General features: G+C 61.6%; 57 protein-coding genes (2 of these 57 only partly in view). 22 read left to right on the forward strand and 35 right to left on the reverse strand.

The features are described from left to right. The 5 genes from IE093_RS03185 to zapE all read right to left on the reverse strand — a co-directional run. Window positions 1–183, reverse strand: the 5' portion of a protein-coding gene (locus tag IE093_RS03185) for a cytochrome b (protein ID WP_189466138.1). It extends 1,077 nt beyond the left edge of the window; 183 of the gene's 1,260 nt are visible here — the first part of the coding sequence; its start codon is at window positions 181–183; its stop codon lies beyond the left edge, outside the window. Next, window positions 183–779, reverse strand: a complete 597-nt coding sequence (gene petA, locus IE093_RS03190; protein ID WP_189466140.1) for a ubiquinol-cytochrome c reductase iron-sulfur subunit — start codon at window positions 777–779, stop codon at window positions 183–185. The genes IE093_RS03185 and petA overlap by 1 nt, the downstream gene beginning before the upstream one ends. Before the next feature lie 224 nt (window positions 780–1,003). Next, entirely contained in the window at window positions 1,004–1,393 is a 390-nt protein-coding gene (rpsI, locus tag IE093_RS03195) for a 30S ribosomal protein S9 (RefSeq protein WP_189466142.1), read from the reverse strand. A gap of 13 nt (window positions 1,394–1,406) precedes the next feature. After that, a complete protein-coding gene (gene rplM / locus IE093_RS03200) occupies window positions 1,407–1,835 on the reverse strand; it encodes a 50S ribosomal protein L13 (RefSeq protein ID WP_189466144.1) in 429 nt (142 codons plus the stop codon). A 406-nt stretch (window positions 1,836–2,241) separates the two neighbouring features. Further along, window positions 2,242–3,426, reverse strand: coding sequence for a cell division protein ZapE (zapE, locus tag IE093_RS03205; protein WP_189466147.1), 1,185 nt, complete (start codon window positions 3,424–3,426; stop codon window positions 2,242–2,244). A gap of 199 nt (window positions 3,427–3,625) precedes the next feature. Between zapE and IE093_RS03210 the strand changes: the two genes are divergently transcribed. Beyond that, the gene (locus IE093_RS03210; protein ID WP_189466149.1) at window positions 3,626–4,075 is read left to right on the forward strand and encodes a Z-ring associated ZapG family protein; all 450 of its coding nucleotides are present in this window, start codon (window positions 3,626–3,628) and stop codon (window positions 4,073–4,075) included. Between the two features lie 330 nt (window positions 4,076–4,405). Here IE093_RS03210 and IE093_RS03215 read toward each other — a convergent pair whose 3' ends face one another. Continuing rightward, window positions 4,406–5,164 carry a Nif3-like dinuclear metal center hexameric protein gene (locus IE093_RS03215; RefSeq protein WP_189466151.1) on the reverse strand — a complete coding sequence of 253 codons (759 nt, stop codon included), beginning with the start codon at window positions 5,162–5,164 and terminating at the stop codon, window positions 4,406–4,408. 90 nt (window positions 5,165–5,254) lie between these two features. Here IE093_RS03215 and IE093_RS03220 point away from each other — a divergent pair, with 90 nt between their 5' ends. Beyond that, window positions 5,255–6,484 carry a Do family serine endopeptidase gene (locus tag IE093_RS03220; RefSeq protein ID WP_189466152.1) on the forward strand — a complete coding sequence of 410 codons (1,230 nt, stop codon included), beginning with the start codon at window positions 5,255–5,257 and terminating at the stop codon, window positions 6,482–6,484. Between the two features lie 5 nt (window positions 6,485–6,489). On the opposite strand, the gene hisD is transcribed toward IE093_RS03220, so the two are convergent. The 9 genes from hisD to IE093_RS03265 all read right to left on the reverse strand — a co-directional run bounded on the left by hisD (window position 6,490) and on the right by IE093_RS03265 (window position 13,241). Beyond that, window positions 6,490–7,812 (reverse strand): histidinol dehydrogenase, encoded by a 1,323-nt coding sequence (gene hisD / locus IE093_RS03225; protein ID WP_189466154.1) that lies wholly within the window; start codon window positions 7,810–7,812, stop codon window positions 6,490–6,492. 25 nt (window positions 7,813–7,837) lie between these two features. Beyond that, a complete protein-coding gene (gene hisG / locus IE093_RS03230; protein ID WP_189466156.1) occupies window positions 7,838–8,497 on the reverse strand; it encodes an ATP phosphoribosyltransferase in 660 nt (219 codons plus the stop codon). Window positions 8,498–8,531: 34 nt separating this feature from the next. Further along, complete coding sequence (murA, locus tag IE093_RS03235) at window positions 8,532–9,794, reverse strand: UDP-N-acetylglucosamine 1-carboxyvinyltransferase (RefSeq protein ID WP_189466158.1); 1,263 nt, start codon at window positions 9,792–9,794, stop codon at window positions 8,532–8,534. A 14-nt stretch (window positions 9,795–9,808) separates the two neighbouring features. Next, entirely contained in the window at window positions 9,809–10,063 is a 255-nt protein-coding gene (locus IE093_RS03240) for a BolA family protein (RefSeq protein ID WP_189466160.1), read from the reverse strand. 119 nt (window positions 10,064–10,182) lie between these two features. Then, window positions 10,183–10,518, reverse strand: coding sequence for an STAS domain-containing protein (locus IE093_RS03245; RefSeq protein WP_189466163.1), 336 nt, complete (start codon window positions 10,516–10,518; stop codon window positions 10,183–10,185). Continuing rightward, window positions 10,515–11,171, reverse strand: coding sequence for an MlaC/ttg2D family ABC transporter substrate-binding protein (locus IE093_RS03250; RefSeq protein ID WP_189466165.1), 657 nt, complete (start codon window positions 11,169–11,171; stop codon window positions 10,515–10,517). Before IE093_RS03250 ends, IE093_RS03245 begins: the two co-directional genes overlap by 4 nt. 11 nt (window positions 11,172–11,182) lie before the next feature. Then, the gene (gene mlaD / locus IE093_RS03255) at window positions 11,183–11,653 is read right to left on the reverse strand and encodes an outer membrane lipid asymmetry maintenance protein MlaD (protein ID WP_189466167.1); all 471 of its coding nucleotides are present in this window, start codon (window positions 11,651–11,653) and stop codon (window positions 11,183–11,185) included. Next, window positions 11,650–12,432, reverse strand: coding sequence for a lipid asymmetry maintenance ABC transporter permease subunit MlaE (gene mlaE, locus IE093_RS03260; RefSeq protein ID WP_189466169.1), 783 nt, complete (start codon window positions 12,430–12,432; stop codon window positions 11,650–11,652). Before mlaE ends, mlaD begins: the two co-directional genes overlap by 4 nt. Beyond that, on the reverse strand, window positions 12,429–13,241 hold the full coding sequence (locus tag IE093_RS03265; protein WP_189466171.1) for an ATP-binding cassette domain-containing protein: 813 nt from the start codon (window positions 13,239–13,241) through the stop codon (window positions 12,429–12,431). The genes mlaE and IE093_RS03265 overlap by 4 nt, the downstream gene beginning before the upstream one ends. Before the next feature lie 147 nt (window positions 13,242–13,388). Between IE093_RS03265 and IE093_RS03270 the strand changes: the two genes are divergently transcribed. The 11 genes from IE093_RS03270 to IE093_RS03320 all read left to right on the forward strand — a co-directional run bounded on the left by IE093_RS03270 (window position 13,389) and on the right by IE093_RS03320 (window position 21,576). Continuing rightward, on the forward strand, window positions 13,389–14,336 hold the full coding sequence (locus tag IE093_RS03270) for a calcium/sodium antiporter (RefSeq protein WP_189466174.1): 948 nt from the start codon (window positions 13,389–13,391) through the stop codon (window positions 14,334–14,336). Between the two features lie 64 nt (window positions 14,337–14,400). Beyond that, window positions 14,401–15,381: a KpsF/GutQ family sugar-phosphate isomerase gene (locus IE093_RS03275; RefSeq protein WP_189466176.1), complete on the forward strand. Its 981-nt coding sequence runs from the start codon at window positions 14,401–14,403 to the stop codon at window positions 15,379–15,381. Between the two features lie 9 nt (window positions 15,382–15,390). Continuing rightward, on the forward strand, window positions 15,391–15,948 hold the full coding sequence (locus tag IE093_RS03280) for a KdsC family phosphatase (RefSeq protein ID WP_189466177.1): 558 nt from the start codon (window positions 15,391–15,393) through the stop codon (window positions 15,946–15,948). Beyond that, window positions 15,935–16,543, forward strand: a complete 609-nt coding sequence (lptC, locus tag IE093_RS03285) for an LPS export ABC transporter periplasmic protein LptC (RefSeq protein ID WP_229803206.1) — start codon at window positions 15,935–15,937, stop codon at window positions 16,541–16,543. The genes IE093_RS03280 and lptC overlap by 14 nt, the downstream gene beginning before the upstream one ends. After that, on the forward strand, window positions 16,540–17,079 hold the full coding sequence (gene lptA / locus IE093_RS03290; RefSeq protein ID WP_422730959.1) for a lipopolysaccharide transport periplasmic protein LptA: 540 nt from the start codon (window positions 16,540–16,542) through the stop codon (window positions 17,077–17,079). Before lptC ends, lptA begins: the two co-directional genes overlap by 4 nt. A gap of 9 nt (window positions 17,080–17,088) precedes the next feature. Beyond that, window positions 17,089–17,814, forward strand: coding sequence for an LPS export ABC transporter ATP-binding protein (gene lptB / locus IE093_RS03295; protein ID WP_189466180.1), 726 nt, complete (start codon window positions 17,089–17,091; stop codon window positions 17,812–17,814). A 176-nt stretch (window positions 17,815–17,990) separates the two neighbouring features. Continuing rightward, entirely contained in the window at window positions 17,991–19,400 is a 1,410-nt protein-coding gene (locus IE093_RS03300) for an RNA polymerase factor sigma-54 (protein WP_189466182.1), read from the forward strand. Window positions 19,401–19,502: 102 nt separating this feature from the next. Beyond that, entirely contained in the window at window positions 19,503–19,811 is a 309-nt protein-coding gene (gene hpf / locus IE093_RS03305) for a ribosome hibernation-promoting factor, HPF/YfiA family (RefSeq protein ID WP_189466184.1), read from the forward strand. A gap of 7 nt (window positions 19,812–19,818) precedes the next feature. Further along, window positions 19,819–20,295 (forward strand): PTS sugar transporter subunit IIA, encoded by a 477-nt coding sequence (locus tag IE093_RS03310; RefSeq protein ID WP_189466186.1) that lies wholly within the window; start codon window positions 19,819–19,821, stop codon window positions 20,293–20,295. Window positions 20,296–20,391: 96 nt separating this feature from the next. After that, window positions 20,392–21,303, forward strand: coding sequence for an RNase adapter RapZ (gene rapZ / locus IE093_RS03315; RefSeq protein ID WP_189466188.1), 912 nt, complete (start codon window positions 20,392–20,394; stop codon window positions 21,301–21,303). 3 nt (window positions 21,304–21,306) lie between these two features. Next, the gene (locus IE093_RS03320; protein ID WP_189466190.1) at window positions 21,307–21,576 is read left to right on the forward strand and encodes an HPr family phosphocarrier protein; all 270 of its coding nucleotides are present in this window, start codon (window positions 21,307–21,309) and stop codon (window positions 21,574–21,576) included. On the opposite strand, the gene pmbA is transcribed toward IE093_RS03320, so the two are convergent. Continuing rightward, complete coding sequence (pmbA, locus tag IE093_RS03325; protein WP_189466192.1) at window positions 21,577–22,917, reverse strand: metalloprotease PmbA; 1,341 nt, start codon at window positions 22,915–22,917, stop codon at window positions 21,577–21,579. It lies immediately after the preceding gene. A 102-nt stretch (window positions 22,918–23,019) separates the two neighbouring features. Here pmbA and yjgA point away from each other — a divergent pair, with 102 nt between their 5' ends. Further along, window positions 23,020–23,526, forward strand: coding sequence for a ribosome biogenesis factor YjgA (yjgA, locus tag IE093_RS03330; protein WP_189466194.1), 507 nt, complete (start codon window positions 23,020–23,022; stop codon window positions 23,524–23,526). Window positions 23,527–23,694: 168 nt separating this feature from the next. Here the strand turns inward: yjgA and tldD are convergent, their stop codons facing one another. Genes tldD through IE093_RS03365 form a run of 7 tightly spaced genes read right to left on the reverse strand, consistent with a single transcriptional unit; the run spans window position 23,695 to window position 33,606 of the window. Continuing rightward, on the reverse strand, window positions 23,695–25,164 hold the full coding sequence (tldD, locus tag IE093_RS03335) for a metalloprotease TldD (protein WP_189466197.1): 1,470 nt from the start codon (window positions 25,162–25,164) through the stop codon (window positions 23,695–23,697). Continuing rightward, entirely contained in the window at window positions 25,161–29,033 is a 3,873-nt protein-coding gene (locus IE093_RS03340) for a YhdP family phospholipid transporter (protein WP_189466199.1), read from the reverse strand. The genes tldD and IE093_RS03340 overlap by 4 nt, the downstream gene beginning before the upstream one ends. 2 nt (window positions 29,034–29,035) lie before the next feature. Then, on the reverse strand, window positions 29,036–30,499 hold the full coding sequence (gene rng / locus IE093_RS03345) for a ribonuclease G (RefSeq protein WP_189466201.1): 1,464 nt from the start codon (window positions 30,497–30,499) through the stop codon (window positions 29,036–29,038). A gap of 33 nt (window positions 30,500–30,532) precedes the next feature. Beyond that, window positions 30,533–31,114, reverse strand: coding sequence for a Maf family protein (locus IE093_RS03350; protein ID WP_189466203.1), 582 nt, complete (start codon window positions 31,112–31,114; stop codon window positions 30,533–30,535). Between the two features lie 29 nt (window positions 31,115–31,143). Beyond that, on the reverse strand, window positions 31,144–31,632 hold the full coding sequence (gene mreD / locus IE093_RS03355; protein WP_189466468.1) for a rod shape-determining protein MreD: 489 nt from the start codon (window positions 31,630–31,632) through the stop codon (window positions 31,144–31,146). After that, complete coding sequence (mreC, locus tag IE093_RS03360) at window positions 31,632–32,534, reverse strand: rod shape-determining protein MreC (RefSeq protein WP_268247382.1); 903 nt, start codon at window positions 32,532–32,534, stop codon at window positions 31,632–31,634. Before mreC ends, mreD begins: the two co-directional genes overlap by 1 nt. 34 nt (window positions 32,535–32,568) lie before the next feature. Further along, entirely contained in the window at window positions 32,569–33,606 is a 1,038-nt protein-coding gene (locus IE093_RS03365; protein ID WP_016414532.1) for a rod shape-determining protein, read from the reverse strand. A gap of 186 nt (window positions 33,607–33,792) precedes the next feature. Between IE093_RS03365 and gatC the strand changes: the two genes are divergently transcribed. From gatC to IE093_RS03390, 5 genes are all read left to right on the forward strand, one after another. After that, window positions 33,793–34,080, forward strand: a complete 288-nt coding sequence (gene gatC, locus IE093_RS03370; RefSeq protein ID WP_189466207.1) for an Asp-tRNA(Asn)/Glu-tRNA(Gln) amidotransferase subunit GatC — start codon at window positions 33,793–33,795, stop codon at window positions 34,078–34,080. A 34-nt stretch (window positions 34,081–34,114) separates the two neighbouring features. Then, the gene (gatA, locus tag IE093_RS03375; RefSeq protein WP_189466209.1) at window positions 34,115–35,575 is read left to right on the forward strand and encodes an Asp-tRNA(Asn)/Glu-tRNA(Gln) amidotransferase subunit GatA; all 1,461 of its coding nucleotides are present in this window, start codon (window positions 34,115–34,117) and stop codon (window positions 35,573–35,575) included. Beyond that, on the forward strand, window positions 35,575–37,026 hold the full coding sequence (gatB, locus tag IE093_RS03380) for an Asp-tRNA(Asn)/Glu-tRNA(Gln) amidotransferase subunit GatB (protein ID WP_189466469.1): 1,452 nt from the start codon (window positions 35,575–35,577) through the stop codon (window positions 37,024–37,026). Before gatA ends, gatB begins: the two co-directional genes overlap by 1 nt. Before the next feature lie 80 nt (window positions 37,027–37,106). Continuing rightward, window positions 37,107–37,658, forward strand: coding sequence for a cupin domain-containing protein (locus IE093_RS03385; RefSeq protein ID WP_189466211.1), 552 nt, complete (start codon window positions 37,107–37,109; stop codon window positions 37,656–37,658). Between the two features lie 191 nt (window positions 37,659–37,849). Next, window positions 37,850–38,272, forward strand: coding sequence for a hypothetical protein (locus IE093_RS03390; RefSeq protein ID WP_189466213.1), 423 nt, complete (start codon window positions 37,850–37,852; stop codon window positions 38,270–38,272). Between the two features lie 55 nt (window positions 38,273–38,327). On the opposite strand, the gene IE093_RS03395 is transcribed toward IE093_RS03390, so the two are convergent. The 4 genes from IE093_RS03395 to IE093_RS03410 are packed head-to-tail and all read right to left on the reverse strand — an operon-like array spanning window position 38,328 to window position 42,283. Further along, window positions 38,328–39,839: an aldehyde dehydrogenase gene (locus IE093_RS03395; RefSeq protein WP_189466216.1), complete on the reverse strand. Its 1,512-nt coding sequence runs from the start codon at window positions 39,837–39,839 to the stop codon at window positions 38,328–38,330. Continuing rightward, window positions 39,836–41,215, reverse strand: a complete 1,380-nt coding sequence (locus IE093_RS03400) for an aspartate aminotransferase family protein (RefSeq protein ID WP_189466218.1) — start codon at window positions 41,213–41,215, stop codon at window positions 39,836–39,838. Before IE093_RS03400 ends, IE093_RS03395 begins: the two co-directional genes overlap by 4 nt. Before the next feature lie 24 nt (window positions 41,216–41,239). After that, complete coding sequence (locus IE093_RS03405; protein ID WP_189466220.1) at window positions 41,240–42,022, reverse strand: gamma-glutamyl-gamma-aminobutyrate hydrolase family protein; 783 nt, start codon at window positions 42,020–42,022, stop codon at window positions 41,240–41,242. Window positions 42,023–42,082: 60 nt separating this feature from the next. Then, the gene (locus tag IE093_RS03410; RefSeq protein WP_189466221.1) at window positions 42,083–42,283 is read right to left on the reverse strand and encodes a hypothetical protein; all 201 of its coding nucleotides are present in this window, start codon (window positions 42,281–42,283) and stop codon (window positions 42,083–42,085) included. On the opposite strand from IE093_RS03410, the gene IE093_RS03415 reads away from it, so the two are divergent. The 3 genes from IE093_RS03415 (at window position 42,282) to IE093_RS03425 (ending at window position 48,070) form a co-directional block, all read left to right on the forward strand. Beyond that, a complete protein-coding gene (locus tag IE093_RS03415; protein WP_189466223.1) occupies window positions 42,282–43,658 on the forward strand; it encodes a glutamine synthetase family protein in 1,377 nt (458 codons plus the stop codon). The genes IE093_RS03410 and IE093_RS03415 overlap by 2 nt on opposite strands. 198 nt (window positions 43,659–43,856) lie before the next feature. After that, on the forward strand, window positions 43,857–45,341 hold the full coding sequence (locus IE093_RS03420; protein WP_189466226.1) for a Na+/H+ antiporter NhaC family protein: 1,485 nt from the start codon (window positions 43,857–43,859) through the stop codon (window positions 45,339–45,341). 161 nt (window positions 45,342–45,502) lie between these two features. Further along, window positions 45,503–48,070, forward strand: coding sequence for a GcvT family protein (locus IE093_RS03425; RefSeq protein ID WP_189466228.1), 2,568 nt, complete (start codon window positions 45,503–45,505; stop codon window positions 48,068–48,070). Between the two features lie 54 nt (window positions 48,071–48,124). On the opposite strand, the gene IE093_RS03430 is transcribed toward IE093_RS03425, so the two are convergent. From IE093_RS03430 to IE093_RS03465, 8 genes are all read right to left on the reverse strand, one after another. Further along, the gene (locus IE093_RS03430) at window positions 48,125–48,688 is read right to left on the reverse strand and encodes a glycine zipper 2TM domain-containing protein (protein WP_189466230.1); all 564 of its coding nucleotides are present in this window, start codon (window positions 48,686–48,688) and stop codon (window positions 48,125–48,127) included. 264 nt (window positions 48,689–48,952) lie between these two features. After that, the gene (locus IE093_RS03435; protein WP_189466231.1) at window positions 48,953–50,245 is read right to left on the reverse strand and encodes an NAD(P)/FAD-dependent oxidoreductase; all 1,293 of its coding nucleotides are present in this window, start codon (window positions 50,243–50,245) and stop codon (window positions 48,953–48,955) included. Between the two features lie 143 nt (window positions 50,246–50,388). Then, window positions 50,389–51,756: a glutamine synthetase family protein gene (locus IE093_RS03440; protein WP_189466233.1), complete on the reverse strand. Its 1,368-nt coding sequence runs from the start codon at window positions 51,754–51,756 to the stop codon at window positions 50,389–50,391. Between the two features lie 80 nt (window positions 51,757–51,836). Further along, entirely contained in the window at window positions 51,837–52,901 is a 1,065-nt protein-coding gene (locus IE093_RS03445) for an ABC transporter substrate-binding protein (RefSeq protein WP_189466235.1), read from the reverse strand. Continuing rightward, entirely contained in the window at window positions 52,898–53,740 is an 843-nt protein-coding gene (locus IE093_RS03450) for an ABC transporter permease (RefSeq protein ID WP_189466237.1), read from the reverse strand. Before IE093_RS03450 ends, IE093_RS03445 begins: the two co-directional genes overlap by 4 nt. Beyond that, window positions 53,737–54,660: an ABC transporter permease gene (locus tag IE093_RS03455; protein WP_189466239.1), complete on the reverse strand. Its 924-nt coding sequence runs from the start codon at window positions 54,658–54,660 to the stop codon at window positions 53,737–53,739. Before IE093_RS03455 ends, IE093_RS03450 begins: the two co-directional genes overlap by 4 nt. A 10-nt stretch (window positions 54,661–54,670) precedes the next feature. Next, the gene (locus tag IE093_RS03460; RefSeq protein WP_229803208.1) at window positions 54,671–55,804 is read right to left on the reverse strand and encodes an ABC transporter ATP-binding protein; all 1,134 of its coding nucleotides are present in this window, start codon (window positions 55,802–55,804) and stop codon (window positions 54,671–54,673) included. A 45-nt stretch (window positions 55,805–55,849) separates the two neighbouring features. Continuing rightward, window positions 55,850–56,585, reverse strand: partial view of an NAD(P)/FAD-dependent oxidoreductase gene (locus IE093_RS03465; RefSeq protein WP_189466242.1) — the 3' portion only. 557 nt of this gene lie beyond the right edge of the window; 736 of the gene's 1,293 nt are visible here — the last part of the coding sequence; its start codon lies off the right edge, out of view; its stop codon occupies window positions 55,850–55,852.

The raw sequence follows: 56,585 nt of genomic DNA on the forward strand, positions 1-56,585 counted from the left end.
CCCGGTAAGGATCTGGTTGACCAGCACCAGTAGTGCCAGAGAGCCGAAGAAATACCAGAAATTGAAGTTCTTCGGAGCGTAATATTTTGACAGGTGATCCTGCCACATTTGAGTGGCGGGAAAGCGGTCATCGACCCAGCGCATGAAGCCGCTCTCCGCCTTGACGCGATTCGGGTTACCCATCAGGCAGTCTCCTCGTCTTCGCCAACCACGACGATGCTGTCGCTTTCATAGCGGTACGGCGGCACTTCCAGATTCAAAGGTGCCGGCACGCCGGTGAATACGCGCCCCGCCAGATCGAAACGCGAGCCGTGGCAGGGGCAGAAATAGCCGCCTGGCCAATCACCACCGAGGTCAGCGGCACCGGGTTCGGGACGGAAAGTGGGGGAGCAGCCCAAATGGGTACAGATACCGATCAGCACCAGGCATTCGGGCTTGATCGAGCGCAACACGGGATCCACATAGGTCGGCTGCTGGGGCTTTTCGGACTGGGGGTCGCGCAAGCGCGAGGGGTCTATCTCCTTGACCCGCTCGATCATGGCGTCGTCGCGACGCACCAGCCACACCGGCTTGCCGCGCCACTCGACCGTCACCTGCTGCCCGACCTCGAGCTTGGACACATCAGCCCGGACCGGGGCCCCCGCCGCCCTCGCCCTGGCGCTGGGCTGCCAGGAAGCCACAAAGGGAACCGCTACCCCGACGGCACCCACCGCACCCACAACGGTGGTAGCACCCACGAGGAAACGGCGCCGCCCTTTGTTTACGCCGTTGTCTGCCATGTTCAGGTTTCTCCCATCGACTTACCCGTTGCCGTATCGCGAAAAGACTTCCCGCGACCTACGGATACAAAATGACGATTATGGTAAAAAAAGGTGCGTACGAACACAAGGTCAAAAGGCACTTGACCTAAGTGGCATACACACCTCAACCCATTGAATCGAAAACAAAAAAGCGCCCAGACCCCAAAGGCCTGAGCGCTTTTTTTCGCGTCTCTGTCGCGTAATTAACGCTTGGAGAACTGCGGACGGCGGCGAGCCTTGCGCAGGCCGACCTTCTTGCGTTCGACCTCGCGTGCATCACGCGTCACGTAACCCGCTTCACGCAGCGGCTTGCGGAAATCTTCGTTGTACTCCATCAGGGCACGGGTGATGCCGTGACGGATAGCCCCGGCTTGTGCCGAACCACCACCGCCCTTGACGGTAACGTAGACGTCGAATTGGCCGAGAGTTTCGGTCAGCTCCAGCGGCTGACGCACGACCATGCGACCGGTGACGCGACCGAAGTAGTCGTTCAAGTCGCGCTTGTTGACGGTAATATTGCCGGTGCCCGGCTTGAGGAATACACGGGCAGTTGAAGTCTTGCGGCGCCCGGTACCGTAATACTGCTGTGTCATGGCGTAATATCCCTTAGAGGTTCAGTTCTTGCGGCTGCTGGGCGGCATGAGGATGCTCGGCGCCGGCATAGACCTTCAGCTTGGAATACATGGCTCGGCCAAGCGGCCCTTTCGGCAGCATGCCCTTGACGGCCGACTCGATGACCCGCTCGGGAGCATGATCGATCATCTTCTCGAAGTTCATGGAACGCAGGCCACCAGGATAGCCAGTGTGGCGATAGTAGTTCTTGGCCTGGGCCTTGTTGCCCGTCACCTTCACCTTCTCGGCATTGACTACCACGATGTAATCGCCAGTATCGACATGCGGCGTGTATTCCGGCTTGTGCTTGCCACGCAGGCGGCGAGCGATTTCGGTAGCCAGGCGACCAAGCGTCTTGTCCGTCGCATCGACGACGAACCAGTCACGCTGGACGGACTGCGGCTTTGCACTGAACGTCTTCATGGATGAATCACCAAATTGATGTATTGGGTCGTATACGCAGCGGCCTGAACCGCAGGCATGCGACCATCCCTATTTTTCTTGGTTGCACCGCCCTCGCACGAGGTTAACACGGCCCAACGGTCGAGCGAGGGCGCATTGTACACGACCCACACGCGAAGGTTAAGCGTGAATTCGTACGGGCTGCGGGCTGCGGGCTGCGGGCTGCGGGCTGCGGGCTGCGGGCTGCGGGCTGCGGGCTGCGGGCTGCGGGCTGCGGGCTGCGGGCTGCGGGCTGCGGGCTGCGGGCTGCGGGCTGCGGGCTGCGGGCTGCGGGCTGCGGGCTGCGGGCAGGATTGTCGTTGGCTCTGAATCTTCAACAAATTGCTCGTAACTCGTAGCCCGTTGCTCGTAGCTCGCGCGTGATGCGTCAGGGCTTGTGCGGTAGCGCCAGGTACTCACGCGATTGCATCTCCTGCAGCCGCGACAGCGTGCGCTCGAACTCGAACGACAGATTACCTTCACTGTATAGGTGCTCGGCAGGCGCTTCCGCTGACATCAGCAACTTCACTCCTCGATCATAGAATTCATCGACCATGTTGATGAAGCGTCGTGCCTGGTCATCGGTCCCCCGCCCCATGCACATGACATTGGAGACCAGTACCGAGTGGAACTCGCGAGCCAACTCGATGTAGTCGTTCTGACTACGCGGACCATCGCATAGTTCACGAAACTCGAACCACACCACGTCGTCATGAACACGACGCGCCTTGAGCACCCGTCGGTTGATTTCGACCGGAACATCCGTCTCGCCTTCGGCACCGGCGATGTCACGGAAGCTGCGCGCCAGCTCCGCTTCGGCGGCGGCGTCCAGAGGTGCATGGAAGATCTCGGCATGCTCCAGGGCCCGGAGACGGTAGTCGACACCCGAGTCGACATTGACGACTTCGCAATGGCGCTTGAGCAAATCGATGGCGGGCAAGAAACGTGCCCGCTGCAACCCCTCCTTGTAGAGGTCATCCGGGACGATATTCGAGGTAGCGACCAGCACCACGCCACGCTCGAACAGGGCTTCGAGCAGATTGGCCAGAATCATCGCATCGGTGATGTCCTTCACGAAGAACTCATCGAAGCAGATGACCCGGGCCTCGGAAGCAAACTTGGCGGCGATGAGCCTGAGCGGATTCTTCTCGCCCTTATAGTGCTCCAATTCGTTGTGCACCCGCTGCATGAAGCGGTGGAAGTGGGTGCGCATCTTGTCGGGAAAAGGCAAGGCTTCGTAGAAGGTGTCCACCAGATAGGTCTTGCCACGCCCCACACCACCCCAGAAATAGAGCCCCATGACAGCGGGCGGAGTGTCATGCGAAGAAGAGGGTTTCTTGCCAAACAGTCCGGCGACGCGCGATTTCAAGTCCTTGCCGACAGTCACCGCCTTGGGAGCGGAGCGCGGCACGGCCAGAAGCTCGTCATAGAGACGCTGCAGATGCTCGACCGCCCGTTCCTGTGCGGCATCGTACTGAAAATCGGTGCGCTCGAGATCGGCGCGGTATCGCGCCAATGGCGTGGCCGATCTGGCGGTGTCGTGGGAACTCGAAGATGTTGTTGTCGCGCTCATCGGCGTCTCGGCTACCTCGGCGTCTGCTCATCAAGCCTGCCATTATACGTCGTCAACGGAGGATTCGCATGCAAGGCGCTGACAGCTCAACACATTGACCTGAATCTCGTCCTCCCCCATATAATGGAGCTGCCAGCACGGCGCCCGGAGCATGAAAGCAAGTCGTCATGCCTCGGGAACAGCATTGAAGGGGAACAACGTGTACGAAAGCAATATCGACTGGATCCTGGCCATCGTCAGCGGCCTTGCCGGCATCGGCATCGGTGCCCTTGGCTACCATCTGCTCAACGCCAACGTGGCCCGCAACCAGAAGGTTCGCCAACGCCTCGCCGAAACCGAGTTGGAGCTCAGCCAAGTCAAGGACTCGCTGAACGACCATTTCGCCAGGGCCGCCGATCTGGTCGGCAGTATCCAGCGTCAAAGCCAAGAGCTCGAGCAGCAACTCGCACAGGGAGCCGAGCGCCTGTGCGACGACCTGCAAATCAAGCGTCGTTTCGCCAGCTCCTCTTCCCGGGACGACCTCGACAGCGTGGCCGAGTCACCCGCCATGCCCCGCGATTATGCGGATGGCGATCGAGGCACCCTGGCCGAGGACTTCGGCCTGCGCCGCGGCGATGAAGAACCGGCCGGTCAGCCGCCGCGTTACTGACGACTCTTGACACGCGAAAGCCAGCGAAGGCTGGCAGCTTCCCGGGCAAGGCCTAAGGAAACGCTGAAGAAATCGACGAGCGGCATCAAGGCTAGGTCCGTTCCCGACGGACCCACGCATTTCCCACATCCCTGTGGGTCACACAAGGCGCACGGAGCACAGAACCGAGCGCAGCGACAAACATCCGAAGGATGGCCCCGAAGGGGCGAGAAACCGCAGGTTTCGAGTCAACCGGAGCATATGGGGTTATATGTGAGGATCCGCCGGTCCGATGCTTCGGCACCGCGCAACGCAGCGATTGGGCCGCGCAGGCATTTATTCAGTGTTTCCCTAAGCGGGGTTGTCGATATCCACGAATCGATGCGTCACACCGAATTCTCTGGCTAGCCACTCGCCCAAAGCCTGCACGCCATAGCGCTCGGTTGCATGATGTCCGGCAGCCAGGTAACTGATACCCATCTCCCGGGCAAGATGCGTGGTCCGTTCGGAAATCTCGCCGGAAATGAAGGCTTGAGCCCCGGCTTCCCGAGCCAGCGTGATCATGTCCTGGGCGCCACCAGTGCACCATGCCACACGCTCGATTTCGCCGTCATGGCCGCCGATCAGCAAGGGCTCACGCGCCAGGCGCTCATGGACTCGGGCAGCCAGCGCGCGATCGTCCATGCCACTCGGTGGCCGCCCCACCCATAACAGCCCTTCCCCGAGTTCGCCGTCGGCGCAAGCGTCCACCGCCAGGTCCAGGCGGTTTGCGAGTTGTGCGTTGTTGCCTAGCTCGGGATGGGCATCCAACGGCAAATGATAGGCCAGCAGATTGATGTCATTCGCCAGCAGCGTCGCCAGACGGCGTCGTTTCATGCCGGTGACCGTTACTGGCTCGTTCTTCCAGAAATAGCCGTGATGCACCAGTACCAGATCGGCTTCCCAGGCCACGGCCTCATCGAGCAGGGCCTGACAGGCCGTGACCCCACTCAATACTCGCACGACGCGCTCGCTTCCCGATACCTGCAAGCCATTGACGGTATAGTCCTTGAATCGCTCGACCTGCAACAGCTCATCGCAGGCACGAACCAGTTCATCGCGAGATATCATCGGCACCCTCCTCCGGGCATGGCAACAACGGCAATGTTACAATGGCGACATTGTAACGATTGCGACCGCCCTATCGACAAGGAATCCTGCATGCGCCGTGTCTTGTTGCCGTACATCTGGCCCATCATCAGTGGTGTACTACTGGCCATCGTACTGCTCTATGCATTTCCTGGACTGATGGGAGGCGCCCCCTCGGCCTTACGCCAACCGGCCGAAGCACCCCAAACCACCAGCCAGCCTCAGCAAGCCGTGCAACCGGAAGGCTCTCGATCCGCCCCGGAGCTCGTCAGTGCCGCTCCGATGTCCCGCCAGCAAGGGCCGGTCAGTTATGCCGAAGCTGTGGAGCGTGCCGCCCCGGCGGTGGCCAATATCTACTCGTCGCGCGTGGTCGAGCGTGAGCAACACCCCCTGATGTCGGACCCTTTCTTCCGGCAATTCTTCGGTGACGATATGCCACGCAGGCAACGCATGCTGTCGAGCCTGGGGTCCGGGGTCATCGTCAGCCCCGAAGGTTATGTCCTGACCAATCACCATGTGATTCGTGGCGCCGACCAGATCCAGGTCGCCCTGCGCGACGGGCGCGAAACCCTGGCCGAAGTCGTCGGCACCGACCCCGAGAGCGATCTGGCGGTGTTGAAGATCGAACTTGACGAGCTACCAGTCATCGCCTTGTCCGACTCTTCCGAGGCAGCCGTGGGCGATGTGGTAATGGCTATCGGCAACCCCTTCGGTGTCGGCCAGACCGTGACCATGGGCATCATCAGCGCCACCGGACGCAGCCACCTGGGGCTCAACGCCTACGAGGACTTCATCCAAACCGACGCGGCCATCAATCCGGGAAACTCCGGTGGTGCCTTGGTCAACCCCGAAGGTGCTTTGATCGGGATCAACACTGCCATCTTCTCTCGCTCAGGGGGATCTCAGGGGATAGGTTTCGCGATTCCCGTCAACCTGGCACGGGACATTCTCGAGGAACTGGTAACGCAAGGGCGAGTGATTCGCGGCTGGCTGGGAATCGAAGCACAGGAAATGACCCAGGAACTAGCATCATCGTTCGGTCTCAATAGCCTTGGCGGCGTGGTGATCGCCGGTATCGTCCCCGGAGGACCGGCGGACGAGGCCGGACTACGACCCGGAGATGTATTGCTGCAAGTCGACGGTCGGCCCATTCTCGACCCGCGTGTCGTCATGGCTGACATCGCCGCCATCGAGCCAGGATCCTCCCTTCCCGTGCAGGTGGTACGCAACGGCAGGCGAATGGACGTGACACTAGAGGTCGGCGAACGGCCGACGCCGGAACTGCGCCAGCCGGAACGCTGAACGGCTTATTTCCTGAGCCGATACTCGGCCGACCTGGCGTGGGCGGTGAGCGACTCGCCACGGGCCAGGACCGACGCTGTCTCACCGAGACTAGAAGCGCCTTCAGGCGAACAATGGATGATCGAAGAACGTTTCTGGAAATCGTAGACCCCAAGCGGTGAGGAAAAGCGGGCCGTACCCGATGTCGGCAACACATGGTTGGGGCCGGCACAGTAATCGCCCAGTGCCTCGGCCGTATAACGGCCCATGAAGATCGCTCCCGCATGCCGGATCTCGGGCAGCAGGGAGCCGGGATCTTCCAGAGACAACTCCAGGTGTTCCGGTGCGATACGGTTGATCAGTGTCACCGCCTCATTGCGATCGTCGCATAGGATCAAGGCACCCCGCTCTCTCAGCGACGTCCGGATGATCGCTTCGCGCTCCATGGTCGGCAGCAACCTGGCCATGGCCGCCTCGACCGCCGCCAGATGCTTGGCATTCCAACTGACCAGCATCGCTTGGGCATCCTCGTCATGCTCGGCCTGTGAGAACAGGTCCATGGCCAGCCACTCGGGGTCGGTTTCGCCGTCCGATACCACCAGGATTTCCGAGGGGCCCGCGATCATGTCGATGCCCACCTGTCCGAACACCGCCCGCTTGGCGGTCGCCACGTAGATGTTGCCCGGCCCGACGACCTTGTCGACCCGAGGTACTGTCTCGGTCCCGTACGCCAGGGCAGCCACCGCCTGAGCCCCGCCAATGGTGAACACGTGATCGACTCCAGCCAAGTGAGCCGCTGCCAGCACCAACTCGTTGAGCACGCCGTCGGGGGTAGGCACTACCATGACGATCTCGCGAACCCCGGCGACATGAGCCGGGATGGCATTCATCAGTACCGAGGAAGGGTAGGCGGCCTTACCACCGGGCACATAAATACCGGCGCGATCCAATGGCGTTACTTGCTGGCCAAGCACGCTGCCGTCGGCTTCGGTATAGTGCCACGACTCGGGTTTCTGACGCTGGTGATAGGTACGAATACGTTCTGCGGCAGCGGCCAGGGCATCGCGTTGCTCCCTGGGGAGGTTATCGAAGGCCTCGCGCAGCCGCTCTGGCCCCAGAGTCAATTCCGTCATGCTCGAGACCGACATGCGATCGAAGCGATTGGAGTAATCGACCAGGGCAGCGTCCCCACGGGCCTTGACAGCGGCGATGATCTCGTCGACCCGTTGCTGGACTGCGCTATCGGATACGCCCTCCCAGGCCAACAGCGCCTCGAGGCGGGTATCGAAGTCCTTCTCCTGGGTCGATAGTCGAGAGATTTCCAGTTCACGAATGGCGCTATCGGTCATGGCGTTCTCTATGTACTGTTTGGCTTCAGGCTGACATATCGCGTGTCGTACGCCGCTTGGAGACAGCTTGGCGCAAGCGTTCGATCAACGGCTTGAGCGTCTCGTGTTTCATGGTCATGGCTGCCTTGTTGACCACCAGACGCGTGCTGATGTCGGCAATCAACTCGCGCGGCTCCATGCCATTGGCCCGCAATGTATTGCCAGTATCGACAATATCGACAATCTCGTCGGCCAGGTTCATCAGCGGCGCCAGTTCCATGGCGCCATAAAGCTTGATGACCTCGGCCTGGATACCCTGTTCGGCATAATAACGGCGCGCCACGTTGACGAACTTCGTGGCCACCCGACGACGTGCACGCGCCGGTTCCGCCCCGCGCACACCAGCGGTCATCAACCGACACTCGGCAATTTCCAGGTCAAGAGGTTCATACAAGCTCTCGGCACCGTGCTCGAGCAACACGTCCTTGCCGGCCACCCCCAGGTCGGCGGCCCCCAGTTGCACATAGGTGGGCACGTCAGTGGCACGGATGATCACCAGCTTGACGTCCGGCAGGTTGGTATCGAACAACAACTTGCGGCTACCACCGAGCTCCTCCGCCGGCTCGATCCCGGCATCCGCCAGCAACGGCAATGTCTCATCGAGAATACGCCCCTTGGACAGGGCCAGTATCAATTGCTTGTTCATAAGCGACTTCGGTTCGTGGATGGGAGGAGCACCCTTAGCCGGGTACGCGGCGAATCTTCGCCCCCAGCAACTGCAGCTTCTCCTCGATGCATTCGTAGCCGCGGTCGATGTGGTAGATCCGGTCGACCAGGGTTTCTCCCTCGGCGCACATGGCCGCAACCACCAGCGACGCCGACGCGCGCAGGTCAGTGGCCATGACCGGCGCTCCGGAGAGCCGGTCGACACCGGTGATCACCGCGGCATTGCCTTCCAAGGCGATCTTCGCCCCCATGCGATTGAGTTCCTGCACATGCATGAAACGATTCTCGAAAATCGTCTCGACGACCCGCCCAGTGCCTTCAGCGACTGCGTTGAGTGCCACGAACTGAGCCTGCATGTCGGTGGGAAAGGCAGGGTATGGTGCCGTACGCACGTTGACCGACCTGGGCCTGCGCCCTTGCATGTCGAGCTCGATCCAGTTCTCGCCGCTTCTCACCCGTGCCCCAGCCTCCTCGAGCTTGGCCAGCACGGCCTCGAGAATATCGGCGCGAGTGTTGCGTACCCGTACCCGCCCCCCCGTGATTGCCGCAGCTACCAGGAAGGTGCCGGTCTCGATACGATCGGGCATGACATCATAGTAACAGCCGTGAAGACGCTCGACGCCCTCAATGACGATGGTGTCGGTACCATGCCCCTTGATCTTGGCCCCCATCTTGATCAGGCACTCGGCCAGATCGACCACCTCCGGTTCGCGAGCGGCATTTTCCAGCACCGTAATGCCATCGGCCAGGGTCGCCGCCATCAACAAATTCTCGGTGCCGGTCACGGTGACGGTATCGAAGAAGATTGTCGCGCCCTTCAAGCGACCGTCGACCCGAGCTCTGATATAGCCCCCCTCGACCCGAATCTCGGCTCCCATGGCCTCGAGGCCACGAATGTGGAGATCCACTGGTCGCGAGCCGATGGCACAGCCACCGGGAAGGGAGACATCGGCGGTACCGAAGTGAGCCAGCAAGGGGCCCAGCACCAGGATCGACGCCCGCATCTTCTTGACCAGTTCATAGGGTGCGTGGCAATCGCGCACCTGGGAGCCATCGAGCTCGATGGTCATCTTCTCGCCCATCACCGGCTCGACCCCCATGCGCCCGAGCAGTTCCAGGGTCGTGGTGATGTCCTGCAGATGCGGCAGATTGCCGACGGTGACCGGGCCATCGGCGAGCAGCGTGGCACACAGGATAGGTAGCGCAGAGTTCTTGGCACCACTGGCCCACACCTCGCCGTCGAGGGGACCATTGCCGGTAATGATCAGCTTGTCCATGGATGTCCGTTTCGTCAGGCCCCGGCATTTTCCGGTGCGGATTGCCACTGGGACGGGGTGTAGGCCTTGATGCTGATGGCATGAAGTGCGCCGCTGGCAATCTCGTCGGAGAGTGCGCCGTAGATCAACTGCTGACGCTTGACCGGCGTAAGGCCCTCGAAGACCTCGCCCACGGCGATCACCTGAAAATTGCAGCCTTCGCCCTGGATGTGGAACTCACAGCCGTCGATGCGGGCCTCGAGCAGCGCCTTGACATCACTGGGTTGCATGGAAAGGGAACTCCTAGGAAACGATAGGTGGTCGACACCCCGTCGCCGTACGGCATCGGGGCGGAAAGTCCCCATGGTAATGAAAAGCGCAGGCGATGGCGATGGCCACCGGCCAAGGATCAACCATGTTCAGCCAACGGCAACAAGGCATCCAGGCCAGCTACCGACGTCAATCTCGCCAAAGGCGGCGACAGCGACACTTCGTGCACCACCAACCCGGCGGCACGGGCACCCCGCGTCCAGTCCAGCAGCACGCTGAGCGCGGCACTGCTGACCCGACCGACTCCCCGCAAGTCGAAACGCACTTGCGTCCCCGGCGCCTGGCTGGAGAGCCACTCGCGCCCGCTGACGGCCAGGGCGGTCGCCACGTCGAAATCCACCTCTCCAGAGATTGCCAGGCCGGCGTCATGGGTCGTCTCCAGACGCGTCCCCTGACGATCGAACAGCACGCTCATGCCGAGCCGCCTTCCTCAAGCTCCTCGACACCAACCTCCGGTGACCAGCCGTCGATCACGGCGTCGTAATCGCGATTGTGCTCACGCATCGACTGGTCGAACTGGTTGCGGAAAGTCAGCCCCAGGTTGATGCCGTTGACGATAACGTTGACGACCCGCCACTCGCCATCGCGCTGACGCAAGGTATAGCTCACCGGGTAGACCTCTCCACTGGTAGCCACGACCTCCATGGTCACACTGGCCTGATCCTCGTAACGAGGCTCTTGCTGGCCGCGGAGCACACGCAGCTCACGATAGTCGAATGTGACCAGGCCCTTGGCGTAGGTATCGATCAGCGTCTGGCGGAAGGTATTGGCGAAGCGCGTGCGCTGCCCTGGACTGGCATTGTTGAAATAACGCCCCATCACACTGGCGCCGATATAGCGAAAATCGGCGACATCCTCGAGACTGGCTTCGACCAGCGCCTCGAGTTCGCCAATGTTCTCGGCGAAGTAGTCGCGACGCCCTTCGATCTGCCCCATCAGTTCATCGATGCTGTCGCGGATCAACTGCTCAGGACTGCGCCCTTCCTGACTATGGGCAGGTAACGCGATCAAGGCCAGGCACAACGCCAGCAGCACCGAACGCCACTTGTTCACCACTTCCAAGACCATACGATTACCTCTTACTCACTGACCATGTTCGACACGAATTGCTGGATGAGCTCTTCCAGCACCAGCGCCGATTGCGTATCACGGATGGTATCGCCGTCGCCAAGGGTGTCGGGATCCCCCCCCACCGACAGTCCGATGTACTGTTCGCCGAGCAACCCCGAGGTGAGGATCGATGCGGTGGTATCCCGCGGCAATTGCCCCTCGAGTTCGGCATCCAGCTCCAAGGTCACTTGGGCGTCATACCATTCGGTATCCAGCTCGATCGCCACCACGCGCCCGACATTGACCCCGGCCAAGGTGACCCGGGCGCGAGGCTTCAGGCTGCCGACGTTGGCGAAATTGGCCTTTAACTGGAACGTCTCACCCCCTCCCGTCCCCGGCAGGTTCAAGCCACTGACCCGCAAACCGAGAAATATCAGGCCTACGATGCCGGCCAGCATGAACAGACCAACTCCCAGTTCCATCATCTTGCTGCGCTTCATCCCAGTTCTCCAAACATCAGCGCGGTCAGCACGAAATCCAGTCCCAGCACGGCCAGCGAGGAGTACACGACCGTGCGCGTCGTGGCGCGGGAGATTCCCTCCGCTGTAGGGATCAGGTCATAGCCTTGGAAGACGGCGATCCAGGTCACCACCAGAGCGAACACCAGACTCTTGACCATGCCATTGCCGATATCGGCAATGAAATCGACGCTCGACTGCATGTTGCCCCAATACGAGCCGTCGAAGACTCCCAACCATTCGACACCGACCAGATAGCCACCCCATATCCCCACCACACTGAAGCCCACGGTGAGTAATGGCAGCGATACGAAGCCAGCCCATAGTCGCGGCGCCACCACCCTTCGCAGCGGATCGATTCCGATCATCTCCATGCTGGTGAGCTGTTCAGTGGCCTTCATCAGACCGATCTCGGCCGTCAGCGCCGAACCCGCACGCCCGGCGAACAGCAATGCCCCCACTACCGGAGCCAGCTCACGCAACAAGGACAACGCAACCATCTGACCGAGTGCCTGCTCGGCACCGAAGTCGACCAGGATCGTGTAGCCCTGCAGCGCCAGCACCATGCCGATGAACAGTCCCGATACCAGCACGATCGCCAGCGACAGCACCCCAACGAAGTGCATCTGCCGCAACCATAGGTGCCACCCCTCGCGAGACGGCACCCCTACGGCCGACAGCCCCAAGAAAATACTGGCACGCCCCAGCGCCTCCAGGAGATCGCAGCCATGCCGGCCAAGCTGCTGGACCCACCCGATCATCGGCTCGCTCCCGCGCTCAGAATATCGGTAAAGAAGTCGACCGCCGGATAGTGGAAAGGCACCGGCCCATCGGGCTCGCCATGCACGAATTGCCTGACCCGCGCATCCAGGTCGACATCCAGGTTCTCGGGGGTGCCATGAGCCATCACTTGGCCATCGGCGATCACATAGACATAGTCGGCGATCGACAGGGTCTCCTTGATATCGTGCGACACCACCACCGCCGTCAGGCCCAGTGCCTCGTTGATGCGCTTGATCAACTGCACCAGCACCCCCATCGAGATCGGGTCCTGGCCGACAAAGGGCTCATCATAAAGGATAAGTTCGGGATCCAGCGCCATGGCCCGCGCCAGCGCCACGCGCCGGGCCATGCCACCGGATAGCTCGGACGGCATCAGGTGACGGGCGCCTCTTAACCCCACTGCTTGCAGTTTCATCAGCACCACGTCGCGAACCATGGCATCGGGCAGGTCGGTATGCACCCGCAAGGGAAACGCCACGTTTTCGTAGACATCGAGATCCGAGAACAGCGCACCGCTCTGGAATAGCATGCCCATGCGCCGACGCAGACGAAACAGGGCACGACGAGACAGCTCATGAACGTTCTGCCCATCGATCAGGATACGTCCGGCATCCGGGACCAGCTGCCCACCGATGAGCTTCAGTAATGTGGTCTTGCCGGTACCGCTGGGACCCATGATCGCTGTTATCTTGCCGCGCGGGATCGACAAATCGACACCGCGGAAGATATCTGTTTCGCCGTGGGAAAAATGCAACCCTTCCACCACCACGAAGGGAGAGTCGTTCATGGATTCCCCACTCCTGACATAAATTATCGAACATCGTATCCTAACTTACCGCTTCGCTGCCAGCCCAAACGCCTTGGCCTTGCATCCGTGCCATGTCAGGACGTTTAATTGGCCCCCTTCAAACTCTGGCCCCGGATGTTTTGCCTCATGTTGTTGCCCTCGCTTGCCATCCTGATCGGTTTCATCGGCTTGCTATGGAGCGCCGACCGTTTCGTCGGCGCCGCCGCCGCCACGGCCTACCAGGCCGGCATGAGCGCCATGCTGGTCGGTATGACCATCGTCGCGCTGGGCACGTCGGCCCCGGAAATCATCGTCTCGATCATGGCCTCGCTCGATGGCAGTCCCAATCTGGCCACTGGCAATGCCTTGGGCTCGAACATCGCCAATATCGGCCTGGTATTGGGCGTCACCGCCCTGGTCATGCCGATTCCGGTTCGCTTCTCCATCGTACGCCGCGAATTGCCACTGCTGCTCGGAGCCACGGGACTGGCCGGTTACACCTTGGCCAACGGCATTCTGGGCCGCTTCGATGCAATTTTCCTACTGGCATTGATGGCCTTCAGCCTGTGGTGGCTGTTCCGTGCCGATAACCCCGATGAGGCATTCGCCGGCTCAGTGCCCGATATGGCCCTGCCCAAGGCACTGGCCTGGTTGACACTGACTCTCGCGCTGCTGATCGCGAGTTCGCGACTTCTGGTGTGGGGCGCCACGCAATTGGCCTTGGCGCTGGGCGTGAGCGAACTGGTCATCGGCCTGACCATCGTCGCCATCGGCACCAGCCTGCCCGAAGTCGCCGCCTGTGTCGCCAGTGCCCTCAAACGCCACCATGACATCGCCATCGGCAACGTGATCGGTTCCAACCTGTTCAATATGCTGGCTGTGCTACCCATTCCCGGGATGCTCGCACCCGGCCTCATCGATCCGGCCGCCGGCGGGCGCGATTTTCCCGTCATGCTGCTGCTGACCCTGGTCCTCGGCGCCTTGCTGTTGTGGCAACGTCGTGGAGCCATCGGCCGGTTGCCCGGCGCCCTGCTACTGTTGAGCTATATCGGTTACCTGGGACTGTTGATGGTAAACGGCGTGGACATCGCCTGATCGACATCCCTTGAGTGAAACCTTGCGACGGGCAACAATCTCCTTCATGACCAATGACGCCTCCATGACTCAAGATCAGGATTCACCCTTTCGCGCCAGCGCACGCCGGACCCTGCACCTGGAACAGCAGGCCATCGACGCCTTGGCCACCAAGCTATGCGCGGATTTCGACCGTGCCTGCGAACTGATACTCGCCTGCCAGGGACGCGTCGTGGTCACCGGCATGGGCAAGTCCGGCCATATTGCCGGCAAGATCGCGGCCACTCTGGCCAGTACCGGCACGCCGGCATTCTTCGTCCACCCCGGCGAAGCCAGCCACGGCGATCTGGGCATGATCACGCCTGGCGATGTGGTGCTGGCGTTATCGAACTCCGGGGAAACCAGTGAAGTCACCGCCTTGCTGCCACTGCTCAAGCGCATGGGGATCCCCCTGATCAGCATGACGGGGCGTTCCGCCTCGACCCTGGCCCGACATGCCGACGCCCATCTAGACGCTGGTGTCGAGCGCGAAGCCTGCCCTTTGGACCTGGCTCCCACCTCATCGACTACCGCCGCGCTTGCGCTGGGCGATGCACTGGCAGTAGCCCTGCTGGAAGCGCGCGGTTTCACTGCTGAGGACTTCGCTCTGTCGCATCCTGGTGGTAGCCTGGGGCGCCGCCTTCTGCTCAAGGTCAGCGATCTGATGCACCTTGGTGACCGCTTGCCCAGTATCCCGCTGGGCAGCCCACTGCGCGACGCCCTGCTGGAAATCACCCGCAAGGGGTTGGGCTTCACCTGCGTGGTCGATGAGTTGGGGTTGCTGGTGGGGGTCTATACCGACGGCGACCTACGCCGCACACTCGACCAGTATGGTGACCTGCGCACCCTCAAGGTCGATGACGTCATGACGCAACCTGGCAAACGCATCGCGCCGGACATCCTTGCCGCCGAGGCGGTTCGTGTCATGGAAGACAACCGCATCACCGCGCTGGCGGTCGTCGATGACGAGGGCCGGCCGATCGGCGCCTTGCACATGCATGACCTCTTGAGCAGCGGTGTCATCTAAGGAGCCCCCATGAACCTGAATTCCCCCCTCGCCGATTCCCGCCTGATCGATCGTGCCCGTCGGGTCAGGCTACTTGCCCTGGATGTCGATGGTGTGCTGAGCGACGGTCGCCTTTACTTCCAGGCCGATGGTCTGGAAATCAAGGCATTTCATACCCAGGACGGTCACGGCATCAAGCTATTGCGACAAGCGGGCCTCGAAGTGGCCTTGATCACCGGACGCGATTCGCCGATGGTAAGCCGGCGCGCCGCGGCGCTCGGTATCGATCATGTCTACCAAGGTCGCGACGACAAGCTCGACGCTCTGCGCCAACTCTGCGAGCGCCTGGGCCTGGCGCTCGACCAAGCCGCCTATTGCGGTGACGACCTGCCGGATCTGGCTGCCATAAAGCGAGCCGGCTTGGGTATCAGTGTTCCCAATGCCCCAGCCTACATTCGCGCCCATGCGGACTGGGTCACCGATCGCCAGGGCGGCCATGGCGCCGTGCGCGAGATCTGCGATGCCCTGCTCGATGCCCAGGGACACTGGGGTGCCGTGGTCGACACCTACCTGCATGGCAAGCGCTAACACCATGGCGTTACGAGTTCCTCGTCCCTCGCCAAAGCTCTGGTTGCTACTCATCCTGCTGGTCGTGGGCGGGATTCTGGCCCTGTTCGAAGCCCGGGACCCTCGCCTCCCCGGGCCAGTACCCCGCGATGATGCCGGGGAGCCGGACTATTACCTGGAGGGAGTGAGCCTGACGCGCTTCGATGCCAGCGGCACCCCTTACCAGCGGCTCGACACCCCACGCCTGGTCCATACCCCCGAAGATGACGTGACTCGCACCCAGACCCCAGTGGCACGCCTCCATGACAATCAGGGACGAATCTGGTTCAGCCATAGCGATACCGGTATCCTGGGCCCTGGAGGCAAGCACTTGATCCTCGAGGGCAACGCCCGGCTCAACTCTCCCGGGGAAGGCTGGCAGCTCGACACCGAAGTGCTCCACGTCGACACCGATACCGGCCATGCCTGGAGCGATACCCCAGCCTTGCTGCAACAACCACCTCAATACGTCCGCGGCGAACGCTTCGATGCCTGGATCAATGAAAATCGGATGCGACTGACCGATAATGTGCGCGGTTTCCATCCGCCCGAAGGCCAAGAGGAACAAGCACCATGACGCGACTTTCCCGCCCGCTCCCCAGGCGCGGCACGCTGGCCGGCTGGCTGCTGACCGGGATGCTGACAATCCTGGTCGCCCTGCCAGCCCAGGCATTGGAGAGCGATGCCAGTGCCCCGATCGAAGTCACCGCCGACCGGCTCGACCTCGACGACCGCGCCGGCACGGCCGTCTATACCGGCGACGTCGACATACGCCAAGGCAGCATGCAGCTCACCGGCAATCGGGTCGAGATCCAGCGCAACGAGGCCGGTGAGGTAACCCGCGTCACGGCGACCGGGAATCGCGCCTATATCGAGCAACAACCGGCACCCGATGAACCCATCGCGAAAGGCTGGGGGCGAACCATCATCTACCACGCCGCCGAACGGCGCGTGGAACTGATCGACCAAGCCGAGCTGCACCAGGCACGCGACACTTTCGATGGTGGCTACGTGCAATACTATCTCGATCGTCGCACGGTCCAGGCCCGCGCCGACGTCGAGGGCCAGGAGCGCCAGCGCGTGCGCATGACCTTGAACCCCGAACAGCAATAAGGGTTGTCGATGAAGACCTTGAGTGCCCGGCACCTTGCCAAGAGCTACAAACGCCGCCGCGTGGTGCAGGATATCAGCCTATCCATCGACCAAGGCTCCATCGTCGGCCTGCTGGGCCCCAACGGCGCCGGCAAGACCACGTCGTTCTACATGATCGTGGGTCTGGTACGCGCAGACGCCGGCGAGGTGCTCATCGACGATCGCAACCTTTCCGGCGCGGCCATGCACGAGCGGGCTCGTGCCGGAATCGGCTATCTGCCCCAGGAAGCCTCCATCTTCCGCAAGCTATCGGTGGCCGACAACATCATGGCGATACTCGAGACCCGCCGCGACATGAACCGCACCGCTCGCCAGGCCCGACTCGACGAACTGCTCGAAGAATTCCACGTCACCCATCTGCGCGACAACCTGGGGATGAGCCTGTCCGGTGGCGAACGACGCCGAGTGGAAATAGCCCGGGCGCTGGCCACCGAGCCCACCTTCATCTTGCTCGACGAACCCTTCGCCGGCGTCGATCCGATTTCGGTAGGCGAAATCAAGGGTATCATTCGGCAGTTGCGCAGCCGCGATATCGGGGTGCTGATCACCGACCACAATGTGCGCGAGACGCTGGATATCTGCGACCGCGCGTACATCGTTGGCAACGGTAAGATCATCGCCGAAGGCAATGCCGAGGCCATTCTGGCCGACCAGCAGGTACGTGACATCTATTTGGGCGAAGATTTCCGCCTCTGACTCCCGCCTTGCGCCTTGCCTCACAGCCAACCTACTGATATTCCATCACAGAATTGGCTGTGGCACGCGATTTGCGTGTGGCATGCTTATTGCTTGATATTAAGATTTTCAGGCTTGCAAGGTGCCCATCAGCGGGATACCGTGTCGTATTCATTCGTCAGTGACTCAGATCCGCTATGGCCATGAAACCCTCCCTGCAGCTTCGCGTCGGCACTCAGCTCACCATGACGCCTCAGCTTCAACAGGCCATCGCCCTGCTGCAGCTCTCGACGCTGGATCTGCGCCAGGAGATCCAGCAAGCATTGGAAACCAACCCCATGCTGGAGCTTGATGAGGAATACGGAGAATTGGAGGTTGCCGAGTCATCGGAAGATGATTGGGCCAGCGAGATCCCCGACGAACTCAGCGTGGACAGTGACTGGTCCGACACCTATCAGGACATGGCTCCAGCCGGCAGCGGCGAGGCACCGGACTTCGAACGCAATGCCATAAGCGAAAGCCTGCACGATCACCTGAGCTGGCAACTAGCCATGACGGACCTCGATGAACGCGAGCGAACGATCGCCGAAAGCCTGATCGATGCCGTGGACCGAAATGGCTATCTCGACGCCAACCTCGACGAACTCTGCGAAGGCTTGCGCGAGCAAGGCATGAACGGACTGAAGAGCACCGACGTGGAACAGGTATTGTTGCGTCTTCAGCAATTCGAACCCACCGGCGTATGTGCCCGCGAGCTTCGCGAATGCTTGTTGTTGCAACTCGGCTCGCTACCCGACGACACTCCGTTGCTGCCTCAAGCCAAGCGTCTGGTCCGGCAGTTCCTCGATGCCCTGGCGGCCGACGACCGCAAGCTGCTCAAACGCCGCCTGCGTCTGGAGGATGACCAACTCGACGCAGTGATCGCCCTGGTACGCTCGCTGGATCCACGCCCTGGGCAAGCCTTCGACGATAGCGGCAGCGATTACGTCATCCCTGATCTGGTCGCTCGTCACAGCCATGAAGGCTGGCGCATCGAGCTCAATCCGGATGCCCTGCCGCGCATGCGAATCCAGCCCGACTATGCGGCATTGATCAAACGTGCCGACAAGAGCGACGACAATACCTTCATGAAACAACATCTGCAGGAAGCACGCTGGCTGCTGAAGAGCCTGTCAAGCCGCAACGACACTCTCCTGCGGGTGGGGCGTGAGATCATGTCGCGTCAACTCGACTTCCTGGAGCAGGGCGAAGAGGGTATGAAACCACTGATTCTTGCCGATATCGCCCAGGCCGTGGATATGCATGAGTCGACCATCTCCCGCGTCACGACACAGAAGTTCATTCATACCCCACGCGGTGTCTTCGAGCTCAAGTACTTCTTCTCGAGCCATGTCGGGGGCGAGGAAGGCGATGGCCACTCGAGCACCGCGATCCGCGCTCGCCTGAAGAAGCTCATCGGCGAAGAACCGCCTCGCAAGCCGCTGTCGGACAGCAAGCTGGTCGAGGCACTCGCCGCCAATGGCATCAAGGTCGCCAGACGCACGGTAGCCAAATACCGTGAAGCCATGGGTATACCGCCGTCGAGCGAGCGCAAGCGCCTCTCGTGACAGGCCGATGTCATCCGCGGGAAAACCCCGTCGCCGGGGGGTTTGCAGGGCGCCAAAAAGGGTTACAATCGAGTCGACATCCGCAAGGAACAGGAGCGTGCCATGCAAGTCAACATCACCGGCCATCACATTGAACTGACCGATCCACTGCGTGACTACGTCAATGAGAAGCTCACGCGTCTGGAGCGTCACTACGACAACATCACCACCGTCCAAGTCACCCTCTCGGTCGAAAAGGAGCGCCAACAAGCCGCTTGCACGTTGCACGCCGCCGGTGCGGATCTGCATGCAGACGCGTTGGATGGCGACATGTACGCCGCTATCGACGCCCTAGCCGACAAGCTCGATCGGCAACTCGTCAAACACAAGGAAAAGGCCCAGGCACGCGCCCAAGGCGCCGGTGTCCGCTAACCTGCCCATGAATCTGGAAGCCATCCTACCCCCCGAGCGCACCTTGTTCGATGTGCCCGGGGGGAGCAAGAAACGGGTGCTGGAATTCTTCAGCACCTTCATTGCTCAGAATACGCCCAGCCTCGACAGTCAGGAGGTATTCAGCCGTCTGATTGGCCGTGAGCGCCTGGGTAGCACGGGAATCGGCAACGGTGTCGCCATTCCCCACGCCCGCGACACTCACTGCAAGGCACCGCTGGCTGGATTCCTCAAGCTCGCCGAACCCGTGGATTTCGATGCCGTGGACGGAGAGCCCGTGGACCTGGTCTTCGTCCTGCTGGTCCCCGAGGAAGCCGACGACACTCACTTGGCGCTGCTTGGGCAAGTCGCCAGCGTGATGAACAATGCCGAGACCCGGCAACGCCTGCGCAAGAGCGACAGTCAACGCCAGCTCTACGACACTCTGCTCGACGCCATACGTCGAGAGGGCGGCGATACGCCCTGAGCCCGATTTTATAGTCCGACAACCCTGGCCTCATGCAATAGGTCGGCAAACGATGGCCAGACCTCGACGTTTTCATCCGGCCCACAGGAGGCGACCATGCAGCTCGTGATCATCAGCGGCCGCTCCGGCTCGGGAAAATCCATTGCCTTACAGGCCCTCGAGGATCTCGGCTTCTACGCTATCGACAACCTGCCGGCCGTGCTGCTGGATTCTCTGGTGGACGCACTCCAGGAGGGTGAGACACAGCGCTCGTCGGTCGCCGTGAGCATCGATGCCCGTAACCTGCCTGGCGCCTTGCGCCGCTTCCCCTCGCTGCTGGAGGCGGTGGACCGCAGGGGAGTCGACAGCCAGGTCGTCTACCTGACCGCAGAAGCCAAGATCCTGCTCGAACGTTACTCAGCCACTCGGCGCCGACACCCGTTGACCCGTGACAGCGACATGACTCTGGCCGAGGCCATCGACTCCGAGGAAGAAGCGCTGGCTGAAATTCGCGACCTGGCGGATCTGGTCATCGACACCTCGCGCCTGTCGGTCCATGACCTGCGCGCCCGCATCGCCGAACAAGTCGCACAGCACACTGGCAAGCAATTGACCCTGACTTTCGAGTCCTTCGGCTACAAACGCGGCGTTCCACTGGATGCCGACACCGTGTTCGACGCTCGCTGCTTGCCCAATCCCTACTGGGACCCACGGCTACGCTCGTTCACCGGACGGGATGTCGAAATCGTCGAGTTTCTCGAACGTTATCCCGACGTCGATGACATGGCCAAGGACATCGCCACCTGGCTCAAACGCTGGTTGCCCGCCTATCAAGCCAGCCATCGCAGCTACGTCACCGTAGCCATCGGCTGCACCGGGGGCCAGCACCGTTCGGTCTACCTGGCTGAACGTCTGGCAAGCCATTTCGCCACCGACTACCCTGGCGTCAGGCTCCGTCACCGTGAATTGGGAATTCATACCGCCCTTCTCCCGTCGCCCTCCGGACCCAATCAGCACGAGGCCACCTGACGCATGCCGAGTCGTGAGCTGACCTTGGTCAACAAACGCGGCCTGCATGCTCGTGCGGCCACACGAATGGTACAGTGCTGCCAGCCATACCAGGCAAGCGTCACGGTAACCCACAATGGGCGCGATGCCGACGCGGCCAACATCATGTCGCTGTTGATGCTGGCCGCGCCCTGCGGCAGTGTGCTGACAGTCAGTGCCGAAGGCGAAGATGCCGAAGCGGTTCTCGACGCCCTTGAATCGCTCGTCGCATCCCGCTTCGACGAAGACGTCTGATCAACTCCCCGCCACGGTCATTTCGTCGATCAGCCAACTGCCGGAGTGTATGCTACCGCGGGTATCGATATCGTCACCGACCCCGACCAGCCCCGCGAACATCGCCTGCAGGCTGCCGGCGATGGTGAACTCCTCCACTGGATACAGGATCTCGCCATTCTCGACCCAGAAGCCTGCTGCGCCACGCGAGTAATCGCCGGTGACACCGTTGACCCCCTGCCCCATGAGTTCGGTGACCAGCACGCCACGCGGCATCTTCGCCAGCAGTTCCTGGCGCGGAGTCAAGGGAGCCTGGAGACGGATATTACGCGCCCCACCGGCATTGCCCGTGGTTTCCATCCCCAGACGTCGCGCGCTGTAGGCCGACAGCATATAACTGGCCAGCCGCCCCTGATCGATGAACACATTGTCGCGGGTATAGACGCCATCATTGTCGAAGGGTGCACTAGCCATCGCACCACGCTCCCGCGGCTTCTCGCCCAGGGAGAACCACTCGGGGAAAAGCGGTTCGCCCAACCGGTCGCACAGGAACGATGCCTGGCGATAGAGCGCCCCACCGGCGATGGCACTCATCAGATGCCCGACCAGGCCGCTGGCGAGAGCGGGATCGAACATTACTGGAAAACGGCCGGTGATCGGTCGCCGTGCTCCCAACCGCCGCAAGGCGCGCTCGGCCGCCAAGACACCGATATCCTCGGCCCGTGCCAACCGACGGGGGTCGCGCTCGCTGGTGTAATCGTAGTCGCGCTGCATACCCGAGGCATCCTCGGCGATCAGCATGCAGGACAGTGAATGACGGCTGCCACACTGACTACCGAGAAACCCGTGGCTGTTGCCGTAGACGCGCACTCCTTCTCCACTGGACAAGTTAGCGCCATCGGAATTGCTGATACCCGACACACGACGTCCGGCATTTTCGCAGTCCAATGCCAGCTCGATGGCCTCGTCGGTGGACAAGCGCCAGGGATGATGGACATCGAGATCAGGAATCTCGCGCGCCATCAACTCGGGCGGAGCCAATCCCGCGGCGGGGTCCTCACCGGTATAGCGGGCAATCGACATGGCCTGTTCAACAGCAGAACGCACCGAGGCTTCGCCAGCATCCGAGGAAGACGCTGACCCCTTGCGTTGTCCGACGTAGACAGTCACCGCGATTCCCTGATCGCGGGACAGCTCGACGCTTTCCACCTCGCCGAGCCGCACGCTGACCTCGATACCCTGGTCGACGCTGGCTCCCACCTCGCACGCATCGGCGCCCAAACGCTGTGCCTGTTCCAATGCGGCTTGCACGCGGGATTCCAGCAATGCCTGCTGGCTAGCGGCATCGAACGCCTGTGTCATGTTGGTCTCTCCTTGCCGGGGAAATCTATCTCAATGGTTGTCTCATGGTGCCTGGGCGGGCTGGTATACTCCCCTCTCGTTCCCAAGCCCGATGGTAATGGCATGTCTCTCGATACCCCCGACGACCGCGAATCTCAACCAAGCAAATCCCAGCGCAAGCGGGAAATGCAAGCCCTCCAGGCCCTGGGCGAAAAGATCATCGCGCTTCCCGAGGCCGAACGCGCCCGTCTCCCACTATCCGACGATATGCGCCTGGCCATCGAGGAAACTGGTCGCATTCGCTCTCACGAAGGACGGCGTCGACACATGCAATATGTCGGCAAGCTCATGCGCCGCGAAGACACCGAGGCCATTCAGGCAGCCTTCGAGGAATTCGAGCAGGACAAGCTCAGACGCGACCACGCCTTTCACCGCTTGGAGAAATGGCGCGATCGCCTTATCGACGAAGGCGACGATGCGGTCGAAGCCTTCATTGCCGACTATCCCGATGTCGACCGCCAGGCGCTACGACAACTGATCCGCAACGCCAAGAGCGAGCGCGAACGCGGCAAACCGCCGGCCAACGCACGCAAACTGTTCCGACTGATCCGCGACACCGCTGGCCTGTAAAGACCGGTGCTTCGCACCTGGAAGACGGAAGACGTCGCTTCGCGACTTGAAGCTGGAAGAGCGGCGCTGCGCGCCTGGAAGAAAGAAGAATGTTCAACCTCTTCCCTCTTCCCTCTTCCCTCTTCCCTCTTCCCTCTTCCCTCTTCCCTCTTCCCTCTTCCCTCTTCTTCAGGATTGCGTGCCGCCGACGGTCAATTCATCCAACTTCAATGTGGGCTGCCCCACGCCGACGGGGACGCCCTGCCCCTCCTTGCCGCAGACACCCACGCCTGTATCCAGTTCCAGATCGTGGCCGATCATCGATACCCGCCCCATGGCCTCGGGGCCACTGCCGATCAGGGTCGCGCCCTTGACCGGTGCGGTGATGCGGCCGTCCTCGATCAGATAGGCCTCACTGGCAGAGAACACGAACTTGCCCGAAGTGATATCCACCTGGCCACCACCGAAACTCACCGCGTACAGGCCGCGCTTTACACTCCTGATGATGTCAGCGGGATCGTCTTGGCCGGCCAGCATATAGGTATTGGTCATGCGTGGCATCGGCATGTGGGCGTAGGATTCACGGCGCGCATTTCCGGTGGGCGCCATGCCCATCAAGCGCGCATTGAGCTTGTCCTGCATGTAGCCGGTGAGGACGCCATCCTCGATCAAAGGCGTGTACGCTCCCGACGTACCTTCATCGTCGATGGTCATGGAACCGCGCCGGTCCACCAACGTGGCATCATCGACCACCGTGACGCCTGGCGCCGCGACACGCTGGCCCATGCACCCAGCAAAGGCCGAACTGCCCTTGCGATTGAAATCGCCTTCCAGACCATGGCCGACCGCTTCATGCAGCAGGATCCCTGGCCAACCAGCCCCCAGCACCACCGGCATCTGGCCGGCGGGAGCATCCACGGCGTCGAGATTGACCAGCGCCTGGCGTACCGCTTCCTTGGCGAAACGCTCGGCCGCTCTCTCGTCGCGCAAGCGGGACATGGCATAACGCCCGCCCCCCCCGGCACTGCCACGCTCGCGACGACCATCCCGGACAGCGATCACGCTGACATTGAAACGCACCAGGGGACGAATGTCCGCCGCCAGAGTGCCATCGCTGGCGCGCACCAATATCACTTCATAGACACCGGTCAACGAAGCACTGACCTGGCTGACCGCCGGATCCATGGCCCTCGCCACGCGATCGGCCTCCTTGAGCATGGCGATCTTGTCCTCGGCCGAAAGGCCGGAGAGTGGGTCGCGTCCGGTGTAGCGCTCCTGGGCCCGAGCATCGACGAAAGGCGCCACCTTCAACCGCTCGCCGCGACGAGCGATTCCCGATGCAGTGCGCCCGGTATCGGCCAGTGCCTCGGCAGTAATCTGGTTGGAATAAGCGAAGCCGGTCTTCTCGCCAGCCATGGCGCGCACACCGACGCCGCCATCGATGTTGTAACTGGCATCCTTGACTTCACCATCTTCGAGCATCCAGCTCTCGTGCCAACTGCGCTGGAAATAGAGATCGGCGAAATCCACGCCGGGACCCAATACGTGGCCAAGACCATCATCGAGAGATGATAGATTCAAGCCCCCCGGCGTGAGCAATGTGGCCACGGCATGGTCCAACGCATCGTGAACGGCAATTTCAGCAGTCTGCTGGTTCATTCGGCACCTTCCAGAGCTATCTGCGGCGAGGTCCAGGGACCTCGTACGCTGTAGTGAATTCGCGTGGCCTTGTCAATCACCCCGCCGAACAGGCGGTGAGCGATGAACAGGGCTCCTCCGACCACCGGTGCCCCGGCGACCACCGCCGCCAATGGCAGGTTCTGACTCAATGGTACCGTGACCGCGAGATGTTGATCGAGTTCACGTCGCACCAGATCGACCTGTCCATTGAGGGTAAAGGATGTGGCCGGCCCCTGTATCTCCACCGGCCCCTGCGTTTCCAGAATTCCACCATACAGGGTGGCGCCACCTTTGACACTGTCGAAGGCAGTTCCCCGGTGCGTCACATCGGAAAAGTCCAACCGCAGGCGTCGCACCAGGTTATCGATATTGAGTAGGCCGACCAGCTTGGCCGAAGGGGAGTCGATATAGCGGAAGCGCCCGTCGCGCAACTCGATATCCAGACTACCTCGCGAGCGTTGCAGGGCGAATTGCCAGGGTGCACCGGGCCAGGCCAGTTGCGAGTCGACCGCGGTAAAGGTATTGCGAATCGATACCGGTTGCGCCAGACGCTCCAACGCCGTGCCCAGATCCCTGCCGTCCAGGGACAGCCGCGCGCGGGTCAGGCTGCTTCCGGCTCCTGCCGCTTCCCAGACCAGCTCCCCTCGCGCCGATACCTCGCCAAGCGTCAGCCCCAACGGCGCTACCACTAGCTGCTCGGGAGACGCCAGCCAGTAGGCGGTCAATGGCCCGAAATGCTGCCCCCTGCGCTCCAGCGTCGCGACCCGCAGGCGGCCGGCAGGCAAGTCGGCCAGCCACTCGGGGAGAACTTCCGGGGTTGGCGCCACATCGACCTCATTGAGGAGATTCGCCGTCTCTCCCGGTGCCGGCAGCAGCGCATCGAGATCGAGTCGTGTCAATGCCACATCGATCGGACCGCTGCCAACCGCAGCGACGAACCCTTGCCCCTGGCTAACGCTATCCGGGCGATAATCGGCATGCCCTTCCAGTAGGCTGCCGGCCAGATCCAGCCGCCAGTCACGACGCACCGAACCCTGCGGATAGGCGCTGGCGAAAAGCGATCCCACACAGCGCTGGCGCACATATAGACACTCGGTTCCCAACCTTAGAGCCCGCAAGTTCTGCGGAGGCGCCTGCCCGGCGACATTGAACTCACCCACTCCAATACCCGACAGGGCCGATGCCCAGCGCTTCAGATCCAGTTGCGGCGTGCGCCAGCTCACCTCCCAGCCTCCGCCATCCGGCCAGGCCGCCGATACCGGCCACTGCTCCAGCCATGCCTGCCCTTGCCCCGTCTGACCCCATTCACGCCAGCGCAAGCGCATGCGCTCGGCCAACGTAGCCTGCACCAGACCACTGGAGAGATCGGCTTCTATCGACAACGGTGTCCGTTCCTGCAACGTCTTGCCCAACGGAGCCGGCAGATCGATCGCCAGTCCTGCCAAGTCACTGTCAAGGCTGAAACGGCGGTTGTCGTTATCCAATGACAAGTGGGCGGAATAGGGAAAATGCCCGGTCAGCAGAGCATCCAGCCCGCCCAGGTTCGCCCATTCGAGCACTCCGCTGTCCAGGGCACTGCCCTCGAAGCTCACTTGCCGCTCTTGGGTATCGAAGCGGGCCAGCACTGGGCCATCGAAAAGCCGTGCCCCGAGTTCGCCCGTTAGCCCTCCTTGACCGTCGCGATGGCGATAGCCGAGTTCGCCATTGACATCATGCATGGTGAGATCCATCGGAATGAAACGCAGGTAGGGAGCATCGACTTCGGTGTCGAGATCCAGAGCCAAGGCATCGGGAGTAGCCAACGGCATGGACAGTGCCAGGGTACCGCGCAAATCGCCGCGACTCTCCCAGTCCTGTGCCTGCAGGTCGACAAAGGGCAACGCCGTGACATAGGCCAGCAGGTCGTCAGTAGCCCCACCCACTTCGCCACTTACCTCCAGTTCTTCACCGATCAGGCTGACACGACCTTCTCGCACCCAGAGCCCACGGCTCTGGGCATATTCGACCTGGGCCTTCAAATCCAGATCATCGAGCATCAAGCGCCCTGCCACGCTTTCCAACGCCGGCCAATCCGGCGCAAACGACAGATGCCCTTCTTCGATTCGTAGATCCAAATCAAGGGATACGTCCTCGGCCCTCACTCCTTCGTACAGGGGCTGGCGCAGACTAAGCCTCCCCTCGGGAACCCGACCGGCCACTCCTTGAGCCAACCACTCATTGAGCTCATCGCCCAAGACACCGACCGGTAGCCAGTCGACCAATGGCGTGTCGAGTGCATCCACGTCCTGAAAGGCCAGGTCAAGTCCCAGTTCACCGGGCCGTCCACCGCCGGTCTCGAGATCGAAGCTGCCCTGCACCCTAGCCCCTCGCCAATCGGCTTCCAATGCCTGCCCCTCGACCCTGGCCCGCTCGCCATCGTAGGCCCAGGAAACCTCGCCACGCGCGGATGCCAGCTCCATGGGCCCAGAGAACAGCTTGGGGAAGTGCAGCCAGGTATCGCCGACACCGACGAACCTGACGCTGCCATCCAGACCCTCGGTTTCGACCCAGGCATCCACGGGACCGCCTCCCGGGGCGTTCTGCCAGGGCGAGACCTCGGCCTCGCGCAAGGAGGCTCGCGACGCCCAGCGACCATTGCGGTGCTCGAGAGAAAATCCTGTCACTTGACCGCGCGGATCCAAGGTATCAAGCAAGCGCAACAACTTATCGGGTAAAGGCAGATGATCGCGCCAGGCCGCCAGTGCATCCAAGTCGAAGGCGCTGCTCTTGAGCCGCCACCCCCGCGCATCGCCCGCAACCTGCCAGTGACGCGGCAAAGCTGGGCCCGACGATGCCGCTTCGGGCTCCTCAGCAACGACATCGAACAGCGGTTCGTCTCCCAGCATGCTCAACCAGGCTTGCCAGCCGTCATCACCACGCAGCCACTGGCCACGGGCACGGATTCCTTCAAGCGCAAGCTGCGCCTGATCACGACTCACGGTAAGTTCGGGAATGTCCAAGTCCAGGCGCGCATCGGCCAGCTCCCCTTCATGCCAGCGCCCCCAGAGAACTGCTTCACCCGTGGCACGATCCAGTCGCACCGGATCGTTGCGGCTCAGCACCTCGGCCAGACGCACCAGACTGTCGATATTCATGCGCGCCTGCAGCGCGGCATTGAAGTCGCTGAAGCCGCGACGACCCGGCAGGATCTCCAGCGCCGCCTCCAGCGAGACATCCTGATCGCCTTCGACGAACAACATGCCCTCTAGATGGGCACGTTGCCGATCACCGGTCATCAGCAGGCTGGGCGCCTCGAGCGTTACCTGACGATCCTGGCCATGCAGCACCAGGCGCAGGTCCTCGACTTCGACGCGCTGTCGAAGCAGAACGCCGACCCAGAAATCGAGCCGATCGAGATCGAACTCGATATCGGGCTGCAATTCCGGTGGCAGTTGCGCGGGGTCGGGCCAATGCCAGGTGCGTTCAGGGGTCTGGTAGAGATGGATGGTGACCCCCTGGATACGGGCATCCTCGATCACCGGGAACCCGTCGCGCAGTGACCCTGAACTGTTCAGACGCATACGGGCGTCTTTCACTTCGAGCAGGGGCAACGGCTCGCCTCTAGCTCTCGACACCACCGCCAGTTCATCAACGGTCAGCGCCGGATCCAGACCATGCCAGCGGGCACCGAGTTCAAGCATGCTGACATCGGCGTTGAAGCGAGCGGACAACAACGTCTCAAGGCGCGGGCGTACCTCGTCGACCTGGATGGCCGCGAGACGCAAAACCAACAGTAGCATGGCCACCACCGTCAAGCCGATGGCCAATAACGTCATGACCCAGCGTAGCAAGAGACGAAATGGAGACATTCTCACATCAGTACGATGTCGTACTGCTCCTGAGAGTAGTGCGTCTCGACCTGGAAGCGAATGGTCTTGCCGATAAAGGACTCCAGGTCGGCCACCGCTGCCGACTCTTCGTCAAGCAAGCGGTCGACTACCGCCTGGGACGCCAGCACCATGTAAGTTTCCGCGTTGTAAGCACGTTCCTCGCGCAGGATTTCGCGAAAGATCTCGTAACATACGGTCTCTGGCGTTTTCAGGGTTCCGCGGCCACTGCAAGTTGGACAAGGCTCGCACAATGTCTGTTCAAGGCTTTCACGGGTGCGCTTGCGCGTGAGCTGCACCAACCCCAGTTCGGTGACCCCGGTGCACTTGGTCTTGGCATGGTCGCGCTCCAGCGACTTTTCCAGCATGCGAAGCACCTGACGCTGATGCTCGGGGTCCTCCATATCGATGAAGTCGATGATGATGATACCACCCAGGTTACGAAGCCGTAGTTGCCGGGCGATAGCGGTCGCCGCCTCGAGGTTGGTCTTGAAGATGGTCTCCTCGAGATTGCGGTGCCCCACATAACCACCCGTGTTGACATCGATGGTGGTCATTGCCTCGGTGGGGTCGATCACCAGATAGCCGCCGGACTTGAGTTGCACCTTGCGCCCCAAGGCCTTCTGGATCTCGTCCTCGACACTGAACAGGTCGAAAATCGGCCGCTCGCCGGGATAGTACTCGATCTTCGTTTCACTGCCGGGCATGAATTCACGAGCGAAATCGATCAGCTTGAGGTAATTCTCGCGGGAATCGATGCGCACCTTCTCGATATCGTCACGCATGACATCGCGCAGGGTGCGAATGAACAGCGGTAGGTCATCATAAATCACCGTGCCAACCGGCGCCGTCACCTTGCGCTCGCTGACCTTGCGCCATAAGCGCAGCAAAAAATGCATGTCGGCGAAGAGCTCTTCCTTGCTTACCCCTTCGGCGGCAGTGCGAATGATGAAGCCGCCGGTGACATCGAGCTCTTGCTCAGTCTGACAGACCTCGACCAATTCGCGAAGCCGCTCGCGCTCTTGTTCGTCCTCGATACGCTGAGAAATCCCGCGGTGAGGAGAGTCAGGCATGTAGACCAGAAAACGCGACGGCACCGAGAGATGAGTGGTCAGGCGGGCACCCTTGGAGCCGATGGGATCCTTGGTCACTTGCACTACCAGCGACTGCCCTTCGCTGAGCAGCTGGCTGATCGGTACCTGTTCATCGGCCGGGGTGTTGGGGGCCATGACCTCATGGGCATGGATGAAGGCGGCCCGCTCGAGACCGATATCGATGAAGGCGGCTTGCATGCCCGGCAAGACACGCGCCACCTTGCCCTTGTAGATATTGCCTACGATACCACGGCGTCGGCTGCGTTCGATAAAGGCTTCCTGAAGGACACCGTTCTCGACCACCGCTACTCGGGTCTCCATCGGCGTCAGATTGATCAAGACTTCACCGCTCATGCGGGATTCCTTATTGAAAGTTCATGCCGGCAATTATGACATAGCCGTCCACAGCGACACGCCCTGGCGTTGCAGCAACTCGGCCGTCTCGAAAAGCGGCAGGCCGACGACCGCCGAATGGCTTCCTTCGATCCGCTCGACGAAGATGGCTGCGCGGCCCTGAATGGCATACCCACCGGCCTTGTCCACCGGCTCGCCGGTCGCCCAATAAGCGGCGATTTCCCCAGGCTGGATCTCACGCATCCAGACCTTGGTCGTGACACAGCGCACCAGCAAGCCGGCCGGGCCGCTCACAGCCACGGCGGTCAACACCTCGTGGACGCTACCGGAAAGCGCTCCGAGCATCTCGCTGGCATGCCGACGATCATGCGGCTTGCCAAGGATTCGGCCTTTGCATACCACGGCGGTATCCGCTCCCAATACCGGCAACATCGACAGCTTGGCACCGGCCAAGGCCTTGTCGCTGGCCAGGCGGGAGACGTACTGGGCGGGAGATTCGTCGCGACGCGGAGATTCATCGACATCCACGGGGCAGATCTCGACATCGACGCCGATGGAGGCCAGTAAATCGCGGCGGCGTGGCGATGCGGATGCCAGACAGAGCGTGGCGGTCATATCAGCTCCTGGGGAAAGGGGACCGACTATCAGATCACGGCCAATCGCCGACGCAGTGCCTGTAGCATGGTGAACAGCCATGGCCAGAGCACGGCACCGATCAGCGACGGCAACAGGAAAGCCAGGTGAATGGAAAAGGGACCGAATATCGTCTGTAGCCACTGTTCGACCAACTGCACCAGGCCCAACAGCACGAACACCAGCACCGCCTGTTGCACCAGCGAGTAGGCCCGCAGGCGCTGATAGACCAGGGCACACAGGAATGCCAGCAGCGACAGGGTCAGGGCATTCTGCCCCAGTGGGGAGCCTTCGATCAGATCCAGCAACAGACCGAGCACGAAACCGTGCATCACCCCCACCCGCTGCGGCGCTGCCACGCACCAGTAGATCAACATCAGACCCAGCCAGTCAGGCCGCCACATCAGCCACATGTCGGCCAATGGCATCACCTGCAGGCACAGCGCCAGCAGCAGACTCACCCATACCAACAGCATGCCTTGAGGACCGATCTTGGCCATCATGAATCCCTCCCTGGCAGCGGCGGCTCGATAACCGAAAATGACTCGTCCCACAGGGATGGGTCATCGCGAGGTTCCGACGGGGGTGGTGGAAACAGCAGCAGGAAGTGGCGCGAACGCTCAAGCTGAGCCACAGGCCGCGCGGTGACCTGTGCGAAGGGCTGACCAGGATCATGCTTGACCTCGAACACCCGGGCCACCGGGTAACCGATAGGAAAACGCCCGGCAAGCCCGGAAGTGGTCAGCAGATCTCCCTCGCGGATATCCGCCGTATCCGGCACATGCAGGACATCGAGGGCATCATAGCGGCCAGTCCCCTGAACGATGAAACGCAGCCCATTGCGATTGACCTGCACAGGCAATGCATGACTGGCATCGGCCAACATCAGGACACGACTGGAATAAGCCGACACCGCCGTCACCTGTCCAACCAGGCCCGAGGCATCCATCACCGGTTGACCAATATAGGCTCCATCGCGACGACCGCGGTCAACCACCATCTGGTGAGTGAAGGGATCGGAGTCCAGCGCTAGCAACTCTGCGGTGATATAGGGGACATCGTCATGCCGGGCGGCATTCAGCAGCTCGCGCAATCGCACGTTCTCGGCTGTCAGATTGGCCATGCGCTGCACACGGTGCGATAGCGTCAGTAGCTGTTCGCGCAGCTGCCGATTCTCTTCCACTAATTCGCGCTGATCGGACAGCGCTAGCGAGGTCCAGGTCAAGACGTCACTCGGGACGCTGACCAACCATTGAATGGGTGCCACCACCGTGGACAATTGAGCCCTGACATCCTCCATGCGCGAAAATCGATCTTCGGCGAACATCAAGGCAAAGGCGGCTATCGCACAAAGCAGCATGCGATAGCCAGGTACCGGCCCATGCGAGAACAGCGGTTTGATAGGCGTTCCCCCCGAAAACAGCCAAGCGAAGGTTTCAGTCGCTGGAAAGCAGTTCGAAGGTATGCTGGTCGATCATTTCGAGCGCCTTGCCGCCACCGCGCGCCACACAGGTCAGCGGATCCTCGGCCACGATCACCGGCAAACCGGTCTCCTCGGCGATCAGCTTGTCGAGGTCGCGCAGCAGGGCGCCCCCGCCGGTGAGCACCAGGCCCCGTTCGGCAATATCGGAGGCCAGCTCCGGTGGCGACTGCTCGAGAGCGCTCTTCACGGCGGCGACGATGGAGGCCAAGGTCTCCTGCAGCGCATCGAGGATCTCATGAGAATTGAGCGTAAAGCTACGCGGAATGCCCTCGGCCAGGTTACGCCCGCGCACGTCGATCTCGCGCAGCTCGCCCCCGGGGTAGGCACAGCCGATCTCCTCCTTGATGCGCTCGGCGGTGGCTTCGCCGATCAGGCTTCCGTAGTGGCGACGCACGTAGGCGGTGATGGCCTCGTCGAAGCGGTCGCCGCCGACGCGGATCGATTCGGAATAGACCACGCCATTGAGCGAAATGATGGCGATCTCGCTGGTCCCGCCGCCGATATCCACGACCATCGAGCCCTGGGCCTCTTCTACCGGCAGCCCGGCGCCGATGGCGGCGGCCATCGGTTCCTCGATGAGGAAAACCTCTCGAGCCCCGGCACCTTCGGCCGACTCCTTGATGGCACGGCGCTCGACTTGAGTCGACATGCAGGGCACGCAGACCAGGACACGCGGACTTGGTGTCAGGAAGGTGCTTTGGTGCACTTTGCGGATGAAGTGCTGGAGCATCTGCTCCGTCACGGTGAAATCGGCGATGACGCCATCCTTCATCGGACGAATGGCGGTGATGTTGCCCGGGGTACGGCCCAGCATACGCTTGGCATCGACCCCGACGGCAGCCACGCTGCGCATGTTACCCGACTGGCGAATCGCCACGACCGAAGGCTCGTCGAGGACGATGCCACGACCACGAACATAAATCAGCGTATTGGCCGTCCCCAGATCGATCGATAGATCGCTGGAAAACAGCCCCCTTAAACGTTTAAACATGGAAGTCTTTCACCTGTCCAGACCGGAACCCTGTGCGGAGGCAAACGGTATCATTGCCCGTGGTAAGCGGCAAGCAAGAGTGCCTGCCAGAAGCGCCAAGATATGATACCTTTTTCGGTTATTTGATGGGGCAGTGACCGACTGCCCCCAGCATATGACTCATAAACGCTTGAGGAAATCACTGCCATGTCGCTTGAACACGCGGACGTGCAGCGGGCTGCCCACCTCGCCCGCCTTGCCTTGGATAACGACGAGGCCGCGCGCTATGTCGACGACCTGGGGCGCATTCTCGAAATGGTCGACCAGCTCCAGGCCGTCGACACCGAGGGCGTCGCCCCCCTGGCGCACCCACTGGATACCACCCAACGCCTGCGCGCCGACGAAGTCACCGAAACCGACCAGCGCGACCGCTTCCAGCGTTGCGCGCCGGCCGTCGCAAACGGTCTCTATCTGGTCCCGCGCGTGGTGGAATAAGCGCTATAAGCCTTGACCCGGAGCCAACCTCCAGATGCATGACAAGACATTGACCGAACTCGCAGCCGCCCTCGCCGCCGGCGAGTTCTCCAGCCGTGAACTGACCCAGAGCCTGCTGGGCCGTATCGATGCCCTCGACGGCGAACTCAACAGTTTCATCACGGTGACCGCCGAGAAGGCCCTGGCCGACGCGGAGCGCGCCGATCAAGCCCGTGCCAAAGGACAAGCCGGCCCACTCACCGGCCTGCCGCTGGCCCTGAAGGACATCTTCTGTACCGATGGGGTGAAAACCAGTTGTGGCTCGCGAATGCTCGACAACTTCGTTTCACCCTACGATGCCACCGTGGTCGAGAAGCTCAAGCAAGCGGGCACCGTGTGCTTGGGCAAGACCAACATGGACGAATTCGCCATGGGGTCGTCGAACGAGACCAGCTTCTATGGCCCGGTGAAGAACCCTTGGGACCTCGCCGCCGTGCCCGGCGGCAGCTCCGGGGGCAGTGCCGCCGCCGTCGCCGCCGGCCTGGTACCGGCCGCCCTGGGCACCGACACTGGTGGCTCGATCCGCCAGCCAGCGGCCTTCTGCGGTATCACTGGCCTCAAGCCAACCTATGGCCGCGTGTCGCGCTACGGCATCGTCGCCTACGCCTCGAGCCTCGACCAGGCCGGTCCCATGGCGCGCACCGCCGAAGACTGCGCCTGGCTACTCGGCGCTATCGCTGGCCATGACTTGCGCGATTCCACCAGCGTGGCACGCGGCGTACCCGACTACCAGGAGGAACTCGGTGCCTCGCTGTCGGGACTCAAGATCGGTCTGCCCAAGGAGTATTTCGGCGATGGCCTCGATCCCGCCGTCGAGGCGGCGGTACGTGAAGCGGTACGGGTCTACGAGTCGCTCGGCGCCACGGTGCGCGAGGTCAGCCTGCCGCATACCCACCATGCCATCCCGGCCTACTACGTGATCGCTCCAGCCGAGGCCTCGTCCAACCTGTCGCGCTACGACGGTGTGCGTTTCGGTCACCGGTGCGATGCCCCCAAGGACCTGATCGACCTTTACGAACGCTCTCGCGCCGAAGGCTTCGGTGAAGAGGTCAAACGGCGTATCCTGATCGGTACCCACACCCTGTCGGAAGGCTTCTTCGAGGCCTACTACAAGAAGGCACAGCAGGTCCGCCGGTTGATCCGGCAGGACTTTCTGGATGCCTTCGAGGACGTCGATGTGCTGATGGGGCCGGCCTCTCCGACCCCGGCCTTCGATTTGGGGGCCAAGAAGGATCCCGTGTCGATGTACCTGCAGGATATCTACACCATTGCCATCAACCTGGCGGGCATTCCCGGCATCAGCGTACCAGCCGGGTTCGCCGGCTCGCGTCCTATCGGCCTGCAGATCCTGGGACCGCTCTTCGCCGAGCCGCAACTACTCAACGTTGCCCACCAGTACCAACAGGCGACTGACTGGCACCGCCGTCAGCCGGCCTTCGGCAAGGAGAATGCATGATGCAATGGGAAACCGTGATCGGCCTGGAAGTCCACGTCCAGCTCTCGACTCGTTCGAAGATCTTCTCCGGCGCCTCCACGGCCTTCGGCGCCGAGCCCAACTCCCAGGCTTGTGCCGTTGACTTGGGCCTGCCCGGCGTGTTGCCGGTGCTCAACGAAGCCGCAGTGGCAATGGCGGTCAAGTTCGGTCTGGGTATCAATGCCGAGATCCCCGAAGTGTCGGTATTCGACCGCAAGAACTACTTCTACCCTGACCTGCCGAAGGGTTACCAGACCAGCCAGATGTATCACCCCATCGTTGGGCCGGGTGAGGTCGAAATCGCCCTCGAGGATGGCAGCACCAAGCGCATCCGCGTGCATCACGCCCATCTCGAGGAAGACGCCGGCAAGTCGCTGCACGAAGACTTCCATGGCATGACTGGTATTGACCTCAATCGTGCCGGCACGCCACTGCTGGAAATCGTCTCCGAGCCCGACATGCGCTCGGCCAAGGAAGCTGTTGCCTATCTCAAGGCCATCCACTCCATCGTCACCTACCTGGGCATCTCCGACGGCAACATGGCCGAGGGATCGATGCGCTGCGACGCCAACGTCTCGGTACGCCCCAAGGGGCAACAAGAGTTCGGCACTCGTACCGAGATCAAGAACGTCAACTCCTTCCGTTTCGTCGAGCGGGCCATCGTTTTCGAAGCCGAGCGTCAGATCGAACTGATCGAGGACGGCGGCAAGGTAGTGCAGGAAACGCGCCTGTACGACCCCGACCGCGACGAGACGCGCAGCATGCGCACCAAGGAACAGGCCAACGACTACCGTTATTTCCCCTGCCCCGACCTGCTGCCGGTGGTGCTCGACCAGGCCTATGTCGATCATCTGCGCAGCTCGCTGCCGGAGCTACCCGCAGAAAAGCGCGCGCGCTTCCAGGACGAACTGGGATTGTCCGCCTATGACGCTGGCGTACTGTCTTCGAGCCGGGCGATGGCGGAATATTTCGAAGCGGTCAAGGAAGTTTGCGGCGATGCCAAGCAGGCCGCCAACTGGGTCCAGGGCGAGTTGTCCGGTGCTTTGAACCGGGAGAACCTGACCATCGACCAGAGCCCGGTGACATCAACCCAGCTCGGCGAACTGATCGTCCGAGTGATGGACGACACCATCAGTGGCAAGGCGGCCAAAGAGGTCTTCGCCGCGCTGTGGAACGGCGAGGATGACAGTGCCGACGCCATCATCGATGCCCGCGGCCTGAAACAGGTCACCGATACCGGCGCCATCGAGGCCATGATCGACCAGGTCATCGCCGACAGCCCGGTCCAGGTGGCACAGTACCGCGACGCCGAACCGGAAAAGCGTGGCAAGATGATCGGCTACTTCGTCGGTCAGGTGATGAAAGCTTCGCGCGGCACCGCCAACCCTCAACAGGTCAACGCGTTGCTCAGGCAGAAGCTGGACAACCTCTAAGATGACACTGGAACACGGCTGCCTTTACGCCGTTTTCCGGCATGTCCAGGACAGCCAGTCATGGTGAAAAGGAGTCCCTGATGTCGGATGATGTGGGCGCCCGCCTGCGCGCCCTGCGCAGCCTACGCGGCATTTCCCAGCGTGAGCTGGCCAAGCGTTGCGGGGTGACCCATTCCAGCCTGTCGCTGATCGAACAGGGCAAGGTCAGCCCTTCGGTCAGCTCGTTAAAGAAGATCCTCGACGCCATTCCCATCAGCGTCGGGGACTTCTTCACCATGGATCTGGAGAGCCGCGACCAGGTGTTCTATTCGGCCGACGAACTGACCGACATCGGCAGTGGCGATGTCATCTACAAGCTGGTCGGTGCCAACCGTGCCTCGCGAGCGTTGTCGTTCATGATCGAGACCTACCCCGCGGGTAGCGACACTGGCCGTGAGATGATCGCCCATCAGGGCGAGGAAGCCGGCGTGGTACTGGAAGGCGAGATCGAAATCACCATAGGAGCTGAAACTCGCGTACTGGGTCCCGGCGAAGCCTATTACTTCGATACCAACGTGCCCCACCGCTTCCGCAACCCCAGCAAGGTCGCCTGTCGACTGGTGAGCTGCTGCACCCCGGCCAAGACATTCTAGCGCCCGAGGTGCATGCGGCTGATCGAATGACTTGACGGGCATAATGCGACTCATGATGATGACTGAATGACAACAGGGCACGTTCCCGCGTGACGAGCAGACAGGAACTGAAGGAACGGGGCGCCACGATCCCGATCATCAACCAGGTGAATGGCGCACCACTCCCATCACGCACTTCGAGGTAACCCTATATGCGACCCGTATCCAGCATGATGCTAGCCCTCTCGTTGACCTTTCTGCCGCTCGCGGCACTGGCACAGAGCAGCGATGAGGCCCCAGACAATGAGGTCATCGTCGAGGAGAGCGAGCCCGCCTCAACTGCGTCGGACGAGGGCCAGGAACAGGCCCTGGAATCGCTCGACAGCGCCCAGGCAGAAGCCGATGAAGAAGCCGATTTCGGCCTCAACACCGCCCGTGAAGCGGTCAGCGAGAGTGGTGTCGAAGGCAGTGAGATCAGCGGCCAGACCAGTGGTGGCGTGAGCACCGAAGCCACCTCCGGTGGCATGGGCGCCAGTGCCAGCGGTGGTGCCAGTGCTGGCGGTTCTGGCAGTGGAGCCGGTGGTGCTGGCAGTGGAGCCGGCGGTGCTGGCAGTGGAGCCGGCGGCCGCAATTAAGTTATCCGCCCGTGCGATGGAATCAGGCCGGCCCTCACGGACCGGCCTGATCGTTTCAGGGCTCGAGCGACATCCACACCGTCTTGAGCTCGGAATACTCCTGCAATGAGTGCATCGACTTGTCACGCCCGTTGCCCGACTGCTTGACGCCACCGAAAGGCACTGTCATGTCACCACCGGCCCAGTTGTTGACGTAGACTTGTCCCGACTCCAGCCGACGGGTCACGCGCATGATGCGGTCGAGATCCTGACTCCACAGCCCGGCTGCCAGACCATACAGGCTGTCATTGGCCAGTCGGATCGCCTCTTCCTCGGTGTCGAAGCCGAATACCGACAGCACCGGCCCGAAGATCTCCTCACGGCCGATTGTCATCTCGGGCGTCACATCATCGAATATCGTCGGCGAGATGAACAGCCCTCCCGGGCATGTCTCCACTGCTTCGCCGCCGGTGCGCAGGTGGGCCCCCTCTGCCACTCCTTGGCGAATGTAATCGAGAATCCGCTGGTACTGAGTCTGGTCGACGATGGCTCCCATGAAACTGTCGGGATCGAGAGGATCGCCAGGCTGCATGCCTTCTGCAGCCTTGAGCACCCGCTCGATGAAATCCTCGCGAATCGCATTCTCGACCAGCAGCCGTGAGCCGGCGATGCACACCTCACCCTGATTGTGGAAGATCGCCGCGGCGGCGTTTTCAGCCACGGCATCAAGATGCTTGCAATCGGCGAAGACGATGTTGGGGCTCTTGCCACCGCACTCCAGGTAGACACGCTTGAGGTTCGACTGCCCGGCGTATTGCATCAGCTGCTTGCCTACCGCCGTCGAACCGGTGAAGGCCAGGCAGTTGACCCCCATCGACAGCGCCAACGCCTTGCCCACGGTATGGCCGTAGCCTGGGAGCACTTGGAACACACCATGCGGCAGGCCGGCCTCCTTGGCCAGTTGCGCCAGGCGCAGCGCCGACAGCGGCGATTTCTCTGAAGGCTTGAGGATCACACTATTGCCGGCAGCCAGGGCTGGAGCGATCTTCCAGGCGGTCATCATCAGCGGAAAGTTCCACGGCACGATGGAGGCCACCACCCCCAGCGGCTCGCGCAGCACCAGCCCCAGGCTCTCCTCGCCAGTGGGCGCCACCTCGCCGTAGACCTTGTCGATCGACTCGGCATTGTAGCGCAGGCAGGCAATGGCACCGGCCATGTCGCCCAGCGAACTGCTCACCGGCTTGCCCATGTCCAGGGTGTCGAGCAGCGCCAGCTCATGCTTGTGCGTCTCCATCAGGTCGGCCAGACGCAGCAGCAGCTTCTTGCGGCGCCCAGGCGCGATCCGCGACCAGTCGCCGCGATCGAAGGCAGCCCTGGCATGCTGTACCGCCAATTCAGCGTCGGCGGCATCGCAGCTGGCTACCCGAGCCAGTACCTTGCCGGTGGCCGGATTGATGGTCTCGAAGGTTTCACCGCTGGCCGCGTCAACGAACGCGTCGTCGATGAAGGCGCGGGTCTCGAAGATCAAGGACTCGGCCATGGCGCGCCAATCGGCATGGCTGCGGGGAATGGCATGCGGTGCACTCATGCGGTTGTCTCCTCTTGCACGGTTTTGGCCAGGCGTACGGCAGTTTCATCCAAAGCATCTCGGGCCAGGGCAACCAGTTCATCGATCTGCTCGCGGGTGATCGTCAACGGCGGTGCGATGATCATGGTATCGCCTACAGAGCGCATCACCAGCCCACTGGCAAAGCAGATATCCCGGCACAGGTTGCCGACAGCCAGCCGCTTGTCGAAGCGCCCCCCACTGGCCTTGTCGGCCACCAGTTCCAAGGCACCCATCAGTCCCAGGGAGCGCGCTTCGCCGACGAGCGGATGTTCAGCGAGGCTCGCCCAGCGTTCGGCCAGATAGGGGCCCAAGTCGTCGCGTACTCCTTCGACCACGCCCTCGGCCTGCATGATCTCGAGATTCTTCAGGGCCACGGCGGCACATACCGGATGGCCGGAGTAAGTGAATCCGTGGAAGAACTCGCCGCCCTCCTCGATCAATGTCTCGGCGACACGGTCTCCAACCAGCACCCCGCCGATCGGCAGATAGCCCGATGACAACCCCTTGGCGATGGGCATAAGGTCGGGCTCCAGGTCGTAGTGCAGACTACCGAACCACTCGCCCAACCGACCGAAGCCGCAGATCACCTCGTCGACCACCAGCAGGATGTCGTACTTGGCCAGCACTTCCTTGACCGCCGGCCAGTAGCTGGCAGGCGGCATGATGGCACCACCGGCGCCCTGTACCGGCTCGGCGATGAAGGCCGCAACATTGTCCTCGCCGAGTTCGAGGATGCGTGCCTCGATGGCCTCGGCACAGGTGCGACCGAAGGCTTCCGGCGACTGATCTCGTCCTTCGCCGAACCAGTAGGGCTGGCGGACGTGGCTGATCTCAGGCACCAGAGGGCCTCCCTGGGCATGCATGGGTGCCATGCCGCCCAGGCTCATACCGGCCACGGTGGAACCGTGATAGGCATTCTCGCGCGAGATGATCCACTGTTTCTCAGGCTTTCCCTTGAGCGCCCAGTAACGACGCACCATACGCAGCACGGTGTCGTTGGCCTCCGACCCCGAGCCAGTGAAGAACACATGGTTGACATGCGCCGGTGCCAGTTGACAAAGCTTCTCGGCCAGCTTGACCGCCGGCGGATGAGTGGTCTTGAAGAAGTTGTTGTAATAGGGCAGCTCGCGCAACTGGGCGGTGGCGGCCTCTACCAACTCCTGACGGCCGTAACCGAGATTGACGCACCACAGCCCGGCCATGCCATCGAGGATGCGGTTGCCCTCGCTGTCATGGATATAGACACCCTCGGCATGGGTCACGATGCGACTGCCCTCTTCGCCGAGCGCCTTGAAGTCGGTGAAGGGGTGAAGATGATGGGCGCGATCCAGCGCCTGAAGATCCTGGGAATGCATGGCGGTCTCCAAAAGTCATGCCACTCAGGTAGCGGCACCCTCGACAGGCATGGGGTTACGGGCCGATAAGCGTTCGTGGCAGGCGTGTGCAAAGCCCTGAAACAGGACGTCGTAAAGCGGATGTTCACGCGGACGCCATTCGGGATGCCATTGCACGGCCAGGGCGAAGCCCGGCGCATCGGCCACCGAGACGGCCTCGATCAGGCCATCGGGAGCCACTGCCTCGGCGACGAGTCCAGGCCCCAAGCGTTCGATGCCCTGCTGATGCAGGGAATTGACCCGCGCATGATGCTCGCCATACAAACGCGAGAGCACCCCACCCGGCAGAATCTCCAGATCGTGGCTAGGGGCGTATTGGGTTGCTCTGTCGCCTGGCGGCTCGCGGTGGTCGAGCATTCCCGGTTGCTGCTGCACTGCTTGGTAAAGCGTGCCACCGAATGCCACATTGAGTTCCTGGAAGCCCCGGCACACACCCAGCAACGGCATGGCCAGATCCAGGGCAGCAGGAATCCAGGTCAGGGCCGCGGCATCGCGATGGCGGTCGTCACGGGTATTCTCGGACGCGCGACCGGCCCCGTAGCGCGTCGGCTCCACATTGGTGTAGCTGCCGGTCAACAACAGGCCATCAAGACGCGTCAGCAGCACCGTGGAAGCCCCCGCTTCGATATCCTCCCAAACCGGCAGCACAACCGGCTCGAGGCCATAATCGCGCAGGGCACTCAGATACTTGTCGGTGACCATGTGCGCCGGGTGGCCCTCCACCTCGCGACGACAGGCGATCACCCCCACCAAAGGGCGGCTCTGCATGACAGGCTCCTTAGTAGTACGCAGAATCTCGTTTGTTATGCTTTGCTCAACATACCGCTGTTAATCTTCTTTGCCAAGCCGTTCCATTGCCGACTTACCAAACCACATATCAACCAACTGATTTAAAAAGAATAACCAAAACAATTCCGTGGTTTTCCCGTTATCAACCATCACCCCAGGGCGTAAAGGATTTGACAACACCCACCTGACGATTGAAAGATAATAACCATCGTCAACGTCAAGAAGGACAGGTGGCATCATGTCGTCTTCCCCAGCCGGTGAAGCCCGCGCTTTTCTCGAACGACACCCCGACATCGACAGCATCGATCTGCTGATCAGCGATCTCAACGGCGTATTGCGCGGTAAACGCATCCCGCGCGACAACCTGGAGAAGGCCTATCGGGACGGCATCAACCTGCCAGCCTCGGTCTTCGCCCTCGATATCAACGGCAACACCATCGAGGAAACCGGATTGGGGCTCGCCAGCGGCGATAGCGACCGCCTGTGCCGACCGATCCCCGGCACCCTGATGCCAAGCCCCTGGCTGCGTCGCAGCCGCCAGGCACAACTCCTGATGACCATGAACGAGGCCGACGGCACACCTTTCTTCGCCGATCCCCGCCAAGTATTGGACCGTGTGCTATCGCGCTTTCGCGATGCCGGCCTGACCCCTGTCGTGGCCGTGGAGTTGGAGTTCAACCTGGTCGACCGCAGCCGGGATTCCTTGGGGATGGCCCAACCCCCATGTTCTCCAGCCACCGGCGAGAGAGCCTCCCAAAGCCAGCTCTACTCGATCAATGAACTCGACGAATACGCAGATTTCCTCGAGGACATTCACGCCGCCTCCGCAATTCAGGGCCTGCCGCTGGATACCGCCCTCAAGGAGTGCGCCCCGGGGCAATTCGAGATCAATCTCCTGCACTGCGACGATGCACTCAAGGCATGCGACAGTGCCATTCTGCTCAAGCGCCTGATCAAAGGGGTAGCACTGAACCACGGTTTCGAAGCTACCTTCATGGCCAAACCCTATGGCGGAGAGGCCGGCAACGGCACCCATGTCCATATCAGTTTGCTGGACAGTGCTGGGCACAACGTCTTCGCCGCCAACGATGAAGCGCCACATGGCACGCCGATCCTGCAGCAGGCCATCGCCGGGCTGCTGGAACTCATGCCGGCCTCGATGGCACTGTTCGCCCCCAATCTCAACTCCTATCGACGTTTCCAGCCAGGCCTTTACGTGCCCATGACCCCGACCTGGGGTTACGACAATCGCTCGGTCGCCCTGCGCATTCCCTCTGGCACCAACGATGCCCGCCGCATCGAGCACCGCGTCGCCGGGGCCGATGCCAACCCCTATCTGTTGCTAGCCACGCTGCTGGCCGCTATCGACCACGGCATTCAGCACCGCCTGACACCGCCACCGGCGATTACCGGAAACGCATACGAGCAGTGCGAGCCCAGCCTGACCAATAGCTGGCAACAGGCTCTGGACCTGCTGGAAGCGAGCGATGTACTGGCCGAAGCCTTGGGACGCGAGTTCCTGCATGTATTCCTGGCCAACCGACGCGCCGAGCGTGCCCAGGCCATGCAGGCGGTGAGTAAGTTGGAATATGACTGGTACTTGCGCCATGTCTGAGGGAATCCCTCACTTCCCGTCCTGATCACATCGCGACAGATACCCGGCCATATGCATGGCCGGGCGGGCCTCGCTGTGCCGATGCCACGACAACAACAGACTTCACAACAATATGAGGTGAGACTCGATGACAAGCACAACCCTCCCTGCCATACCTCATGCTCCCCATCACCACCAAGCAGCATTCGGGGGTCTGGCATGAGCAATACATCGCATCCCTTCGCTCCCTCGCTGCCCGGAAAACGCGGTTCACGACGCCCCATACTGCTGAGCGCCGCCATCCTCGCGGTGATCGTGGGGCTGACGCTGTATCACATGCCGGGCACCGACTATGGCTGGATCAGCCTGGTCCCCTCGGCACTGGTGCTGGTCGTGGCCATCGCCACCCATCGCACTCTCGAGGCTTTGGCGGTTGGCGCCCTGGCCGGTCTGATCCTGCTGCAACCCGACGACTATATCGGCGAACTGGCCGATATCTCGCTGACCGTGATGATGGACGAAACCATTGCCTGGTTAATCCTGGTTTGCGGCCTGATGGGCGGCTTCATTGCCATGCTGGAGAAGTCTGGCTGCACGCTGAGCTTCAGTCACTTCATGACACGCCTGGTGAAGACACGTCGTCAGTCACTGCTGAGCACAGCAGCGCTGGGCGTGTTGATCTTTATCGACGACTATCTCAATGCGCTGGCCACCTCGGCGGCCATGAAACGCCTCACTGACCGCTTCGGCGTATCGCGCGAGAAGCTGGCCTATATCGTCGACTCCACGGCGGCTCCGATCTGCATCCTGGTGCCCCTGTCCACGTGGGCGGTGTACTTCGCCGAGCTGCTGGAGACCAATGGCGCCACCGAAGAGCCGGGCATGTGGCTGTACATCCAGTCGATTCCCTTCATGCTCTATGGCTGGGTCGCCATGACGTTGGTGCTGTTGGTGGCGCTGGGCAAGATGCCCGACCTGGGACCGATGAAGGCGGCCGAGGCCCGCGCCCGTGCTGGCCAGCCGATTCCCGACGGCGCCCCCGATCAACCCTTGAGCGATGACGACGTTCCCACGAGCAACCCTTGGTTGGGCGTGCTCAATTTCCTCGCCCCCATGGCCGTCTTGATCGGTGCCAGCGCTTACTTCGAGATCGACCTGCTCAAGGGCGTGATCGTCGCCACTCTGTTTACCCTGGCGATCTACTTGATCCAGCGGCTGGCCACCTTCAACACCTTGATGGATGCCATCATGGACGGCTTCCGGACCATGATGCTGCCACTGGCCATCGTCGCGGTCGGATTCGTGCTACGCGAGATCAATGATCAACTGGGCATGACCGAGTTCATGATCGATTCGCTGTCCCCTTACCTGACGGCCGCCTTGCTGCCCGCCATCGTTTTCGTTTCGATGGCCGTGGTGGTATTCGCCACCGGCTCGTCATGGGGAGTGTTCGTGATCTCGATTCCCATCGTGGTGCCCATCGCCCAGCACATGGGAGCCCCAATGCCGCTAGTGGTCGGCGCCCTGCTTTCCGCCTCGAGTTTCGGCAGCCATGCCTGCTTCTTCTCCGACTCCTCGGTGCTCTCCTCCCAAGGCAGCGGCTGTCTGCCCATGCAGCATGGCTTGACGCAATTCCCCTATGCCCTGCTCGGGGCGTTGGTCACCACCATCGGCTTCGTCGTTCTCGGTTATGCCATGACCTGAACGGTGATGAAGCCCAGATACACTCGCGCCCCGGCCGATTGGTCGGGGCTGTCGCAGTGACACAAGTCGGGGTCGCCGTTGGACAGCTATAAGGTGTCCTGTGCATTACGTTGACAAGAGAACCACGGGGCAGCGGGCGGGTCACCACAGGAGAACCGGTCATGGCGACACTACCCAAGCACGCAAGCGCGGTGATCATCGGCCAGGGCGGCATCGTTGGCGCCTCGGTGGCTCATCACCTGATCGAGCTGGGATGGGACAATCTCGTGGGCCTCGACAAGTCCGCCATTCCCTCGGATATCGGCTCCACCTCCCACGCCTCCGACTTCTGTTTCATGACCTCCCACGACAAGATGTCGTGCTATACCACCACCTACAGCCGACGCTTCTATGAGAGTCTGGGCCACTATTGCCGCACCGGTGGCCTCGAGGTGGCACGAGTGGGCGATGATGAGCGTATGGAGGAACTCAAACGCAAGGTCGCCTCGGGTAAGGCATTCGGCACCAATGTCCGGCTCATCAGTCCCGATGAGGCCGTCGAGCGTTTTCCACTGGTGCAGCGGGAGTTGATCCAGGGCGCGATGTGGGACCCCGACGCCGGCCTGGTGGTACCCCGCTCGCAGCAGGTTGCAAGCGAGCTGATCGAACAAGCGAAAGCTGCGGGGCGACTCAAGACCTTCGCCGACACCCCAGCGCTGGACATCGACGTTGACGACGGCCGGGTCCGCGGTGTGGAAACGAGCAAAGGTTACATCGAGACCCCGGTGGTGATTGTGACCTCGGGCATCTGGGGCCCGATTCCGGCAGCCATGGGTGGCGCCCCCCTGCCGCTGATGCCGGTTGAGCACCCCTTGCTGTTCTTTGGCCCCTACGATGTGTTTGCCGGCACCGGTAAGGAAATCGGCTATCCCCTGCTACGCGACCAGGGCAACTCCGCCTACATGCGCGACACAGGCGACCCCACCACCACCGAGGGCGGGCAACTTGAGTGGGGCTACTATGAAACCACCGCACCGCGCCTGGTACATCCCACCGATATCCTCGAGCGAGACCAGGCACGGCTATCGCCCTCCATGCGTGACCTGGATCTCGACCAAGTCATGCAGCCCTTCACACGAGCGGTGGAACTCACCCCCGTGCTCGGCGAACTGGGCTGGGACGAGAAGCACTCGTTCAACGGCCTGCTGTCGGTCACCAACGATGGCGGCTCCCTGATCGGCGAATCGCCGGAGACCCGTGGCCTGTGGTTCTGCGAGGCGGTCTGGGTCAAGGATGGTCCCGGCATGGGCAAGGTGTTCGCCGACTGGATCACCAAGGGCAGCCCGGAACTCGACCCCTTCGGCATCGACATTGCGCGGTTCTACCCCGTGCAGAAAACCCCGCACCATGTTTACGGACGCTGCCTCGAGATCGCCAGAAAGATCTACGATCCGCCGGTGCATCCCCGCGAGCCGTTCGAGTCCGGGCGTAATCTGCGGCGTGGCCCCTTCTGGACAAGAGAGAAGGAACTCGGCGGCTATTTCATGGAAGCGGCGGGCTGGGAACGCGCCCACGGCTACGCGGCCAACGAGCCCCTGCTGGAACGCTACGCCGAGCGGGTTCCCGAGCGCCCCGTCGAGTGGGACGCTCGTCACTTCTGGCGGGTCTCCAACGCCGAGCACCTCGCGCTGAGCGAGGACGTGGGTATGATCAACCTCTCCCACTTCGCCATCTTCGACGTTTCCGGGCAGGATGCCGAGTCATTACTGGAGTACCTCTCGGTGGCCCGTGTGGGCGGCGATCAGCCGATCGGCAAGGGCGTGTACACGCATTTCCTGGACGCCTTCGGCGGCGTGCATTCCGACCTGACCGTGGTCCGTCTCGCGACGGATGCCTACAGGGTGATCTGCGGCGGTGACACCGGTCATCGCGACTACGTGTGGATGATACGGATGGCCGAAGAAAGGGGACTTGCGCGGGTGCATATCGAGGACCGCACCGATACCCTGGCCACTCTAGGACTGTGGGGACCCAATGCCCGACGTACGCTACAGGCGGTCGCCGACGACCCGCAGGCGCTGGAGAACGAGCGCTTCCCCTTCGCCACGGCCCGCGAGATCCGCGTGCGCGGGCTACCGGCCTGGGCCTTCCGTATCTCCTATGTGGGTGAGCAGGGCTGGGAACTCTACATACCGTTCAGCTACGGGCTCACCCTGTGGGATCTCCTCTTCGAGCAAGGAGTGACACCGGTAGGTATCGAGACCTACGCCAACAGCCGCCGCCTGGAAAAGAGCCTGCGACTGCAGAACGTGGACCTGCTCACCGAGTACAACCTCTATGAGGCGGGGCTCGCCAGGCCCAAGGTCAAGGCGGCGGACTTCCATGGCCGGGCCGCCTACCTGGAGCAGCGCGAGCGTGAGCAGCAACCTGCCTACCTGTGTACCATGACCATGCAGGAGAACCGGGACGCCAGGGGCATATCGCGCTATCCAGTGGGTTACGCCCCGATTCTCGCCCCGGAGAGCGGAGAGGTACTGGTGGACGCTCTGGGACGCCGTTCCTACGTCACCAGCACCGCCTACGGCCCGTCGGTAGGCAAAATCATCGCCTTGGGCTATCTGCCAGCGGAGTATGCCCGGGAGGGTGGCAAACTCCTCATGGAGTACTTCGGCGAGCACTATCCGCTGCGGGTCGAGGCCGTCGGCTATCGAGCCCTGTTCGATCCCGACAACCAGCGCCCCAGGAGCTAGTGCTGGCGCCTGGCCCCGGCCGGCTCGCCGGGGCATCGGTCCAGTTCGGCGACGTCAGCCCTGGGTTGCGGTATCCGCGGCATGCCACTGGGGCTTGTCGTCCTGCATCAGCACGCGATTGCCCTGCGGGGCATCATCGAGACGCACGCTGTAGACCTGGCCCTCGTAGCGATACTCGACATCATAGCCGAGATGTTCCTCACGGGTGTCTACCACGGTATGGCACTGACGCTGGGTGGTCGTAGTGGTCTGCCCAGCTTCAATACGCTCTTGCACTTCACGACCGGCCAGACCGCCACCAACCGCACCAGCCACGGTAGCGATCTTCTTGCCGCTGCCACCGCCAATCTGGTTGCCCAATAAGCCCCCCACGATGGCCCCGGCCGCGGTGCCCACGATGCGATTGGGATCGCGAGTGGGCGCACGCTGACTGACCACTACGTTCTCGCATACCTCACGCGGGGTTTCGACGGTACGCGTGGCTGCATCGACACTGAGAATATCGGCATACACCGGTTCCGGCTCCCGCTCGAAAGTCTGAACCTGATAGGCTCCCACCGCCAGGCCACCCAGGCCCAGCACCGCCAAAGTACCGCCGATCACGATTGACTTGTTCATCGCTTGCCTCCTGATGCATCACGATATCCTGTCCTATGTAACGAACCTGAACGTCGCGCATGACTGGTCCGCCTCGTTGGGAAGCGCCACTCCAAGCGATGAAAAGGGCTGCGAATGCAACTGAAGCATCCGGCTTCAGTACGCATTCATGATGAGAATGGGAGCAAGTATATACGGTGATAGCTTGCCGCCGGAGTCGTACCAGAGTTATTGAACACTGTTTTCACATTCATGGGAAGGGCGTCGCCGGCCGCCGACAGGCGCTTACACCCCCAAGATATCTCTGACCCGATAATACCAAGCGCCCAACGCCGACAGTGGCACGCGCAACATACGACCACCGGGAAATGGCAGATGCGGCAAACCAGCAAAGGCATCGAAGCGCTCGTTTCGCCCATTCATGACCTCGGCGATCAATCGTCCAGCCAAGTGCGAACAGGTCACGCCATGCCCGGAGTAGCCCTGCGCATAGTAGACATTGCCGTTGAGGACGCCGAACTGCGGCAGGCGGTTGAGAGTCAGCAAGAAGTTGCCACTCCATGCGTAGTCGATCCTTACGCCCTTGAGCCGTGGGAAAGTGGCTTCGAGCTTGGGCCGGATGACGCCTTCGATGCTCGCCGGATCCTGGCCACCATAGTTGACGCCCCCACCGTAGATCAGGCGTCGATCCGCCGAGAGGCGGAAATAGTCGAGCAGATAGTTGCAGTCCTCCACGGCCATGTCGTTGGGTAACAGCTCGCGAGCCACCGTTTCATCGAGTGGCTCGGTGGTAACGATCTGGGTACCGCAGGGCATGGCCTTGCCTTCGAGCTGTGGGATCAGTTTGTGCATGTAAGCGTTGCCGGCCAGTACCACCCGTTCGGCGCTTACCACTCCCCGCGGAGTGTGCAAACGAACCAGCTCGCCATGGACCAGTTCGGTGACCGGTGTCTGCTCATGGATTACTCCGCCCAATGATTCGAAAGCCGCGGCCTGTCCGAGCACCAGGTTGAGCGGATGCAGATGTCCACCGGCGTGGTCGACCAGCGCACCGACATAACGTTGCGTACCGACTTCGCGACGACAGTCCCGCCCTTCCAGCAGTTCCAGGCGATCATGGCCAAAACGCTCCCAGAGCGCCTTGTGCTCGATCAACCCCTTGAACTGCTTGGCATTGCAGGCGGCAAACAGGTTGCCATCCTTGAGATCGCACTGGATATCGTATTGCGCAACCCGCTCACGGATGATGCGGTTGCCCTCGAAGGGCATGTCTCCCAGTGCCCGAGCCGTCTCCGCGCCGTACTTGGCCTCGATTACGTCCATGTCGCGACTGTAGCTGTTGACGATCTGACCGCCATTGCGCCCGGAAGCACCGAACCCGACTCGGGCGGCCTCCAGCACCACGACCTTGAGGCCCTTCTCGGCCAAGTGCAGCGCCGAAGAGATCCCGGTGAAACCGGCCCCCACCACACAGACATCACAGCGGATTTCGCCCTCCAGCGCCGGGCGCGACGGGCTCGGATTAGCCGAGGCTGCATAGTAGGACGCCACGTGCCGGGGGGATGAAGTCGCGCTCATGAAAGCCTCCAAAGTGTTTATTTTATTCAACATAATTGAGGCAATATTACGCTAATCAACCACAACATCGCAACTAAGTGGTGCATTATACTCACCATTCGCATGGCAGCTCAGGAGCGCCACCATGCGCCGATGGAGGGACCTCAAACTCTCAGCAGAAGATGCTCACGCTCCCAGGAACTGATGACCTGGAAGTACGCCTTGTGCTCGGCACGCTTGACCGCGAGGTAGCTGTTGATGAAACGCTCGCCCAGCAGGTCGGCCAATGGCTTGCAGGCATGCAAAGCATCCAGTGCGGGCCCGATATCATCGGGCAGCTTGTCACCGCCGGACCACGCCGAGCCGACCATGGGAGGACGAGGCTCGATCTGGCTGAGCATGCCCAGATAGCCGCAGGCGAGCGATGCCGCCATGACTAAGTAGGGATTGGCATCGGCACCGGCCAGGCGATTCTCTACACGCGTGGCCTGCGGTGACGATACCGGCACTCGCAAACCCACGGTACGGTTGTCGAGCCCCCACTCCACGTTGACCGGTGCCGAGCCGCTATGCTCGCTGCGCATCAGGCGACGATAGGAGTTGACGTTGGGGGCGAAGAACAGCATCGCCGCCGGCAGATACTTCTGCAACCCGCCGATGAAATGATGGAAGAGACGGCTTGGCTGCTCATCCTCACCGGCAAATAGATTCCGTTCGTCGTCGAGATCCATCAGGCTCTGATGGATGTGCATGGAACTACCCGGCTCGTTGGCCATGGGTTTGGCCATGAACGTCGCATACATATCATGGCGTAGCGCCGTCTCACGAAGGGTGCGTTTGAACATCACCACCTGGTCGGCCAAGGTCAGCGGGTCGCCATGCTGGAAATTGACCTCCATCTGGCCGGCCCCCTCCTCATGGATCAGGGTATCCAGATCGAGATCCATGGCCTCGCAATAGTCGTACATCTCTTCGAATAATGGATCGAACTCATTGACCGCATCGATGGAGAACGACTGACGGCTGCTCTCCTGGCGTCCCGACCGGCCGATCGGCGGTTCGAGGGGATAATCGGAGTCGGTGTTGGTCTTGACCAGGTAGAACTCCACCTCTGGCGCCACCACCGGCTTCCAACCACGCGCCGCGTAGAGATCCAGCACTCGCTTGAGCACATGCCGCGGCGAAAGCTCCACCGGTTCACCGGTCAGGTAATAGCAGTCGTGAATGATCTGCGCCGTCGGATCCTCCGCCCACGGAACCGGATAGACGGCCTGCGGATCCGGAATCAGTTCCATGTCCCGCTCGGCTGGGTTCCAGAATCGGATATCCTCGTCATCCGGATAACCGCCAGTAACGGTCTGGATGAAGATCGAATCCGGCAGTCGTGGGCGACCGCCGTTGAGGTATTTGTTGGCGGGCATGATCTTGCCCTTGAGAATGCCGGTCAGATCCGTGACCAGACACTCCACTTCGGTGATGCCATGGGCACTGAACCAGTCGTTCAATACTGGATCGTCTTGACGCTTACTCATACGAAGTTCCTTGATGGACATCATGGCGCGGCGCCGCCCAACGCGATGCCGCGCCCTGGTCCCGGTCCGGGACCGATCGTTCAACGAGCCTGCACCTCGGACCATAGCTGCTGGAAGGTCTGAAGCTGCTCGCCGGAAAGACTCGGCGTGAAGCGCAGTCGCGCCATGTCCTCGTCGCTGGGTTGCACCGGCGGCTCGGTCAGCACCTCGTCGAGATAAGGCTTGGCCGCGGCATTGGGGCTGGCATAGTAGTTGTAGTTGGAGAGTTGAGCGCCAATCTCGGCGTCGAGGATGAAGTCGATGAACTTGTGCGCCATATCCGGATTCGGCGCCTCGGAGGGAATCAGCATGGCATCGACCCACATCTCGGCCCCTTCGTCGGGAAGCATGAAGTCGATGCTGGCAAAGGTTTCCGGATCCTCGTCCTTGAAGAACAGGTAGTCGCCATTGTAACTCAGGGCGACATGCGTCACGCCACGGGCCACCTGTTGCAAGGCGGGTGTGCCATCGGAAAAGCCACTGAAGTTGTCGCGCCCCTTGGTGTCGATCAGCAGCCGTGCCGCCTCACGCCAGGCATCCATATCGGTGCAATCATAGCCATGTCCGAGATAGGCGCACGCCGCTCCCATGCTGACCTGGCCATCGCCCATCAGGGCAAAGGGATGACTCGGATTGACCTCGCTGTCGAAAAGCAGCGACCAGCTCTTGGGGGAATCAGGGAATGTCTCGGTGTTGTATATGATTCCCGTGGTCCCCCATTGATAAGGCGCACTGTATTCACCGCCTGGATCGTATTCCGGGTCGCGAAACTGCTCCATCACGTTATCGAGATTCGACAGCTTCGACTTGTCGAGTGGCTGTACCAACCCCGTCTTGATCAGACGCGGCACATAATAGTTGGACGGCACGATGATGTCGTACTGCGAAACGCCGCCGGCATTGAGCTTGGCGAACATTTCCGGCAAAGAGTTGAAGTAGTTCTGCACCACATCGACATCGTACTTCGCCTCGAAGGCCTCGATGATCTCGGGGTCCATGTACTCCGTCCAGTTGAACAGATACAGCTTGTTCTCCTGGGCCTGCGCCGCTCCTGCCAATAGCAGGCTGCCCAGGGAAACGGCCACACGCATGGTAATTGTTCTCATGGTTCGCTCTCCTCTGTTCCCCTTCGATGGTTTGCCGTCGACCTGGTAGGCCGGCGGTAGCTGAACAACAGACTCAACACAGCGGCGATGGCCACTGCTCCGATCATCAAGGTGGCAATCGCATTGATTTCCGGCGACACGCCCTTCCTGATCGCCCCCCAGATGTAGATCGGCAGGGTCGCACTCTCGGGCCCTGCGGTGAAGAAGCTGATCACGAAGTCGTCAATGGACAAGGTAAACGATAGGAAGAAAGCCGAAATCAACGCCGGCTTGATGGTCGGCAACATGAAGTGCAACGCTCGCTGCCAAGGCGAGGCATAGAGATCCTTGGCCGCCTCGAACAAGGAGGGATCCAGGCCGACGAAGCGCGAGTAGACGATCAGCGCCACGAACGGTATCTGGAAGGTCACATGGGCGATGATCATGGTCTCGAGACCGGGCTGCAGCAGGCCAGTCAGGCGGTGGATCTGGACGAAAAAGGTCATCTCCGAGATACCGAAGACAATATCCGGCAACACGATCGGCAGATAGATCAACACGATCAGCCAGCCAAGCTTGCGATGGCGGTGGCGATACATGCCATAGCCGATCAGGCAACCGATCACCAGCGCAATCACCGACGATGTGATCGCCAGGATCATGCTGTTGGCGAATGCCGACAGAATCTCCTCGTTGCCCAACAGGCGCCGGTACCAGCGCAACGAGACACCGGTGAAGTGGGCGGCGCTGTTAGTGGCATTGAAGGAAAACACCACCACCACCACCAGTGGCAGGTAAAGAAATGCCAGGGTCAGCCACCAGAAGGCGCTCAAGCCGCGCTGCAGGTTGCGCTTTCTCATATCACCACCTCCTCGCCACCACCCAGTCGCTTGCCGACCCGGCGCATGGCGAACAACCCGATGAAGGTAGCGATCAGCATCAGGATGGCGCCGGCGGCACCCAGCGGCCAGTTGGCACTACCGGCGAACTGATTGGCTACCAGGTTGCCGAGCATCATGCCCTTGCCACCCCCCAGTAACTCGGGAATGACGTACATGCCGAAGGCCGGGATCGCCACCAGCACCGTGCCCGCCAGCAGCCCCGGCAAGGTCTGGGGGAACACGGCATGCCAGAAGGCCCGTACCGGCGAGGCATAGAGATCCTGGGCAGCCTGTACCTGGGCCGTGTCGAGCTTTTCGAAAGCCGCGTACAACGGCAACACCATGAATGGCAGGAAGTTATAGACCAACCCCAGGGTCACCGCGAAATTGGAAGGATAAAGCCCCATATTGGGATCGATCAGACCCACGGATTCAGCCAGATTGGCCAACGGGGTCCCCGGTGCGAGAAGGTTCATCCAACCGAACGTACGGATGACTTGATTGGTCCAGGAAGGCACCACCACCAACAGCAACATGATCGGCCGCCACTTTTCACGACATGTGGTGATGTAGTAGGCGATCGGATAGGCGATTACCACCACCAGCGCGGTCGACACCAAGGTCTGCCACAATGAGCGCAGCAAGGTATAGAGGTTGCCCGGACTCCAGCCCAGGAAGCCGAAGCCCGCCAGGCGTCGAAACGACTCCACCGACAAGGGCATCTCGGGAAGTCCGTAGGGTCCGGTGGTCATGAAGGCCACGCCCATCAGATAGGCACTGGGCAAGACCAGGAACACAAAGATCCAGAAGGCACCGGGGGCGACCGTGAACAGCAGATGACGGGACTCGCTGACCAGGGCACGGCTGCGGAGACTGGGAATGACATCGGAGTAGGCCATGACGTTCTCCTCACTGCCCCAGGGTGACGAGATCTTCCGCGGCGACGGCCACGGTAACCCGTTCCCCGACTTCGGGCAGATGCCTGCCACGATTGTTGACGGTGGCCTGCAGGCTCGTGCCCCCGATGTCGAGGCGATATTCGGCATGGCTGCCGCGATACAGCCGCTCGCCGACCGTCGCCAGCAAGCGGTTCTTGCCAGGTTGCTCGCCAGGCAACAGGTCTAGCGTTTCGGGACGAACCAACAGCAACTCCCCTGCCCCCGGAGATTCGCAATGCAACTCGCCAAGCTCGGTGGAAAGACGTCCACCTTCTCCCCGGGCCGTTATCCGATAGAGATTGTCATGTCCCATGAAACGGGCCACGAAAGCGTTCACTGGCCGCTCGTAGACGTCACGGGGCGGTCCCACCTGCTGGATGATGCCGCTGTCGAGCACCGCGATGCGATCCGACATCACCATGGCTTCCTGCTGATCGTGTGTGACGAAGATGAAGGTCATGCCCAGACGTTTCTGGACGCGCAACAACTCGACCTGCAACTGACTGCGGAGCCCGGCATCGAGCGCTGACAGCGGCTCGTCGAGAAGCAGGACATCAGGCTCGCAAACCAGGGCACGGGCCAGGGCGATACGCTGACGCTGACCGCCCGATAGCTGGTCGACGCGCCGCTCGACCAGGTCGCCCAACTGGATGAACTCGGCGATCTCGGCCACCTTGGCATTACGCCGTTCGAGGGGCATGCCCCGCATGCGCAGGCCGAAGGCCAGGTTATCGCGTACTGAAAGATGCGGAAACAGGGCATAGGATTGGAAGACAGTATTGACGCTGCGCTTGTGTGGTGGGGTATCGGTGATGTCGCGACCGCCGATTTTCAGACGCCCGGCATCGGGCTCCTCGAGACCGGCCAGGATACGCAGCAACGTGGTCTTGCCACATCCCGAGGGACCCAGCAGGGTAAAGAACTCACCGGCTTCGATGGTCAGATCGACCCCATCGAGGGCGATCGTCGTCTTGCCGAACCGTTTGTGCAGCCCCTGCAACTCGATCGATGACGCTTCGCGGACGCTACTCTTGTCGATGTCGCGTACATGCGCCGTATCCGGCTTTCGAGTGCCCGTGTCGGGCGCCATGGTGGAAGGAGTCATGGTTGCACTCTCCTGTTTCGTCGACATCAAGCCCATCATTGGCGCTCACAGCCGATCACGCAATTTATAGAACTGGGTCGCCAGAACCAGCAGTGGTGTGCGCAACCATTTACCACCGGGAAAGGAACGGTGGGGCATGGCGGCGAATATATCGAAACGTTCACTCTGCCCGGCGATGGTTTCGGCCAGTAGCTTGCCGGCCAGTCCAGCCAGCGACATGCCATGACCGGAGTAACCTTGGGCGTAATACAGGTTGGCGGCCACGCGGCCGAAATCGGGGGCACGATTGAGCGTTATGGCGACATCGCCCCCCCAGCGGTAGTCGATCTTCACCCCCTTTAGCAGCGGGAACAGATGTGCCATCTTGGCGTCCATCCGTGCCGACAGGTTGCGCGGTTCGCGTCCGTTGTAACTGACCTCGCCGCCATAGATCAGTCGGTGATCCGCGGACAATCGATAGTAATCGAGCACGAAATTGGCATCGGCCAGGGCATCGTTACGGGGCAGGACATGCGCCACCTGCTCGGAAGAAAGCGGCTCGGTGGCGATCATGTAGTTGGCGGCGCGCATGATGCGACCGTCGAGTTCCGGCACCAGCCCATGCAGATAGGCATTGGTGGCCACCACCAGAAAATCGGCGCTCACCTTGCCGCCCGCGGTGATCGCCTGCACCGGCTGCCCCTGGCGCACTTCGATGACGGCACTGTGCTCGCATATCCTCGCCCCGGCACGTTGCGCGGCTCGTGCCAGCCCAAGGGTATAGTTGAGAGGGTGAAGGTGG

Origin of the sequence: Litchfieldella qijiaojingensis (genome assembly GCF_014651875.1) — a bacterium.
GTDB lineage: Bacteria > Pseudomonadota > Gammaproteobacteria > Pseudomonadales > Halomonadaceae > Litchfieldella > Litchfieldella qijiaojingensis.

Coding starts and splice junctions, on each gene's coding strand:
- petA (WP_189466140.1), bottom strand. CDS start 779: ATGGCAGACAACGGCGTAAACAAAGGGCGGCGCCGTTTCCTCGTGGGT.
- rpsI (WP_189466142.1), bottom strand. CDS start 1,393: ATGACACAGCAGTATTACGGTACCGGGCGCCGCAAGACTTCAACTGCC.
- rplM (WP_189466144.1), bottom strand. CDS start 1,835: ATGAAGACGTTCAGTGCAAAGCCGCAGTCCGTCCAGCGTGACTGGTTC.
- zapE (WP_189466147.1), bottom strand. CDS start 3,426: ATGAGCGCGACAACAACATCTTCGAGTTCCCACGACACCGCCAGATCG.
- IE093_RS03215 (WP_189466151.1), bottom strand. CDS start 5,164: ATGATATCTCGCGATGAACTGGTTCGTGCCTGCGATGAGCTGTTGCAG.
- IE093_RS03220 (WP_189466152.1), top strand. CDS start 5,255: ATGCGCCGTGTCTTGTTGCCGTACATCTGGCCCATCATCAGTGGTGTA.
- hisD (WP_189466154.1), bottom strand. CDS start 7,812: ATGACCGATAGCGCCATTCGTGAACTGGAAATCTCTCGACTATCGACC.
- hisG (WP_189466156.1), bottom strand. CDS start 8,497: ATGAACAAGCAATTGATACTGGCCCTGTCCAAGGGGCGTATTCTCGAT.
- murA (WP_189466158.1), bottom strand. CDS start 9,794: ATGGACAAGCTGATCATTACCGGCAATGGTCCCCTCGACGGCGAGGTG.
- IE093_RS03240 (WP_189466160.1), bottom strand. CDS start 10,063: ATGCAACCCAGTGATGTCAAGGCGCTGCTCGAGGCCCGCATCGACGGC.
- IE093_RS03245 (WP_189466163.1), bottom strand. CDS start 10,518: ATGAGCGTGCTGTTCGATCGTCAGGGGACGCGTCTGGAGACGACCCAT.
- IE093_RS03250 (WP_189466165.1), bottom strand. CDS start 11,171: ATGGTCTTGGAAGTGGTGAACAAGTGGCGTTCGGTGCTGCTGGCGTTG.
- mlaD (WP_189466167.1), bottom strand. CDS start 11,653: ATGAAGCGCAGCAAGATGATGGAACTGGGAGTTGGTCTGTTCATGCTG.
- mlaE (WP_189466169.1), bottom strand. CDS start 12,432: ATGATCGGGTGGGTCCAGCAGCTTGGCCGGCATGGCTGCGATCTCCTG.
- IE093_RS03265 (WP_189466171.1), bottom strand. CDS start 13,241: ATGAACGACTCTCCCTTCGTGGTGGTGGAAGGGTTGCATTTTTCCCAC.
- IE093_RS03270 (WP_189466174.1), top strand. CDS start 13,389: ATGTTGTTGCCCTCGCTTGCCATCCTGATCGGTTTCATCGGCTTGCTA.
- IE093_RS03275 (WP_189466176.1), top strand. CDS start 14,401: ATGACTCAAGATCAGGATTCACCCTTTCGCGCCAGCGCACGCCGGACC.
- IE093_RS03280 (WP_189466177.1), top strand. CDS start 15,391: ATGAACCTGAATTCCCCCCTCGCCGATTCCCGCCTGATCGATCGTGCC.
- lptC (WP_229803206.1), top strand. CDS start 15,935: ATGGCAAGCGCTAACACCATGGCGTTACGAGTTCCTCGTCCCTCGCCA.
- lptA (WP_422730959.1), top strand. CDS start 16,540: ATGACGCGACTTTCCCGCCCGCTCCCCAGGCGCGGCACGCTGGCCGGC.
- lptB (WP_189466180.1), top strand. CDS start 17,089: ATGAAGACCTTGAGTGCCCGGCACCTTGCCAAGAGCTACAAACGCCGC.
- IE093_RS03300 (WP_189466182.1), top strand. CDS start 17,991: ATGGCCATGAAACCCTCCCTGCAGCTTCGCGTCGGCACTCAGCTCACC.
- hpf (WP_189466184.1), top strand. CDS start 19,503: ATGCAAGTCAACATCACCGGCCATCACATTGAACTGACCGATCCACTG.
- IE093_RS03310 (WP_189466186.1), top strand. CDS start 19,819: ATGAATCTGGAAGCCATCCTACCCCCCGAGCGCACCTTGTTCGATGTG.
- rapZ (WP_189466188.1), top strand. CDS start 20,392: ATGCAGCTCGTGATCATCAGCGGCCGCTCCGGCTCGGGAAAATCCATT.
- IE093_RS03320 (WP_189466190.1), top strand. CDS start 21,307: ATGCCGAGTCGTGAGCTGACCTTGGTCAACAAACGCGGCCTGCATGCT.
- pmbA (WP_189466192.1), bottom strand. CDS start 22,917: ATGACACAGGCGTTCGATGCCGCTAGCCAGCAGGCATTGCTGGAATCC.
- yjgA (WP_189466194.1), top strand. CDS start 23,020: ATGTCTCTCGATACCCCCGACGACCGCGAATCTCAACCAAGCAAATCC.
- tldD (WP_189466197.1), bottom strand. CDS start 25,164: ATGAACCAGCAGACTGCTGAAATTGCCGTTCACGATGCGTTGGACCAT.
- IE093_RS03340 (WP_189466199.1), bottom strand. CDS start 29,033: ATGTCTCCATTTCGTCTCTTGCTACGCTGGGTCATGACGTTATTGGCC.
- rng (WP_189466201.1), bottom strand. CDS start 30,499: ATGAGCGGTGAAGTCTTGATCAATCTGACGCCGATGGAGACCCGAGTA.
- IE093_RS03350 (WP_189466203.1), bottom strand. CDS start 31,114: ATGACCGCCACGCTCTGTCTGGCATCCGCATCGCCACGCCGCCGCGAT.
- mreD (WP_189466468.1), bottom strand. CDS start 31,632: ATGGCCAAGATCGGTCCTCAAGGCATGCTGTTGGTATGGGTGAGTCTG.
- IE093_RS03365 (WP_016414532.1), bottom strand. CDS start 33,606: ATGTTTAAACGTTTAAGGGGGCTGTTTTCCAGCGATCTATCGATCGAT.
- gatC (WP_189466207.1), top strand. CDS start 33,793: ATGTCGCTTGAACACGCGGACGTGCAGCGGGCTGCCCACCTCGCCCGC.
- gatA (WP_189466209.1), top strand. CDS start 34,115: ATGCATGACAAGACATTGACCGAACTCGCAGCCGCCCTCGCCGCCGGC.
- gatB (WP_189466469.1), top strand. CDS start 35,575: ATGCAATGGGAAACCGTGATCGGCCTGGAAGTCCACGTCCAGCTCTCG.
- IE093_RS03385 (WP_189466211.1), top strand. CDS start 37,107: ATGTCGGATGATGTGGGCGCCCGCCTGCGCGCCCTGCGCAGCCTACGC.
- IE093_RS03390 (WP_189466213.1), top strand. CDS start 37,850: ATGCGACCCGTATCCAGCATGATGCTAGCCCTCTCGTTGACCTTTCTG.
- IE093_RS03395 (WP_189466216.1), bottom strand. CDS start 39,839: ATGAGTGCACCGCATGCCATTCCCCGCAGCCATGCCGATTGGCGCGCC.
- IE093_RS03400 (WP_189466218.1), bottom strand. CDS start 41,215: ATGCATTCCCAGGATCTTCAGGCGCTGGATCGCGCCCATCATCTTCAC.
- IE093_RS03405 (WP_189466220.1), bottom strand. CDS start 42,022: ATGCAGAGCCGCCCTTTGGTGGGGGTGATCGCCTGTCGTCGCGAGGTG.
- IE093_RS03415 (WP_189466223.1), top strand. CDS start 42,282: ATGTCGTCTTCCCCAGCCGGTGAAGCCCGCGCTTTTCTCGAACGACAC.
- IE093_RS03410 (WP_189466221.1), bottom strand. CDS start 42,283: ATGATGCCACCTGTCCTTCTTGACGTTGACGATGGTTATTATCTTTCA.
- IE093_RS03420 (WP_189466226.1), top strand. CDS start 43,857: ATGAGCAATACATCGCATCCCTTCGCTCCCTCGCTGCCCGGAAAACGC.
- IE093_RS03425 (WP_189466228.1), top strand. CDS start 45,503: ATGGCGACACTACCCAAGCACGCAAGCGCGGTGATCATCGGCCAGGGC.
- IE093_RS03430 (WP_189466230.1), bottom strand. CDS start 48,688: ATGAACAAGTCAATCGTGATCGGCGGTACTTTGGCGGTGCTGGGCCTG.
- IE093_RS03435 (WP_189466231.1), bottom strand. CDS start 50,245: ATGAGCGCGACTTCATCCCCCCGGCACGTGGCGTCCTACTATGCAGCC.
- IE093_RS03440 (WP_189466233.1), bottom strand. CDS start 51,756: ATGAGTAAGCGTCAAGACGATCCAGTATTGAACGACTGGTTCAGTGCC.
- IE093_RS03445 (WP_189466235.1), bottom strand. CDS start 52,901: ATGAGAACAATTACCATGCGTGTGGCCGTTTCCCTGGGCAGCCTGCTA.
- IE093_RS03450 (WP_189466237.1), bottom strand. CDS start 53,740: ATGAGAAAGCGCAACCTGCAGCGCGGCTTGAGCGCCTTCTGGTGGCTG.
- IE093_RS03455 (WP_189466239.1), bottom strand. CDS start 54,660: ATGGCCTACTCCGATGTCATTCCCAGTCTCCGCAGCCGTGCCCTGGTC.
- IE093_RS03460 (WP_229803208.1), bottom strand. CDS start 55,804: ATGACTCCTTCCACCATGGCGCCCGACACGGGCACTCGAAAGCCGGAT.